The sequence below is a fragment of the Methylobacterium currus genome (genome assembly GCF_003058325.1).
Classification (GTDB): domain Bacteria; phylum Pseudomonadota; class Alphaproteobacteria; order Rhizobiales; family Beijerinckiaceae; genus Methylobacterium; species Methylobacterium currus.
In genome coordinates this window covers 1,105,999-1,162,419 of sequence record NZ_CP028843.1, presented here as the reverse complement: position 1 = coordinate 1,162,419, position 56,421 = coordinate 1,105,999, and the positions used below count along the sequence as shown (strand labels likewise).

At 70.8% G+C, this 56,421-nt stretch carries 49 protein-coding genes and 1 pseudogene (1 of these 50 only partly in view); 22 read left to right on the top strand and 28 right to left on the bottom strand.

Going from position 1 to position 56,421, the window contains the following annotated elements; translation table 11 throughout:
• Positions 1-290 precede the first annotated feature (290 nt).
• Both DA075_RS05285 and DA075_RS05280 read right to left on the bottom strand, forming a co-directional pair.
• On the bottom strand, positions 291-1,028 hold the full coding sequence (locus DA075_RS05285) for a Crp/Fnr family transcriptional regulator (RefSeq protein ID WP_099952328.1): 738 nt from the start codon (positions 1,026-1,028) through the stop codon (positions 291-293).
• 312 nt (positions 1,029-1,340) lie between these two features.
• The gene (locus tag DA075_RS05280) at positions 1,341-2,084 is read right to left on the bottom strand and encodes an IclR family transcriptional regulator (protein ID WP_232386242.1); all 744 of its coding nucleotides are present in this window, start codon (positions 2,082-2,084) and stop codon (positions 1,341-1,343) included.
• A 208-nt stretch (positions 2,085-2,292) separates the two neighbouring features.
• On the opposite strand from DA075_RS05280, the gene DA075_RS05275 reads away from it, so the two are divergent.
• Both DA075_RS05275 and DA075_RS05270 read left to right on the top strand, forming a co-directional pair.
• Complete coding sequence (locus DA075_RS05275) at positions 2,293-3,153, top strand: 2,4-didehydro-3-deoxy-L-rhamnonate hydrolase (protein ID WP_099952326.1); 861 nt, start codon at positions 2,293-2,295, stop codon at positions 3,151-3,153.
• A gap of 4 nt (positions 3,154-3,157) precedes the next feature.
• Positions 3,158-3,907: an SDR family NAD(P)-dependent oxidoreductase gene (locus tag DA075_RS05270; protein WP_099952325.1), complete on the top strand. Its 750-nt coding sequence runs from the start codon at positions 3,158-3,160 to the stop codon at positions 3,905-3,907.
• A gap of 333 nt (positions 3,908-4,240) precedes the next feature.
• Here the strand turns inward: DA075_RS05270 and DA075_RS05260 are convergent, their stop codons facing one another.
• Positions 4,241-4,537: a DUF5397 family protein gene (locus tag DA075_RS05260; RefSeq protein ID WP_244936506.1), complete on the bottom strand. Its 297-nt coding sequence runs from the start codon at positions 4,535-4,537 to the stop codon at positions 4,241-4,243.
• A gap of 94 nt (positions 4,538-4,631) precedes the next feature.
• Here DA075_RS05260 and DA075_RS05255 point away from each other — a divergent pair, with 94 nt between their 5' ends.
• A complete protein-coding gene (locus DA075_RS05255; protein ID WP_232386245.1) occupies positions 4,632-5,966 on the top strand; it encodes an MFS transporter in 1,335 nt (444 codons plus the stop codon).
• 118 nt (positions 5,967-6,084) lie between these two features.
• Here DA075_RS05255 and DA075_RS05250 read toward each other — a convergent pair whose 3' ends face one another.
• The 5 genes from DA075_RS05250 to DA075_RS05230 all read right to left on the bottom strand — a co-directional run bounded on the left by DA075_RS05250 (position 6,085) and on the right by DA075_RS05230 (position 12,486).
• Positions 6,085-6,834: a proteasome-type protease gene (locus DA075_RS05250; protein ID WP_099952324.1), complete on the bottom strand. Its 750-nt coding sequence runs from the start codon at positions 6,832-6,834 to the stop codon at positions 6,085-6,087.
• 205 nt (positions 6,835-7,039) lie between these two features.
• On the bottom strand, positions 7,040-7,909 hold the full coding sequence (locus tag DA075_RS05245) for a transglutaminase family protein (RefSeq protein ID WP_099952323.1): 870 nt from the start codon (positions 7,907-7,909) through the stop codon (positions 7,040-7,042).
• 102 nt (positions 7,910-8,011) lie between these two features.
• The gene (locus DA075_RS05240) at positions 8,012-8,956 is read right to left on the bottom strand and encodes an alpha-E domain-containing protein (RefSeq protein ID WP_099952322.1); all 945 of its coding nucleotides are present in this window, start codon (positions 8,954-8,956) and stop codon (positions 8,012-8,014) included.
• 94 nt (positions 8,957-9,050) lie between these two features.
• Positions 9,051-10,490, bottom strand: coding sequence for a circularly permuted type 2 ATP-grasp protein (locus DA075_RS05235; RefSeq protein ID WP_099952321.1), 1,440 nt, complete (start codon positions 10,488-10,490; stop codon positions 9,051-9,053).
• Positions 10,491-10,680: 190 nt separating this feature from the next.
• The gene (locus DA075_RS05230) at positions 10,681-12,486 is read right to left on the bottom strand and encodes an ABC transporter transmembrane domain-containing protein (RefSeq protein ID WP_099952320.1); all 1,806 of its coding nucleotides are present in this window, start codon (positions 12,484-12,486) and stop codon (positions 10,681-10,683) included.
• Positions 12,487-12,699: 213 nt separating this feature from the next.
• Here DA075_RS05230 and rpmE point away from each other — a divergent pair, with 213 nt between their 5' ends.
• Positions 12,700-12,936, top strand: a complete 237-nt coding sequence (rpmE, locus tag DA075_RS05225; protein ID WP_232388639.1) for a 50S ribosomal protein L31 — start codon at positions 12,700-12,702, stop codon at positions 12,934-12,936.
• A gap of 108 nt (positions 12,937-13,044) precedes the next feature.
• Here the strand turns inward: rpmE and rcdA are convergent, their stop codons facing one another.
• Entirely contained in the window at positions 13,045-13,569 is a 525-nt protein-coding gene (gene rcdA / locus DA075_RS05220; RefSeq protein ID WP_099952318.1) for a protease adaptor protein RcdA, read from the bottom strand.
• A 679-nt stretch (positions 13,570-14,248) separates the two neighbouring features.
• Positions 14,249-14,440: a DUF1192 domain-containing protein gene (locus DA075_RS05215; protein ID WP_099952317.1), complete on the bottom strand. Its 192-nt coding sequence runs from the start codon at positions 14,438-14,440 to the stop codon at positions 14,249-14,251.
• Between the two features lie 206 nt (positions 14,441-14,646).
• Here DA075_RS05215 and rpmH point away from each other — a divergent pair, with 206 nt between their 5' ends.
• From rpmH to DA075_RS05165, 10 genes are all read left to right on the top strand, one after another.
• A complete protein-coding gene (rpmH, locus tag DA075_RS05210; RefSeq protein WP_010300405.1) occupies positions 14,647-14,781 on the top strand; it encodes a 50S ribosomal protein L34 in 135 nt (44 codons plus the stop codon).
• Between the two features lie 46 nt (positions 14,782-14,827).
• Positions 14,828-15,319 carry a ribonuclease P protein component gene (locus DA075_RS05205; RefSeq protein WP_099952316.1) on the top strand — a complete coding sequence of 164 codons (492 nt, stop codon included), beginning with the start codon at positions 14,828-14,830 and terminating at the stop codon, positions 15,317-15,319.
• A gap of 111 nt (positions 15,320-15,430) precedes the next feature.
• Positions 15,431-17,269 (top strand): membrane protein insertase YidC, encoded by a 1,839-nt coding sequence (yidC, locus tag DA075_RS05200; RefSeq protein WP_099952315.1) that lies wholly within the window; start codon positions 15,431-15,433, stop codon positions 17,267-17,269.
• A gap of 13 nt (positions 17,270-17,282) precedes the next feature.
• On the top strand, positions 17,283-17,963 hold the full coding sequence (gene yihA / locus DA075_RS05195; protein ID WP_099952314.1) for a ribosome biogenesis GTP-binding protein YihA/YsxC: 681 nt from the start codon (positions 17,283-17,285) through the stop codon (positions 17,961-17,963).
• On the top strand, positions 17,963-18,334 hold the full coding sequence (locus tag DA075_RS05190) for a DUF423 domain-containing protein (protein WP_099952313.1): 372 nt from the start codon (positions 17,963-17,965) through the stop codon (positions 18,332-18,334). The genes yihA and DA075_RS05190 overlap by 1 nt, the downstream gene beginning before the upstream one ends.
• Before the next feature lie 111 nt (positions 18,335-18,445).
• Positions 18,446-21,277: a bifunctional transaldolase/phosoglucose isomerase gene (locus tag DA075_RS05185; RefSeq protein ID WP_099952312.1), complete on the top strand. Its 2,832-nt coding sequence runs from the start codon at positions 18,446-18,448 to the stop codon at positions 21,275-21,277.
• Between the two features lie 245 nt (positions 21,278-21,522).
• The gene (gene gnd / locus DA075_RS05180) at positions 21,523-22,497 is read left to right on the top strand and encodes a phosphogluconate dehydrogenase (NAD(+)-dependent, decarboxylating) (protein WP_099952311.1); all 975 of its coding nucleotides are present in this window, start codon (positions 21,523-21,525) and stop codon (positions 22,495-22,497) included.
• Complete coding sequence (gene zwf / locus DA075_RS05175) at positions 22,494-24,026, top strand: glucose-6-phosphate dehydrogenase (RefSeq protein WP_099952310.1); 1,533 nt, start codon at positions 22,494-22,496, stop codon at positions 24,024-24,026. The genes gnd and zwf overlap by 4 nt, the downstream gene beginning before the upstream one ends.
• Positions 24,023-24,742: a 6-phosphogluconolactonase gene (gene pgl / locus DA075_RS05170; RefSeq protein WP_099952309.1), complete on the top strand. Its 720-nt coding sequence runs from the start codon at positions 24,023-24,025 to the stop codon at positions 24,740-24,742. Before zwf ends, pgl begins: the two co-directional genes overlap by 4 nt.
• 424 nt (positions 24,743-25,166) lie before the next feature.
• Entirely contained in the window at positions 25,167-26,852 is a 1,686-nt protein-coding gene (locus tag DA075_RS05165) for a methyl-accepting chemotaxis protein (RefSeq protein ID WP_099952308.1), read from the top strand.
• A gap of 256 nt (positions 26,853-27,108) precedes the next feature.
• Here the strand turns inward: DA075_RS05165 and DA075_RS05160 are convergent, their stop codons facing one another.
• From DA075_RS05160 to DA075_RS05150, 3 genes are all read right to left on the bottom strand, one after another.
• Positions 27,109-29,232, bottom strand: a complete 2,124-nt coding sequence (locus DA075_RS05160; protein WP_232386249.1) for a methyl-accepting chemotaxis protein — start codon at positions 29,230-29,232, stop codon at positions 27,109-27,111.
• Positions 29,233-29,741: 509 nt separating this feature from the next.
• Positions 29,742-30,827: a 2'-deoxycytidine 5'-triphosphate deaminase gene (locus tag DA075_RS05155; protein WP_099952306.1), complete on the bottom strand. Its 1,086-nt coding sequence runs from the start codon at positions 30,825-30,827 to the stop codon at positions 29,742-29,744.
• Positions 30,828-30,972: 145 nt separating this feature from the next.
• The gene (locus DA075_RS05150; RefSeq protein WP_123834147.1) at positions 30,973-31,482 is read right to left on the bottom strand and encodes a hypothetical protein; all 510 of its coding nucleotides are present in this window, start codon (positions 31,480-31,482) and stop codon (positions 30,973-30,975) included.
• Positions 31,483-31,614: 132 nt separating this feature from the next.
• Here DA075_RS05150 and apaG point away from each other — a divergent pair, with 132 nt between their 5' ends.
• Both apaG and argE read left to right on the top strand, forming a co-directional pair.
• Positions 31,615-32,007: a Co2+/Mg2+ efflux protein ApaG gene (gene apaG, locus DA075_RS05145; protein ID WP_099952304.1), complete on the top strand. Its 393-nt coding sequence runs from the start codon at positions 31,615-31,617 to the stop codon at positions 32,005-32,007.
• Positions 32,008-32,183: 176 nt separating this feature from the next.
• Complete coding sequence (argE, locus tag DA075_RS05140; RefSeq protein ID WP_099952303.1) at positions 32,184-33,368, top strand: acetylornithine deacetylase; 1,185 nt, start codon at positions 32,184-32,186, stop codon at positions 33,366-33,368.
• A gap of 286 nt (positions 33,369-33,654) precedes the next feature.
• Here argE and DA075_RS05135 read toward each other — a convergent pair whose 3' ends face one another.
• The 5 genes from DA075_RS05135 to DA075_RS05115 all read right to left on the bottom strand — a co-directional run bounded on the left by DA075_RS05135 (position 33,655) and on the right by DA075_RS05115 (position 38,440).
• On the bottom strand, positions 33,655-34,266 hold the full coding sequence (locus tag DA075_RS05135; protein WP_099952302.1) for a LysE family translocator: 612 nt from the start codon (positions 34,264-34,266) through the stop codon (positions 33,655-33,657).
• Positions 34,267-34,352: 86 nt separating this feature from the next.
• Positions 34,353-34,892 carry a PRC-barrel domain-containing protein gene (locus DA075_RS05130; RefSeq protein WP_099952301.1) on the bottom strand — a complete coding sequence of 180 codons (540 nt, stop codon included), beginning with the start codon at positions 34,890-34,892 and terminating at the stop codon, positions 34,353-34,355.
• 118 nt (positions 34,893-35,010) lie between these two features.
• The gene (locus DA075_RS05125) at positions 35,011-36,039 is read right to left on the bottom strand and encodes an Hsp33 family molecular chaperone (RefSeq protein WP_099956416.1); all 1,029 of its coding nucleotides are present in this window, start codon (positions 36,037-36,039) and stop codon (positions 35,011-35,013) included.
• 260 nt (positions 36,040-36,299) lie between these two features.
• Positions 36,300-37,247: an ornithine carbamoyltransferase gene (argF, locus tag DA075_RS05120; RefSeq protein ID WP_099952300.1), complete on the bottom strand. Its 948-nt coding sequence runs from the start codon at positions 37,245-37,247 to the stop codon at positions 36,300-36,302.
• The gene (locus DA075_RS05115; protein WP_099952299.1) at positions 37,247-38,440 is read right to left on the bottom strand and encodes an aspartate aminotransferase family protein; all 1,194 of its coding nucleotides are present in this window, start codon (positions 38,438-38,440) and stop codon (positions 37,247-37,249) included. Before DA075_RS05115 ends, argF begins: the two co-directional genes overlap by 1 nt.
• A 321-nt stretch (positions 38,441-38,761) precedes the next feature.
• On the opposite strand from DA075_RS05115, the gene DA075_RS05110 reads away from it, so the two are divergent.
• The gene (locus tag DA075_RS05110; RefSeq protein WP_099952298.1) at positions 38,762-39,235 is read left to right on the top strand and encodes a RidA family protein; all 474 of its coding nucleotides are present in this window, start codon (positions 38,762-38,764) and stop codon (positions 39,233-39,235) included.
• Positions 39,236-39,339: 104 nt separating this feature from the next.
• Entirely contained in the window at positions 39,340-40,095 is a 756-nt protein-coding gene (locus DA075_RS05105; RefSeq protein ID WP_099952297.1) for a glycerophosphodiester phosphodiesterase family protein, read from the top strand.
• Positions 40,096-40,176: 81 nt separating this feature from the next.
• On the opposite strand, the gene DA075_RS05100 is transcribed toward DA075_RS05105, so the two are convergent.
• The 3 genes and pseudogenes from DA075_RS05100 to DA075_RS05090 form a co-directional block, all read right to left on the bottom strand.
• Positions 40,177-40,455 (bottom strand): hypothetical protein, encoded by a 279-nt coding sequence (locus tag DA075_RS05100; protein ID WP_232386255.1) that lies wholly within the window; start codon positions 40,453-40,455, stop codon positions 40,177-40,179.
• Positions 40,456-40,599: 144 nt separating this feature from the next.
• Entirely contained in the window at positions 40,600-40,830 is a 231-nt protein-coding gene (locus DA075_RS05095; RefSeq protein ID WP_099952296.1) for a hypothetical protein, read from the bottom strand.
• A 152-nt stretch (positions 40,831-40,982) separates the two neighbouring features.
• Positions 40,983-41,874, bottom strand: a pseudogene (locus tag DA075_RS05090) (MBL fold metallo-hydrolase).
• A gap of 273 nt (positions 41,875-42,147) precedes the next feature.
• Between DA075_RS05090 and DA075_RS05085 the strand changes: the two are divergent.
• Positions 42,148-45,288: an autotransporter serine protease gene (locus tag DA075_RS05085; RefSeq protein WP_164712211.1), complete on the top strand. Its 3,141-nt coding sequence runs from the start codon at positions 42,148-42,150 to the stop codon at positions 45,286-45,288.
• A gap of 178 nt (positions 45,289-45,466) precedes the next feature.
• On the opposite strand, the gene DA075_RS05080 is transcribed toward DA075_RS05085, so the two are convergent.
• Positions 45,467-47,485, bottom strand: coding sequence for a protein meaA (locus DA075_RS05080; protein WP_099952294.1), 2,019 nt, complete (start codon positions 47,483-47,485; stop codon positions 45,467-45,469).
• A 201-nt stretch (positions 47,486-47,686) separates the two neighbouring features.
• On the opposite strand from DA075_RS05080, the gene ccrA reads away from it, so the two are divergent.
• From ccrA to DA075_RS05065, 3 genes are all read left to right on the top strand, one after another.
• Positions 47,687-48,997, top strand: a complete 1,311-nt coding sequence (gene ccrA, locus DA075_RS05075) for a crotonyl-CoA carboxylase/reductase (protein ID WP_099952293.1) — start codon at positions 47,687-47,689, stop codon at positions 48,995-48,997.
• A 141-nt stretch (positions 48,998-49,138) separates the two neighbouring features.
• Positions 49,139-49,741, top strand: a complete 603-nt coding sequence (leuD, locus tag DA075_RS05070) for a 3-isopropylmalate dehydratase small subunit (RefSeq protein WP_099952292.1) — start codon at positions 49,139-49,141, stop codon at positions 49,739-49,741.
• A gap of 150 nt (positions 49,742-49,891) precedes the next feature.
• Positions 49,892-51,091 carry a lytic murein transglycosylase gene (locus tag DA075_RS05065; protein WP_099952291.1) on the top strand — a complete coding sequence of 400 codons (1,200 nt, stop codon included), beginning with the start codon at positions 49,892-49,894 and terminating at the stop codon, positions 51,089-51,091.
• A 45-nt stretch (positions 51,092-51,136) separates the two neighbouring features.
• On the opposite strand, the gene DA075_RS05060 is transcribed toward DA075_RS05065, so the two are convergent.
• From DA075_RS05060 to DA075_RS05035, 6 genes are all read right to left on the bottom strand, one after another.
• Positions 51,137-52,393 (bottom strand): MFS transporter, encoded by a 1,257-nt coding sequence (locus DA075_RS05060; protein ID WP_244936505.1) that lies wholly within the window; start codon positions 52,391-52,393, stop codon positions 51,137-51,139.
• A 123-nt stretch (positions 52,394-52,516) separates the two neighbouring features.
• Complete coding sequence (locus DA075_RS05055) at positions 52,517-52,945, bottom strand: helix-turn-helix domain-containing protein (protein WP_099952290.1); 429 nt, start codon at positions 52,943-52,945, stop codon at positions 52,517-52,519.
• Positions 52,942-54,642 (bottom strand): apolipoprotein N-acyltransferase, encoded by a 1,701-nt coding sequence (gene lnt / locus DA075_RS05050; protein ID WP_099952289.1) that lies wholly within the window; start codon positions 54,640-54,642, stop codon positions 52,942-52,944. Before lnt ends, DA075_RS05055 begins: the two co-directional genes overlap by 4 nt.
• Positions 54,643-54,688: 46 nt before the next feature.
• Complete coding sequence (locus tag DA075_RS05045; protein WP_099952288.1) at positions 54,689-55,729, bottom strand: hemolysin family protein; 1,041 nt, start codon at positions 55,727-55,729, stop codon at positions 54,689-54,691.
• Positions 55,730-55,762: 33 nt separating this feature from the next.
• Entirely contained in the window at positions 55,763-56,248 is a 486-nt protein-coding gene (gene ybeY, locus DA075_RS05040) for an rRNA maturation RNase YbeY (RefSeq protein WP_099952287.1), read from the bottom strand.
• A protein-coding gene (locus DA075_RS05035) for a PhoH family protein (RefSeq protein ID WP_420813115.1) crosses the window boundary here: on the bottom strand, positions 56,245-56,421 show its final stretch. 978 nt of this gene lie beyond the right edge of the window; only the last 177 of its 1,155 coding nucleotides appear in the window; its start codon lies off the right edge, out of view — the gene reads right to left on this strand; the stop codon is at positions 56,245-56,247. Before DA075_RS05035 ends, ybeY begins: the two co-directional genes overlap by 4 nt.

The following is a 56,421-nucleotide window of genomic DNA, read 5'->3' as shown; positions in this document are numbered from 1 at the left end:
TATCGACGATGAGAAATAGGTATTAAAACTTTATACAAGCTGGAAAAGTAGAGCAGATCGCAGGCATGCGTTGCGATACCCTCTATGCGAAGTCTGTGCGGGTCGACGGGAGGGATGGGGGCACGGTCGCCGGGTTCAGGCAGGGCTGCGAGCCGGCATCGAGCGGCCATCCCGGTGGCGGAGCTCTCCGATCCGGCCATGGCGCGGATCCGCCGTCGTACCTCGGCGCCGAACGGCCACGGCCTTCCTGGCCGGCCTCGCCCGGAGGCAGGCCGGATCCGGTGTCGCCGTCAGCACCCCGCCTCGAACCGCTCGCCTTCGTAATCCAGGTGCAGGTAATCCGGATCGAACCGGGCGATCGCCGTCAGGGCGTCGAGGTCGGGAATCGCGAGCAGCTTGTCGCGCCAGTCGATCAGGCCGGCGAGGCGCAGCTCGCGCAAGGTGCGGTTGACGTGCACGGCCGAGAGGCCCAGCGCGTCGGCGAGCTCGACCTGGGTGATGGGCAGCTCGCATCGGCCGTCCCGCACCCGCTCGACGGCCTGCTGGCGCACGAACAGCTCGCAGAGCAGGTGGGCGACGCGCTCCAGCGCGGTGCGCCGCCCGATATTGACCAGCCATTCGCGGTGGATGGCAGCCGTCACCAGAACCTCCCACCACAGGGCCCGGGTCAGCCGCGGATCGGCGTTGAGCATCTCCTGGAGCAGGTCGCGCGAGATCTTGGCCACCACGACCGGGGTGAGCGTGCCGAGGGCGTGGTCCATGCGGCGCAGGAGGAAGATGTTGAGGTCGCACAGGTCGCCCGGGATCAGGAACGACATGATCTGGCGACCGCCATCGGCGAGCTGCTTGTAGCGGCAGACCCAGCCGGCGAGGATGAGGTTGACGTCGCAGGGTTCCTCGCCCTCGGCGATGATGTCCTGATGCGCGTCGTAGTTGATGATCCGGGCGGTCGCGGCCTGGTGCAGGAGGCGCTTGTCCGCCTCGCTCAGGCGGGTGAACCGTTCGAGCTTCCGGATCAGCGGATTCATCCTGCACCCCTCCGGCCCGCAGCTCGGCAGCGCGAGTTTCCCGTCGTTCCGGACGGGAAGTTAGCGTCTGCTGCGATCCAGTAAAGCGCCCGGCGGAGCGCTCACATGAGGTGGGTGCAACGTTGGGTTCCGGGTGCCTGAACTGGCAACCGCCTCCGTCTCCGATGCGGAAGGACCCCGCGCGAGGAGGTGGTGCGAGCAATGTCTCTCGGATGGCCCGGAGTTTGTTTCGGGGCCATCAGGGCAGTCGCGGTCGCGCAGACCTGCGCCCCCGCCCGCCCCTCCGCGCCCTGCCCGCATCCGGTGCGCCGGCTAACCCGCCCACCCCAGATCCCGGCTGATCGCGGCGGCGACCGCCTGGACCGTCCCGGCCAGGGACTCCATCCGGGCCTCGTCCATGTACTGCACGGTGCTCGTCACGCTGAACGCCGCGACGATCGCGCCGCTCGCGTCGCGGATCGGGCCGGCGACGCAGCGCACCTCGGGCTCGTTCTCCTCGCGGTCGTAGGCGATGCCCCGCGCCGCGTAGGCCCGCATCCGGTCGAGCCACGTCTCCAGGTCCGGGCTGTGGCCGCCCCGCGCCGCGCCGAGGCGGTGGAAGCCCCGCCAGCGCGCCTCGTCGAGATCGAGGATCAGGGCCTTGCCGAGGCCCGTCGACCAGACCGGCTGGCGCTCGCCGACCCGTGAGCTGATCTCGATGCGCCGGCGCCCCGGCAGCTTGTCGAGATAGAGCGCCCAGTCGCCTTCCAGCACGCCGAGATGGATGGTGTCGCCGCATTCCGCCGACAGGCGCTCGAGATGCGGCCGCGCCACCCGGGTCACCGGCGCCGCCTGCTGGGCGCGAAACCCCAGTTCGACGAGCTTGGGGCCCAGCGCGTACCCCTCCCGCGGCGCGAAGGTGAGGTAGCGCTGCTCGACGAGGGCCGCGGCGAGGCGGTGGGTGGTGCTGCGCGTGGTCCCGAGCGACGCCGACAAAGCCGCGAGGTCCCGGGCGCCGCCCGCCACCGCCTCCAGGATGGCGAGGCCGCGCAGGAGCGTCTGGCTCCCCGGCGCCACGCCCGCCTCCGCAGTTGACGGCTTCGATCGCATCGGCGTATCGTCCCACATACAAGAACAAGATCCCACTATATGGGATCGAATGGTGCGGCGCCAGGGCCGTGCCGGAGGAAACCGAAGCGATCGACCCCTCCGTCCCGCCCTGCCCCGCGCCCCTACACCCGCGCGCCGTGCGGCGCGTGCCCGGATTTCACGGAGGTTCGACCCGATGAAGCTGTTGCGCTACGGCCCCGCGGGCCAGGAGAAGCCCGGCCTGCTCGACGCGGAGGGCCGCATCCGCGACCTGTCCGGCCACCTCGCCGACCTCGGGCCCGACGCGCTCGGCCCGGAGGCGCTGGCCCGCCTCGCGGCGATCGATCCCGGCAGCCTGCCGGTGGTCGAGGGCGCGCCGCGCCTCGGCACGCCGGTGGCCGACGTGGGCAAGTTCATCGCCATCGGGCTCAACTTCGCCGATCACGCCGCCGAGTCGAACCTGCCGGTGCCGAAGGAGCCGATCGTCTTCATGAAGGCGATCAGCTCGCTGTCGGGCCCGAACGACGCGGTGATGCTGCCGAAGGATTCGGTGAAGAGCGACTGGGAGGTCGAGCTCGGCATCGTGATCGGCCGCCGCGCATCTTACGTCGAGGAGGCGCAGGCGCTCGACCACGTGGCCGGCTACTGCCTCGTCAACGACGTCTCGGAGCGCGAGTACCAGATCGAGCGCGGCGGCACCTGGGACAAGGGCAAGGGCTGCGACACCTTCGGGCCGGTCGGTCCCTGGCTCGTCACCTCCGACGAGGTGGGCGATCCGCAGGCCCTCGACATGTGGCTCGACCTCAACGGCCGCCGCATGCAGACCGGCAACACCCGGACGATGATCTTCACCTGCGCGCAGATCGTCGCTTACGTCAGCCGCTTCATGACCCTGATGCCCGGCGACATCATCACCACCGGCACGCCCCCCGGCGTCGGCATGGGGATGAAGCCCGAGCCGGTCTTCCTCAAGGCCGGGGACGTGATGACGCTCGGCATCGAGAAGCTGGGCGAGCAGCGCCAGGACGTCACCGCCTGGCAGCGCCGGGAGGCGTGAGAGCATGACCTTCCCGAACCGCTTCGAGGGCCGCACGGCCCTCGTCACCGGCGGTGCCTCCGGCATCGGCCTGGCCGTCGCCGCCCGCCTCAGGGCCGAGGGTGCCACGGTCGCCCTCTGGGACCTGAACGCGGAGGCGCTGGAGAAGGCCAGGGCCGAGAGCGGCGCTGCCGACACGCGGGCCCTCGACATCGCGGACGCGTCCGCGGTCGACTCGGCCATGCGCGAGACCCTGGCGGCGCTGGGCGGCCGCCTCGACGTGCTGGTGTGCAGCGCCGGCATCACCGGGCCGAACACCACGCTGCGCGACTACCCCGTCGACGCCTGGCAGCGGGTGATCGACGTCAACCTGAACGGCTTGTTCTACTGCAACCGCGCCGCGGTGCCGGCGATGGAGGCGGGCGGCTACGGCCGCATCGTCAACGTCGCGTCGATCGCCGGCAAGGAGGGCAACCCCAACGCCTCGGCCTACTCGGCCTCCAAGGCCGGGGTGATCGGGCTGACGAAGTCGCTCGGCAAGGAGCTGGCGAAGTCGGAGATCCGGGTGAACTGCATCACCCCGGCGGCGGTGCGCACCGCGATCTTCGACCAGATGACGCAGCAGCACATCGACTTCATGCTGTCGAAGATTCCGATCGGCCGCTTCGGCGCCATCGACGAGGTGACGTCGCTGATCTGCTTCCTGGCGAGCGAGGAGGCCTCATTCTCCACCGGTGCCGTCTTCGACGTGTCGGGGGGACGGGCGACGTACTGAGCGAGACGCCCCCGCCCGGGCGGGGGCGATCCCGCTCTTCTCTGCCGGAGGTCTCTAAGCTTTCACGGTCGAGGTGAAATCGGACCATTGCTCGACCTGGAACGCCCGGATGTCTCCTACGCAAAGCGGGAATCACGCCAAGGCTTTGAGCGCCGTGATCGCCGCAAACAGCTTGGCCAGATCCTCAGTTTTGCTGACGTCGAGGCTGCCCTGGATCCAGTCGAAACCATGTCCGGCAAGACGGGATCGGATGTCCGCATAGGCTTGGGCGACGCCTCGCGGGTGATGCTTTTTGCGCCTCGGCCACCACGGGATCGAACGCGATAGCGAACATCATTGCTCCCGAGGATCGTCGAGAATGTCCGTGAAGCGGTCATCCACTTCCTCGCCCGTCTCGACGAGCCGCACGCGCATGAGGCCGTCATCGTCGTCCAAGGTCTGCCCGACCCGGACGATCTCGTAGACCGGGCCTGTCACGCCGAAGCGCCGCCAGATCCCGATCAGGCAAGTCCCGATCGGGCAGGTCCCGATCAGGCAAGTCCCGATCAGGTTCCGTGGCTGCGGCAGGGGTCTCGATACGGTGCGCCGTATCACGCCGCGATCGTCCCCGGTCGAGGCGCAGGGTGCCACGCCCCGGGGTCCGGACGTCGACCGGCCACGCTTTCCACATCGCCCGCCGGCCCGCCCCCTCGCGCGCCGTCCGGCTTTTCATCGAGAGGACCCCATGACCACCGCCCCCATGGCCGCCGTCGCGCATGTATCCGCGGCGGCGAGCCGAGATCCTGACCTGCGCCGACGCGTGCTCGCCAAGCTCCGGCCGCGCATCGTGCTCTATTGCTTCGTCCTGTTCATCATCAACTACCTCGACCGGGTGAACGTCGGCTTCGCGGCGCTTCACATGAACAAGGATCTCGGGCTGTCGGCCACCGCCTACGGGTTCGGCGCCGGCATCTTCTTCCTCGGCTACATCCTCTTCGAGGTGCCGAGCAACATGATCATGCACCGGGTCGGTCCCCGGCGCTGGATCGCCCGGATCATGGTGAGCTGGGGCCTCGTCTCCGGCGGCATGGCCTTCGTGCAGGGCGAGTGGAGCTTCTACGCCATGCGCTTCCTGCTCGGGCTGGCCGAGGCCGGCTTCGTGCCCGGGATCCTGCTCTACCTCACCTACTGGTACCCGGCCCGCGACCGCGCCAAGGCGACGGCCGGCTTCATGACCGCGACGGTGCTCTCGAGCGTGATCGGCGCGCCGCTCTCCGGCTGGATCCTCGCCAGCAACCCGACCTGGCTCGGCCTCGCCGCCTGGCAGTGGCTGTTCATCATTGAGGCCGCCCCCGCGGTGATCCTCGGCGTCGTGACCTTCTTCTACCTCGTCGACCGGCCCGAGGACGGGCGCTGGCTCGATGCCGAGGAGCGCGCCTGGCTGATCCGCACGCTCGCCGAGGAGAACCGCCAGGTCGAGAGCGTCGGCTCGCACGAGTTCCGCACCATCTTCCGCGATTACCGGGTCTGGCTGCTCACCCTCGTCTACATGTTCAACGCCGTGGCGGTGTACGGCGTGGTCCTGTGGCTGCCACAGATCGTGCGCAGCATCGGCGGCCTCACCGACCTGCAGACGGGCTTCGTCACCGCGATCCCTTTCGTCTTCGCGGCGATCGGCCTCGTGGTGGTGGCGCGCTCTTCCGACCGGACCGGCGAGCGCAAGTTCCACACCGCCCTCTCGGCGCTGATCGGCGGCCTGTTCCTGGCGGCCAGCGCCGTGGCGCCGACGCCGCTCCTCAGCCTGCTCCTCCTCTGCGCCGCGGCTTTCGGGGTCTGGGCGTTGCTCGGCGTGTTCTGGGCCCTGCCGACCCAGTTCCTCACCGGCGCGGCGGCGGCCGGGGGCCTGGCGATGATCAACGGGCTCGCCCAGATCGCCGGCTTCGGCGGCCCCTATCTGGTGGGGTGGATCCGCGATGCGACGCAGAGCTTCACGCCCGCGCTCCTCACCCTGGCGGCCGGGCCGATCATCGCCGCCTTCCTGTGCCTCGCCGTGCGGGTGCGGCGCGAGCCGGCGGCCTGACGCGACGCCGCGCGGGCCTGAGGCCCGCGCGGCGTTCCGCCCGGCGCGACACCAGCGCCGAGGCCCGTCCCACAACCACGACCTCGGGACGAGGTCGCGGGTGAACGTGGAGGCCGCCCTACTTCGTCCCCGGCCCGTAAGGCGGCCGCGGGATCGCCCGGTGGGCCGCCCGCAGGGCCGCCGACCAGCGCTCGCGCAGGTCATGGAAGTAGGGCTCGCCGGCCTCGATCCGGTGCAGCACCTCGGTGTCGCAGGTGTTGCGGCGGATCACCGTGAGGTCGATCGGCAGGCCGACGCCGAGATTCGACCGCATGGTCGAATCCATCGAGACCAGGCCGACCTTCAGGGCGTCGTAGATGTCGGTCCGGTAGGTCACCGCACGGTCGAGGATCGGCTTGCCGTATTTGTGCTCGCCGATCTGCAGGAACGGCGCGTCCTGGCTGCAGGCGATGAAGTTGCCGGCGGAGTAGATCATGTAGAGCCGCATCGGCCCGTCGCCGATCTGGCCGCCGAACAGGAACGACACCTCGAAGCGCAGCTGCGCCGCCTCGAAGCCGGCGCGCTCGATCGTCCGCACCTTGCGGATCGCGCGGCCGATGAGCTGCGCGGCGCGGAACATCGTCGGCGCCTCGTAGATCGTCTCCGGCTTGCCGGTATCGGGATCCTCGACGCCCTCGGTCAGGAGCGAGAGCACCGACTGGGTCACCGAAAGGTTGCCGGCCGAGGCGAGCGCCAGCACCCGCTCGCCAGGCGTGGTGAACATGTGGAGCTTGCGATAGGTCGAGATGTCGTCGAGCCCCGCATTCGTGCGGGTGTCGGCGATCATGACGAGACCCTCTTCGACCAGGATCCCGACGCAATAGGTCATCGCTCACCGCCCCCCAGCGATCTCAGGCGTCGATCTCTGGCGCCGATCTCAGGCGCGAACGGTCCGGCACCGCGCGCGGCGCCACCCTGGCGCAGCCCGGTTCCCGAATCCAGCCGATTCCGCTGCCGCCGGGTGAGGTCGCCCGCGCCTATCGCGGCGGGGCCACAGGGAGGTGTCGCCCGCGAGCCTGCTACCCTTGGGCCTGCTACCCTTGGGCCTGCACCTGGCCCTGCACCTGCGACAGCTGGGTTTGCTGGGCCTGCGCCTGCGCCCGGGCATCGTCGACCCGCACCCGCACCGTCATGGTCTCGGTGCCGCCGCCGGTGCGGCTGCCGCGGACCGGGGCGGCGTCGAGGTAGTCGAGGCCGATCGCCACCCGCAGATGCGCCTCGGTCACCGCGATGCCGTGGGCCGGATCGAACCCGACCCAGCCGAGATCCGGCACCCGCGCCTCGACCCAGGCATGGCCGGCCTCCTGCTCCGCCGTGTCGGGCCGCCAGCAATAGCCCGAGACGTAGCGGACCGGGATCTCGAGGTGACGCGCCGCCGCGATGAAGACGTGGGCGAGGTCCTGCCCCACCCCCTTGCGCAGGGCGAAGGCCTCGGCCGCGGTGGTGGCGGTGCCGGTCGGGCCGGGGGCGTAATCGACCGCCTGATGGACGGCGGCGAGCAGGCGGTGCAGCCGATCGAGCCGGTCGGTGCTCTCCCCCGCCGCCTCGTCCGCGAAGGTCCGGATCGCCTCGTCGGCGACGGCGAAGCGCGATTCGCGCAGGTAGAACGCGTCCGGCAGCCATTCGGGCGTGCCGCGCATTACCCCGTGGGTCTCGCTGGTCTCGACCTCGCCGGTGACCCGGATGGTCAGTGTCTCCTCCGGGCAGTCGGCGCTGAAGACGTGGACGACGTTGCCGAAGCCGTCCTCGCGCCGGCTCAGGCGGCCGTCCACGGTCGGCTCGATACGCCAGGCGCGCACGTGCTGGCCGTCATGGTCCCGCGGCGTCAGCCGCAGCATCTGGATCAGGCCCCGGGCCGGGCTGTCGTATTGGTAAACCGTCTCGTGGACGACGCGGATGCGCATGGTGTCGCGATGCTCGCTGTCACGTCGAAGCTGGGCTGTGCGGGGCGGTCATACACCGTCCCGCGGATGGGCGAAACCTTGGGAGATCGTCCGAATCCCCCCTCAGCCCAGATATTGCTCGATCACCGCCGCCCCGAGGCGGTTGTTCTCGGCGATGAAGTCCTGGATGAACTCGTGCAGGCCGGAGGCGAAGATCTCCTCCACCGTGACGTCGTCGAGCCGGGCCAGCATGCCGCGGGCGAGGCGCTGGCTCGGGCCGCGGCGGCCATAGGCGTCGGCGATGCGGTCGAGGTTGTTGACCAGCATCTCGTAGCAATTGGCGAGGGAGCGCGGCATCTCGCGGTTGAGGATCAGCAGGTCGGCCACCAGCCAGGGCTTGATGCTCTCGCGGTAGACCCAGTGATAGGCGGTGAGCGCCGACACCTCGCGCAGGATCGTGGTCCACTGGAAGTAGTCGAGGCTGCCGCCGACCCGCTCGGTCTCAGGCAAGAGCACGTGGTACTTCACGTCGAGGATGCGGGCGGTGTTGTCGGCGCGCTCGATGGCGATGCCGAGCCTTGTGAACCAGTAGGCGTCGTTGCGCAGCATCGTGCGGTAGGCCGAGCCGTCGAAGGCGAGCGACACGCTCTTCACCCAGTCGAGGAAGCGGGCGAATTCCTCCCGGGTCATGTCCCGGCCCTCGAAGCTGCGCAGGTGCAGGAAGGCCTCGTTGATCGCCTCCCACATCTCGCTCGTCAGCGCGGTGCGCACGGCACGGGCGTTCTCCCGGGCGGTCTGCAGGCAGGAGCGGATCGAGGACGGGTTGTTGGGGCTGAAGGCCAGGAAGTCGCGGACGGTGTGCTCGTTGACGCTGTCGTAGAGCGGGCGAAAGAGCTCGATGTTGCCGGCCGAGGCCAGCGCCGATTCCCACTCGTTGGCGTCGCCGCCGCCGTAATTGGCCGGCAGGGCGGAGAGGCGCAGGGCCGCGTCGAGGATGCGGGCGACGAAATCGGCGCGCTCGGCGTAGCGCGAGAGCCAGTACAGGTTGTCGGCGGTGCGGGAGAGCATGGCGGGGCTCGAGGCTCACGCTGTGGCGGTGCGGGCGGACCGGGCCGGGAGGCCCGGCGGACTCTCGAAAGACGCGAAAAATCCGCGGCGGCTCTCAGCCGTCGAGCACCCAGGTATCCTTGGTGCCGCCGCCCTGGCTCGAATTGACCACGAGCGAGCCCTCCTTCAGCGCCACCCGGGTCAGGCCCCCCGGCACGATCCGGATCTCGTCGGCGCCCGCGAGCACGAAGGGCCTGAGATCCACGTGGCGCGGCGCGACGCCGGAGGCGACGAAGGTCGGGCAGGTCGAGAGGGCGAGCGTCGGCTGGGCGATGAAGCCGTCCGGCGCGTGGCGCAGCTTGCGGCCGAACTCCTCGATCTCGCGCTTGGTGGCGTGGGGGCCGACCAGCATGCCGTAGCCGCCCGAGCCGTTGACTTCCTTGACCACGAGGTCGCCGAGATTCGCCAGGACGTAGTTGAGTGCGTCCTTCTCGCGGCAGCGCCAGGTCGGCACGTTGTGCAGGATCGGCTCCTCGCCGGTGAAGAACCGCACGATCTCCGGCATGTAGCTGTAGACCGCCTTGTCGTCGGCGATGCCGGTGCCGACCGCGTTGGCGAGCGTCACGCTGCCGCTCTGGTAGGCGCTCATCAGCCCCGGCACGCCGAGCACCGAATCGGGCCGGAACACCAGGGGATCGAGGAAGTCGTCGTCGATGCGCCGGTAGATCACGTCGACGCGACGCGGCCCCTCCGTGGTCCGCATGTAGACCACGTCGTCCTTGGTGAAGAGGTCGGAGGCCTCGACGAGGTCGACTCCGAGCTTGTCGGCCAGGAACGAGTGCTCGTAGAAGGCCGAGTTGAAGCGGCCGGGCGTGAGCAGCACCACGCTCGGGTCGCGCGCGGCGCTCATCGGCGCGAGGCTGCGCAGGGTCGCCAGCAACGCGTCCGGATAGGCCTCGACCGGGGAGACCCGGTGCTTGGAAAAGAGCTCGGGGAAGAGCCGCAGCATCACCTCGCGGTTCTCCAGCATGTAGGAGACCCCGGACGGCGTGCGGGCATTGTCCTCCAGCACGAAGAACTGGTCCTCGCCGGTGCGCACGATGTCGATGCCGGCGATGTGGACGTACTTGCCGTGCGGGACCTGGAAGTCCCGCATCTCGAGCCGGTAATGCGGGTTGCGGTAGACGAGGTCGCCCGGGATGATCCCGGCCTTGATGCAGTCCTGCGGGCCGTAGATGTCGGCCAGGAACATGTTGAGCGCGGTGACGCGCTGCTTGAGGCCGCGCTCCAGGAAGCCCCATTCGGGCTTGGTCAGCACCCGGGGGATGATGTCGAACGGGATCAGCCGCTCGGTCGATTCGTTGTCGCCGTAGACCGCGAAGGTGATCCCGATCCGGCGGAAGAACAACTCGGCCTGGCTGCGCCGCGTGTCGAAATGCTCGGGCGGCGTCGTGTCGAGCCAGGTCTTGAGCGCCGCGTACGCCTCGCGCACCGCGGCCGGGCTCAGTCCGCTCTCCTGAGTTCCCGTCATCTCGTCGAACGCGCTGAGCGGCATGGGCGTCCCTCTGTTTGCCCCGAAGCTAGACGCAAGACGGGGGCCAAGGCAAAGGAAATGCGTCCTGAATGGCCGCCAACCCCCAGACCTCGCGCAGGGTCAGGGGAGCTGGTGCGGGTCGCGCCCAGCGCGGCGCAAATCTGCTCACTTTTTAGGCAGAAGTCGCGCTGAGGTGACGGGTCGGGGCGCCCTACACCTCCGCCACTTGCCGCTCCCCAGCGAGGTCTATGCCGGCGCCGAACTGCAACGCCGCCAGCTGGGCGTAGAGGCCGTTCTGGGCGAGCAGCGCGTCGTGGCTGCCCTGCTCGGCGATGCGGCCATCCTCCAGCACCAGGATCCGGTCGGCGGCCCGGATGGTGGCGAGGCGGTGGGCGATCACCAGGGTGGTGCGATCCTTCATCAGCACGTCGAGGGCCGCCTGCACCGCCCGCTCGCTCTCGGCGTCGAGGGCCGAGGTGGCCTCGTCGAGAAGCAGGATCGGCGCGTCCTTGAGGATCGCCCGCGCGATGGCGATGCGCTGGCGCTGGCCGCCCGACAGGGTGACGCCGCGCTCGCCGACGAGCGTCGCGTAGCCCTGCGGCAGGGCGCGGATGAAGCCGTCGGCATGGGCCTGGGCCGCCGCGCGCTCCACCTCGGCCTCGCTGGCCCCCGGCCGGCCGTAGCGGATGTTGTCGAGGATGCTGCCGCTGAACACGGTCGGATCCTGCGACACCAGGGCCATGCGGGCGCGAAGCGCCTCGGGCTCGACCGCGTCCACCGGCACGCCGTCGATCCGGACCTCGCCGGATTCCGGATCGTAGAAGCGCAGGAGCAGTTGCAGCACCGTGCTCTTGCCGGCGCCGGAGGGTCCGACGAGGGCGACGCGCTCGCCCGGCGCCACCGTGAAGCTGAGGTCGTGGAGCGCCGCGTGCTCGGGCCGCGTCGGGTAGTGGAAGCGCACCCGCTCGAAGGCGATCTCGCCCCGGGGCGGCACCGGCAGGGCGCGGGGCCGGTCCGGCGCGCCGATCGCCGGCACGGTGTCGAGGATCTCTCCCAGGCGCTCGGCGGCGCCGGCGGCGAGCGTCAATTCGCCGTAGACCTCCGAGAGCTGGCCGAGCGCGCTGGCGCCGAACACCGCATAGAGCACGAATTGCGACAATTGCCCGGCCGAGATCGTGCCGGCCGCCACCCCTTGCGCGCCGTACCACAGGACGCCGACGACGCTGGCCGAGATCAGGAAGATGGCGACGCCGGTGAGCAGCGCCCGGGCCCGGGCCGAGCTGCGCGAGGCCAGGAACGCCTCCTCGGAGGCGGCGGCGAAGCGGGCGGCGGTGGCCGCGGCCATGCCGAAGGCCTGCATGGTGCGCACCGCCCCCACCGCCTCGGTGGCGAAGGCCGAGGCGTCGGCGAGCCGGTCCTGCGCCGCCCGGGAGCGCCGCCGCACCCCGCGCCCCGACAGGATCAGCGGGAAGACGATGAGCGGGATCGCGGCGAGCACCAGCACCGAGAGCCAGGGGCTGGTCCAGACCATCATGCCGACCGCGCCGGCGAACAGAAAGAGGTTGCGCAACAGGATCGAGAGCGAGACCCCGAAGACCGACTTCACCTGCGCGGCGTCGGCGGTCAGGCGCGAGACCAGCTCGCCGCTGCGCGACCGGTCGAAGAAGGCGGGATCGAGGGTCGTGAGGCGGGCGAAGACCGCGGCGCGCAGATCCGCCACCACCCGCTCGCCCAGCGTCACGACGCAGTAGTAGCGGGCGGCGCTGGCGACGGCGAGCACGCCCACCACCCCGATCAGGGCGCCGAAATAGGCGTCGATCATCCCGACCTCGCCGTGCGCGAAGCCGAGATCGACCACCCGGCGCACTGCCACCGGCACCGTCAGGGTCGCGCCCGAGGCGGCGATCAGCGCCACGATCGCGGCGGCGATCCGCCCCTTGTAGCGCGCCGCGAACGGGAAGAGGGGCTTCAAAGCTCCCAGGGAAGCGCGGGGACGGGCGGTGTCGGAACGTGCCATCTGAACTGTCGTGCTGTCCGGGGTGCGGCGCTTGTTTGGCGCACGGAGGTGAGGTATAGGCCGCCGCTCATCCGATTACGCGCGATCAATGGCCGCGGCCCGAGGCGGAGCGTTCGGCGCGGGTCGCACTCTTAGGAATTCGTCATGGCAAAGCAAGCAGCCCCCGCCGCCAAGCAGGCGGTCCCCGCCGGCAAGTCGGTCGCGACCCCCAAGGTGGCCCGCACCGCGACCGAGCACCCGGACTACCACTTCATCAAGGTGGTGCTGACCGACGGCAGCTCGTTCACGACCCGGTCGACCTACGGCAAGGAGGGCGACACCCTCAACCTCGACATCGACCCGAACACGCACCCGGCCTGGACGGGCGGCGAGCAGAAGCTGATGGACCGCGGCGGCCGCCTGTCCCGCTTCAACTCGCGCTTCGCCGGCATCTCGTTCGGCAAGAAGTAAGCGTCGCGGCCTTCACCGCTTCGCGCGAAAAAAGCCCCGGCCTCGCGGCCGGGGCTTTTTTCGTGCCCGGGATGGCGCATCGGGGAGGGCGAGCCCTCCCCTGCCGCCTCAGCCGAAGGCCACCCGCAGCATGTCGTGCTGGGCGAAGACCGGGCTCACCCGGGGCTCGGGGGTCGGGCGGTCGTCGGAGATCAGGCGGTCGAGGTGGAGGATGCGGGCGTGCAGCCGCTTCGACTGGGCGATCAGGGCCTGGAGCGACAGCGGCAGCTCGGCGATCAGGACCGGGGCGCTCTCGTTCGGCTCGGAGGTCGTGAGCCGCACCCGGGTCTTCTCCTCGGCGGCCTCGCTCAGGCTCAGCTCGCCCTCGGACACGGCGCGCTGCACGAGGAGCCAGGAGGCGATCTGCATCAGCCGGGTGGTGAGCCGCATGCTCTCGCTGGCATAGGTCAGGGCGGCGTGGCGGGCGAGCAGGCGCGATTCGTCGCGGCCGGGACCGTCGAGATAGGCCGCGGTCTCCTCCACGAGGGTCATGCCCTCGCGAAACAGCATCTTGAAGCTCTCGGAAGCCACGAAGGTCTCGCCGAACCGCACGGTGGGCTGCTCGTCCCGAAACATCACGTCCATCACGCCCATGATCCCTCCTGTGCCACCGCGACGCCGGTCCCGCCTCGATACGGGACATTCACGGTGCGCTCGGGCTGCCTGGCGCAACGATAGCGCCACTGCGCGGGCCGCGCGCCGTCAACGAATGATTAACCTTAACGTCAACGCCGGCGGGGGACGGACGATCCCAGGGAAATCGGGAAAAACGCGGGCAGCGGCGGCGGGACAGCGGAAAAAAGAAAGCCGCCCCATGGGGGCGGCTGAAAGAGTCGTACAGGGAGGCATCAAACAGAGTGGACAGAGACCACTCGACATCCAGAAAGCTGGACTGCGTTGGTTATCGCCCGGAAGGCTTAAAAAATGGTTAACGCCAAGAGGGAGGGGTGGGAAAAGCGTCGGTAGCGCAGGCGGGTGGCGCGACACGGCATGATCCCTGAGACAAGCGGCCGAGGTCGCAGGCCGCTCCTTCCGCTCCAGATGGGGGCTGTCCGGGAACTCGGCCTGGGCCGGATCGCCCGGCTGCCGGCGACAGCGGCGTCGGGCGTGATCCGATGGCAGGGCCGGCACCGGTCAAATCCGCCGCAGCGATCCGGAACGGGACGCCTCCCCTCGCCCCGTCCCGAGGCAGAAACCGTCCCAAGTCAGAACCCGTCCCAAGTCAGAACCCGTCCCGAGTCAGAACCCGTCCCGAGTCAGAACCCGTCCCGATTCAGAACTTGAACGCCGCCCGGGCCGCTTCCTGCGACGCCTGCTTGCGCCGCTTGTCCTCCTCCAGCCGGGCGATCTCGCCGCGCAAGGCGTCGATCCGCTCGTCGAGGTCGGAGACGGACAGGGCGGAGAGATCCTGGCCGATCTGATGCGCGGCCTGCGGCGGCTTCCGGCTCTCGGCGTCGTCGAACATCGGCGTCTCCCTCGCGCGCGGGTGCCTTGAGTGGGCCCCGGTGCGATCCTTAACGCGATTGACTCGCCGGGACCATTCCGCCATACACCGGCGCGACGTGACCGCGCCCCTTTCGGGCGCGGTTCGCATTCGCCAAGACATTCTGGACCACGAGGGCCTCGGCAGCGCTATGCGCGGGGCCGGCCCCGGCCTTCGGAGAACGAGCCGTGAAGAGAACCTATCAACCGTCGAAGCTCGTGCGCAAGCGCCGCCACGGCTTCCGTGCCCGCATGGCCACCGTCGGCGGCCGCAAGGTGATCGCCGCCCGCCGCGCCCGCGGCCGCAAGCGCCTGTCGGCGTAAGGCTCCGCGCGGTGCCCACAAGCGCCGCGTTGATCGGAGCGCCGCGATGACCGGTGCTTCGCCGCCGATCGGCCGGATCACCCGGCGCCCGGACTATCTGGCGGCGGCCAAGGGCCGCCGTTTCCATACCGAGCGCCTGACGGCACAGGGCCGCCTGCGGGACGAGGGACCGCCGGGCGGTCTGCGTGTGGGCTTCACCGTGACGAAGCGCGAGGGCCACGCCACCGAGCGCAACCGCATCCGCCGCCGCCTCAAGGTCGCGGCGCAGATCGCGGCGGGGCAGGCCGGGCCGGCGCAGCGGGACAAGGCGGCCGACGTGGTGCTGATCGGCCGGCGCGACGCTCTGGCGGCGCCCTTCGCGCAGCTGGTCGAGGATGTGCGCCAGGCCCTCGGGGCGGTGACGAAGCCGCGGGCGCCGAAGCCGCCTTCTGCGGAGGGCGGGCAGCCCGCCCGCAAGGCGGGACGCGGCAAGCGGGGCTCGGGCGGAGCCGGGAAGGCCCCGGGATCGGGGCCGAGACTCCCGGAGCGGAATTCGTGAGGCGATCCCGGGCAGCCGGAATCGCCTCGTCGTGTTGGTCGTGAGGGCCGGGACGCGGGCCGCCAGGCCCGCCCTCGGTCCCGCTCTTTAGGCGGCAGGCGTCGCGGGTCCATGGGTAACGACAAGACGAACATGATCATCGCCGTGGTGCTGTCGCTGGCAGTGCTGCTCGGCTGGAACTACTTCGTCAGCGCGCCGCAGGTGGAGCGCCAGCGCCAGGAACAGGCCGCCAAGCAGGCGCAGGCCGCGAAGGACGGCCCGGCGGCGAGCCCCCGCGAGGGCGGCCCCGCGGCGCCGGTGCCCGGCACCCTGCCGGGCGCGCCGGCCGGCAGCCCGGCGCTCGCGGCGAGCCGCGCCGAGGCGCTCGCCCGCTCGCCGCGGGTGCGCATCGACACCCCGGCGCTTGCCGGCTCGGTGGCGCTCAAGGGCGGCCGCATCGACGACGTCCTGCTGAAGAACTATCACGAGACCGTCGACAACAGCTCGCCGCGCATCGAGCTGCTCTCGCCGACCGGCTCGGCCAACCCGTACTATGCCGAGTTCGGCTGGGTGGGTCAGGGTGCCGGTCCGCTGCCGGCCGGCGACACGCTCTGGACCGCCGAGGGCGACGTGCTGACGCCGCAGAAGCCCCTGGTGCTGACCTGGGACAACGGCGCCGGCCTGACCTTCCGCCGCACCATCTCGGTCGACGACAAGTTCATGTTCACGGTCGCCGATGCGGTCGAGAACAAGGGCGGCAATGCCGTCACCCTCTACCCGTACGGCCTCGTCTCGCGCTGGGGCAAGCCGCACACGCAAGGGTACTACGTCCTGCACGAGGGCATGATCGGCGTGCTCGGCGACCAGGGCCTGCAGGAATTCACCTACGACAAGCTCGCCAAGGAGAACCCGCTGGGCGCGCCCGGCACCCGCGGCCATTCCTGGACCGGCGTGACCGGCGGCTTCCTCGGCATCACCGACAAGTACTGGGCGGCGGCCGCGATCCCCGATCAGAGCACCCCCTATACCGGCTCCTTCACCGAGCGCGACGAGGGCGCGACCAAGGTCTACCAGGCCAGCAGCCTCGGCGAGGCCAAGCAACTGGCGCCCGGCGCCACGGTGGAGGCCAGCCAGCGCCTGTTCGCCGGCGCCAAGGAGGTCGGCACCATCGACGGCTACGAGAAGTCGGCCGGCATCAAGCGCTTCGATCTGCTGATCGACTGGGGCTGGTTCTACTTCATCACCAAGCCGATGTTCAAGGCGCTGGACTTCTTCTACCGGCTGATCGGCAACTTCGGCGTCTCGATCCTGGTCGTCACCTTCATCCTGAAGCTGTTCTTCCTGCCGATCGCCAACCGCTCCTACGTCTCGATGGCCAAGATGAAGGCCGTCCAGCCGGAGATGACCGCCATCCGCGAGCGCTACGCCGACGACAAGGTGAAGCAGCAGCAGGCGATGATGGAGCTGTACAAGAAGGAGAAGATCAACCCGGTCGCCGGCTGCTGGCCGGTGCTGGTGCAGATCCCGGTCTTCTTCGCGCTCTACAAGGTGCTGTTCGTCACCATCGAGATGCGGCACGCGCCGTTCTTCGGCTGGATCCGCGACCTCGCGGCGCCGGACCCGACCTCGCTGTTCAACCTGTTCGGCCTCCTGCCCTACACGCCGCCGGACTTCCTCCACCTCGGCATCTGGCCGCTCATCATGGGCGTGACGATGTTCGTGCAGATGAAGATGAACCCTGCGCCGCCGGACCCGGTCCAGGCCCAGGTCTTCACCTTCATGCCCATCATCTTCACCTTCATGCTCGGCTCGTTCCCGGCCGGCCTGGTGATCTACTGGGCCTGGAACAACACCCTGTCGGTGATCCAGCAATACGTGATCATGCGGCGCAACGGGGTGAAGGTGGAGCTGTGGGACAACCTGCGCTCGACGTTCTCGCGCACGCCGAAGGCCGCCAAGGCCAAGAGCTGAAAGCCGAGAGCCGATGCAGGACCCGGTGAACACCGACAACCAGACCGAGGCCGAGAAGGCGGCCGCCCTGCGCGAAGCGGGGCGGCTGCTCTTCGCGGGTTCGGCCGACTTCTTCTACGCCGCCGACAAGCTCGCGATCCTGCCGCCGATGCGGGGTCACGAGATCGCCTTCGCGGGCCGCTCCAATGTCGGCAAGTCGAGCCTGATCAATGCGCTCACCGGCCGCAACGGCCTGGCGCGCACCTCGCACACGCCGGGGCGCACCCAGCAGCTCAACTTCTTCGACATAGGGGGCGGCAAGCTCGTCCTGGTCGACATGCCGGGCTACGGCTACGCCGCGGTCGAGAAGGCGAAGGTCGCGGCCTGGACCGAGCTGATCCACGCCTATCTGCGCGGGCGGGCCAACCTCGCCCGGGTCTACGTGCTGATCGACTCGCGCCACGGCATCAAGCCGAACGACACCGAGGTGCTGGACGGCCTCGACAAGGCGGCGGTCTCCTATCAGATCGTGCTCACCAAGGCGGACGCGCTCAAGAAGGGCGAGGTCGAGGCCCGGCTCGACGCCACCGCGGCGGCGATCGCCCGGCGGCCGGCGGCCTATCCGGAGATCGTCCTGACCTCGAGCCGCACCGACGACGGCGTCGCGGACCTCCGCGCCAGCATCGCCCGGCTGCTCGCCGAGCGCGGCGCGTGATGCATCCCGTCGACAGAACCCTCGTCGTGCTCGCCGGCTTGTCCGGCGCGCTCGGCGTCGGGCTGTCGGCGGCGGCGGCCCACATCGCCGGCGCGACGAGCCTCGCCACCGCGGCCCAGTTCCTGCTCTTCCACGCCCCTGCTCTCCTCGCCCTCGCGCTCCTCGCCGGCAGCGGGCGGCTTCAGCCCGGCGCGGTCCGGAGCGCGGGCGTCCTCCTGGCGCTCGGCCTCGCGCTGTTCTCCGGCGACCTTTCGGCCCGCGTGCTCATGCAGGTGCCGCTCTTCCCCATGGCGGCGCCGAGCGGCGGCATGATCCTGATTCTCGGCTGGGTGCTGGTCGCCCTCGCGGCGTTCTGGCCGGTCAAGCGCTAACAGTCGTCCCGACCGACCTTTTCGCCCTTGCGGCCAAGCTTCTCCCCGCCCTCCCCCTGGACATCATCCGCCTGCGGTCCACATCTGCGGCAAACACGCGGAGATCCAGGCATGAACCCGCTCAAGACGCTGCACGCCGAACAGGACCAGGCCGTCTGGCTCGATTTCGTGGCCCGGGGCTTCGTTCAGGAGGGCGGGCTCAAGCGCCTGGTCGACGAGGACGGCCTGCGCGGCGTCACCTCGAACCCGGCGATCTTCGAGAAGGCGATCGGCCATTCTGACGAGTACGACGACGCCCTGAAAGCGGCCGGCGACGAGCGGGTGATCGACCTCTACGAGGGGCTCGCCATCGCCGACATCCAGGCGGCGGCGGACGTGCTGCGCCCGGTCTACGAGGCGAGCGGCGGGCAGGACGGCTTCGTCAGCCTGGAAGTGTCGCCCTACCTGGCGCTCGACACCGCCGAGACCCTGGACGAGGCCCGCCGGCTGCACAAGGCGGTGGCCCGCGACAACCTGATGGTGAAGGTGCCGGCCACGCCCCAGGGCATCCCGGCGATCCGCGACCTCACGGCGGACGGCATCAACATCAACGTCACGCTGCTCTTCGCGCAAGGGGCCTACGAGCAGGTGGCGAACGCCTATATCGAGGGCCTGGAAAAATTCGCCGCGCGCGGCGGCGATGTCGGCCGGGTCGCCAGCGTCGCGAGCTTCTTCGTCAGCCGCATCGACGCGGCGGTCGACAAGCTGCTGGATGAGACAATCGCCGCGGCCAACGATCCGGACGAGAAGGCGGCCCTGGAAGGCCTCAAGGGCAAGGTCGCGATCGCGAACGCCAAGCTCGCCTACCAGCGCTACAAGCGCCTGTTCGCCGGCGAGCGCTGGCAGACGCTTTCGGCCAAGGGCGCCCATCCGCAGCGCCTGCTCTGGGCCTCGACGGGGACCAAGAACAAGGCCTATTCCGACGTGCTCTACGTCGAGGAGCTGATCGGCCCCAACACCGTCAACACCATCCCGCCGGCGACGATGGACGCCTTTCGCGATCACGGAAAGGTGCGGGCGAGCCTGGAGGAGGGCGTCGACGAGGCCGAGCGGGTGCTCGCCCACCTCGCCAAGGCCGGGATCGACCTCGACGCGGTGGCGCGCCAGCTCGTCGAGGAGGGCGTGCAGCTCTTCGTCGACGCCGCCGACAAGGTGCTGGGCGCCGTCGCCGGCAAGCGCCAGACGTTTCTCGCCGCCGGCCTCGACCGGCAGGCCCTGGCCCTCGGCAGCCTCGACGCGCCGGTGAAGACGGCGATCGAGACCTGGCGCAAGGACGGGCTGGTGCGCCGCCTGTGGCAGCGCGACGCCCAGGTGTGGAGCGGCGCCGACGAGGCGCAATGGCTCGGCTGGCTCACCATCGTCGAGGATGAGGCGAAGAAGGCCGCCGAATACGCGGCGTTCTCGGCGGAGGTGAAGCAGGAGGGCTTCACCGACGCGGTGGTGCTCGGCATGGGCGGCTCCAGCCTCGGGCCGGAGGTGCTGGCCGAGACCTATGGTCATCAGCCCGGCTTCCCGCGCCTGCGCATCCTCGATTCGACCGATCCGGACGAGGTCCGGGCGGTCGAGGCCGCGGTGAACCTCGAGCGCACCCTGTTCATCGTCGCCTCGAAGTCGGGCTCCACCCTCGAGCCCAACGTCTTCCGCGATTACTTCCTCGGCCGGATGCGCGACGTGGTCGGGCCCGACAAGGCCGGCCGCCACTTCGTCGCCGTGACCGATCCGGGCTCGGCGATGGAGAAGGCCGCGAAGGACGACGGCTTCCGGCGCATCTTCTATGGCGTGAAGCAGATCGGCGGGCGCTACTCGGTGCTCTCGGCCTTCGGGCTGGTGCCGGCCGCCGCCATGGGCCTCGACGTCGCGGCCTTCCTGGCGAGCGCCCGCACCATGGTGCGCTCCTGCGGCTCCGACGTGCCGCCGGACCTGAACCCGGGCGTGCAGCTCGGCCTCGCGATGGGCACGGCCGCGACAGAAGAGGGCCGCGACAAGGTCACGCTCATCGCCTCGCCCGGCATCGACACCTTCGGCGCCTGGGCCGAGCAGCTGATCGCCGAGTCGACGGGCAAGGAGGGCAAGGGCCTCATCCCGATCGACAACGAGCCGCTGGCCGCCCCCGCCGCCTACGGCAAGGATCGGTTCTTCGTCTATCTGCGCCTCGACGAGGGCGCCGATCCGGCGCAGGACGCCGCCGTCAAGGCGCTGGAGGAGGCCGGCCACCCCGTGGTGCGGATCGCGCTCGCTTCGAAGAGCAGCCTGCCGCAGGAATTCTTCCGCTTCGAGATCGCCACGGCGGTGGCGGGCGCGGTGCTCGGCATCAACCCCTTCGACCAGCCCGACGTCGAGGCGAGCAAGATCAAGACCCGCGAGCTGTTCTCGGCCGCCGAGAAGGACGGCGCGCTGCCGGCCGAGACACCGGTGGCGGAGGATGACGGGTTCGCGCTCTACACCGACGCCGCCAATGCCGACGCCTTGCGCAAGGCCGGCGCCGGCTCGGACCCGGAGAGCTGGATCAAGGCTCAAGTGGGGCGCGTGGGGGCCGGCGACTACGTCGCGCTGCTCGCCTACGTCACCCGCAACCCGGAGCATCTGAAGCCGCTCCAGGAGGCCCGGGTGGCCCTGCGCGAGACGCAGCACGTCGCGACCTGCGCCGAGTTCGGGCCGCGCTTCCTGCACTCGACAGGCCAGGCCTACAAGGGCGGGCCCGACAGCGGCGTCTTCCTCCAGATCACCTCGGAGGCCCCCGACCTCGCCATCCCCGGCCGCAGCCTCGGCTTCGCCACCGTGATCGCCGCGCAGGCCCGGGGCGATTTCGGCGTGCTCTCCGAGCGCGGCCGCCGGGCCCTGCGCGTCCACATCAAGGGCGACGTCGCCAAGGGGCTCGACCGGCTGAAGTCGGCGCTTAGTTAGACGCTGAAGCGCGATCTCCCCTCTCCCGGTTGGGAGAGGGGTCGGGGTGAGGGTGGCTCGGCTTCAGGATGGGCCGCCGAGCGTCGAGCCGCGCAGCTCGACGGTTCAGGATTATCGCGGAACCCGAGCCACCCTCGCCCCTCACCCCTCGCCCACTCGGGAGAGGGGGATCGCGCCAGAGACATGTGACGGGCTCCCATGCCCACGGGCCGCCGGCCCCGGCTTCGCCGGCGAGGAGTGACGCGATGCAACTCGGCATGGTCGGTCTCGGTCGGATGGGCGGCAACATCGTCCGGCGGCTCCTGCGCAACGGACACACGGCCGTGGTGTTCGACCAGGATCCCAAGGCCGTGGCGGCCCTGGTGCAGGAGGGCGCGGTCGGCGCCGACAGCCTCGAGGACTTCGTGTCGAAGCTCGAGCTGCCCCGCACCGCCTGGGTGATGCTGCCGGCGGGCGACCCGACCGAGGTCACCGTCATGAAGATCGCCGGGCTGATGCAGCCGGGCGACGTGATCATCGACGGCGGCAACTCGTTCTACAAGGACGACATCCGGCGCGCGGCGGTGCTCGACGAGAAGGGTCTGCACTACGTCGACGTTGGCACCTCCGGCGGAGTCTGGGGGCTGGAGCGCGGCTATTGCATGATGATCGGCGGCCACAAGGAAGCGGTCGACCGGCTCGATCCGATCTTCTCGACGCTCGCTCCCGGTCTCGGCGAGGTGCCGCGCACCCCGGGACGCGACGGGCGCGACCCGCGCGCCGAGCACGGCTACATCCATGCCGGCCCGAGCGGCGCCGGCCACTTCGTCAAGATGATCCATAACGGCATCGAGTACGGCCTGATGCAGGCCTATGCCGAGGGCTTCGACATCCTCAAGCACGCCAACTCGACGGAGCTGCCGGAGGCGCAGCGCTTCGACCTCAACATCGGCGACATCGCCGAGGTCTGGCGCCGGGGCAGCGTGGTCTCGTCCTGGCTCCTCGACCTCACCGCGACCGCGCTCGCCGGCGACGAGAACCTCGACGCCTTCTCGGGCCACGTCGCCGATTCGGGCGAGGGCCGCTGGACGCTGAACGCCGCGATCGAGGAGGCTGTCCCGGCCCACGTCTTGTCGGCCGCGCTCTACGCCCGCTTCCGCTCGCGCCAGAGCGCCACCTACGCCGACAAGCTGCTCTCGGCGATGCGCAAGGGCTTCGGCGGCCACCAGGAGCCGAAATGACCTCCTCCATGGCCGAGGGGGCAGCCCCCCCGCCCGCCTGCACCCTGGTGATCTTCGGGGCGACCGGCGACCTCACCCACCGGCTCCTGATGCCGGCGCTCTACAATCTCGGCCGCTGGGGCCTCTTGCCGAAGGATTTTTCCGTCATCGGCGTCAGCCGCACCGAGATGTCGTCGGCGGAGTTCCGCTCCGAGCTGAGCGAGACCGTGCGCGGCTTCATCACCGCCAAGGGCGGCGAGGCCGGCGGCGGGTCGTTCGACGACGGTGTGTGGGACGACCTCGTCGGGCGGGTGCATTACCGCTCGGGCGATCTCTCGGACTCGGCGTTCTTCGAGGAGCTGAAGGGCGCCATCGCCGAGGTGTCGGGCAGCCAGGACGGCGGCAACGTCCTGTTCTACCTCGCGGTCGCCGCCGGCCTGTTCGGGCCGACGATCCAGAAGCTCGGCGAGGCCGGCCTCGTCGCGGAGGGCGAGGATCGCTGGCGCCGGGTCATCATCGAGAAGCCGTTCGGCCACGACCTGCCCTCGGCGGAAAAACTCGACGCCGACATCCTGAAGGTCCTGTCCGAGGACCAGATCTTCCGCATCGACCACTTCCTCGGCAAGGAGACGGTGCAGAACATCATGGCGTTCCGGTTCGGCAACGGCCTGTTCGAGCCGTTGTGGAACCGAGACCACATCGACCACGTCCAGATCACGGTGGCGGAAACCGTCGGCGTCGAGGGGCGGGGGAAGTTCTACGAGGCCACCGGCGCCCTGCGCGACATGGTGCCGAACCACCTGTTCCAGCTCTACACCCTGGTGGCGATGGAGCCGCCGATCTCGTTCGAGGCCGAGGCCGTGCGCGACAAGAAGGAGGAGGTGCTGCTCGCCACCCCCTCCGCCCGCCCGGCGGACGCGGTGCGGGGCCGGTACACGGCAGGCGAGGTCCAGGGCAAAAGCGTGAAGGACTACCGCGAGGAGCCCGATGTCGCGGGTGACAGCGACACCGAGACCTTCGTGGCGCTCAAGCTCGGGATCGACAACTGGCGCTGGGCCGGGGTGCCGTTCTACCTGCGCACCGGCAAGGCGATGACCCGGCGCGACACCGAGATCGCGATCCGCTTCAAGCAGGCACCGCTCTCGCTGTTCAAGGGTACCAACGTCCGCGAGGATGTGCCGAACTGGCTGGTGCTGCAATTGCAGCCCGACGAGGGCATCTCGCTGCAATTCGGCGCCAAGGTGCCGGGTCCGGCGGTGCGCCTCGGCAGCGTCGACATGCGGTTCTGCTACAAGGACTACTTCAAGACCGAGCCCAGTACCGGTTACGAGACCCTGATCTACGACGCGATGATCGGCGACCCGACGCTGTTCCAGCGCGCCGACATGATCGAGGCCGGCTGGCGCATCGTCCAGCCGATCATCGACGCCGCCGAGACGGGCGAGCTCGACACCCTCCCCTATCGGGCGGGCAGCGCCGGGCCGAAGGAGGCGCACGACCTCCTTGCCCGCGACGGGCGGGAGTGGCGTTCGCTGGAGCGCGGTTCGTGAGCGCCCTCCCCTCAGGGGCTCACGTCCTGCCCGACGCCGATGCGGTCGCCCGGGCGGCGGCCGAGCGGCTGGTCGCCGTGGCGCGGGCGAAGCAGGGTCGGGTCGGGATCTGCCTCTCGGGCGGCTCGACGCCGAAACTCCTCTACCGGCTGCTCGCCGGGCCGGAGTTTCGCGATGGCCTGCCCTGGGCGCGCCTGCACTGGTTCTTCGGCGACGAGCGCGTCGGCGATCGCCCGGAGGCCGGCAGCAACCGGCGCCTGGCCGAGGCGGCGTTCGGGGGCCTCGTGCCGGAAGGCCACCTGCACCCGATCCCGACCGACCGCGCGCCGCAGGCCTGCGCCGAAGCCTACGCCGAGACGCTGCGGGCCTGGTACGGCGCGGACCGGCTCGATCCGGACCGGCCGCTCTTCGACCTCGTGCTCCTCGGCCTCGGCGAGGACGGTCACACCGCCTCGCTGTTCCCGGGCAAGCCCGGGGCGCAGGAGCGCGTCGCCTGGGTGGTGGCGGTGCCGGAGGCCGGCCTCGCCCCCTTCGTGCCGCGGGTGAGCCTGACCCTGCCGGCGCTCGAAGCGACGCCGCTCGCCCTGTTCCTGGCGACGGGGTCGGGCAAGCGGGCGCCGCTCGCCCGCCTCGCCGCCGGGGAGGACCTGCCGGCGGGCCGGGTGCGGGCCCGGGGCGAGACGGCGTGGCTGCTCGACACGGCGGCGGCGGGCTGAAACAGGCAGGCGAGTGGCCCTGGTGATGCAAGCTGTGCGTGTGGGCTGCCTCGGCCCGGCGCAGGGCCGGCCGTGTCCCGGGACGCGCCAGGGCACACGACCTTTCTCCGTCTCGCACCCACCCTCTCCCATCCACCCTCTCGCCCGTCGCGGCCGGGCGCCTCATCCGCCGTGAGGGGATGATATCGTCGGCAAGGGGTTCTGAGCATCATGGTGCCTGACCCTGTCGTCAAATATTGCGGTACTCCAAGACAGCATATCTGATGCAATCTGCGAGTGTCGAAATCTTTACTTTAACGGTTAGCCGGATGAAATATCGCTATTGATGAATCGGCCTTAACGCCTCGTCTCGATGATGGGGGCACGCGGATCGGCGTCACCGATCCACCGACGGCTCCCTAGAGCTGCCCTTTCGAGCAGGCCGATGCGTGCGCTCAACCATCTCAAGATCGTTCCCAAGCTCACCATCGCCTTCGGCAGCCTTGTGGCCGTCACCCTGACGGTCAACGGCCTGAACTACTGGAGCTTCCAGTCGATCAAGGAGCGGAACCACTGGACCGGGCATACGGAAGCCGTGCTCCACGCCGTCGACGATGCGCTGGCCGGGATGCTCGATCAGGAGACGGGCCTGCGCGGCTACCTGCTGGCGGCGGATCCGCAGTTTCTGGCGCCCTATCGCCAGGGGCAGAAGGCCTACCGGACCGCCTTCGCCGAGGCCCGGCGCCTGACCGCCGACAACCCGGCGCAGCAGACCCGCCTCGACGCGCTCGACCAGCAGGCCAAACGCTGGATGCAGGACGTTGCCGAGAAGGAGATCGCCCTGATGGGCGATGCGGCGACCCGCGATCAGGCCCGGGCCATCGAGATCAAGGGGACCGGCAAGGCGACGATGGACGCCCTGCGCGAGACGGCGGCCGAGATCCGGAAGGTCGAGGTCGACCTGATGGCGGTGCGCGAGCGCGCGCAGGCGCGGACGTTCCAGCTCGCCGACCTGATGAATCTGGCCGGGATCGCCGCGAGCCTGCTGATCGCCGCCGTGATGGCCCTCATGGTCTCGCGCACCCTGGCCACGCCGCTTCGGGCCATGGCCGCGCTGATGCAGCGGCTGGCGCAGGGCGACAAGACGATCGTGGTCGCCGGTCTCGACCGCGGCGACGAGGTCGGCGCCATGGCGCAGGCTGTCGAGGTCTTTCGCCTGAACGCCATCGAGGCGGAGCGGCTGGCGGCCGCCCAGGCCGCCGAGGACGAGGCCCGGATGCGCCGCGCCCGCGTCGTCGACGATCTGGCACGGGAATTCGAGCGGACCGTGTCGGGCCTCACGGCCAGCCTCGCCGGCGCCGCCACCGAGATGGAGGCGACGGCGCGCGCCATGACGGGGGTGGCCGAGGAGACGACCCGCCAGACCGTCGCGGTGGCGGGCGCCGCGTCGCAGACCTCCTCCAACGTCCAGACGGTCGCCGCGGCGAGCGAGGAGATGACCGCCTCGATCCAGGAGATCGTCCAGCAGGTCCATCAATCGTCCCGCATCGCCGCGCGTGCCGTGGAGGATGCCGCCCGCACCAACGCGACGGTGCAGCGCCTCGCCGGGACGGCGGAGCGGATCAGCGACTTCGTCGCCACCGTGTCGAGCATCGCGAGCCAGACCAACCTTCTGGCGCTCAACGCCACGATCGAGGCCGCCCGGGCGGGTGCGGCGGGCCGCGGCTTCGCGGTCGTCGCCGCGGAGGTGAAGGAACTGGCCGGCCAGACCGGAAAGGCGACCGACGAGATCGGCGCCCGGATCGGCGAGATCCAGGGAGCGACCCGCGAGACCGTGGCCGATATCCGCCAGATCGCCAAGGTGATCGAGGATATGTCGGCCTCCGCGGCCAGCATCGCCGCGGCGATGGAGCAGCAGGGCATCGCCGTGCAGGAAATCACCCGCAACGTGCAGCAGGCGGCCTCCGGCACCGAGCAGGTCACCGGCACCATCGCCGGCGTCCGCGACGGCGCCGGCCAGACCAGCACCGCCGCGTCCCAGGTTCTGGACGCCGCGCAGGCCCTGTCGCGGCAATCCGAGATGCTGCGGCACGAGGTGACGGGCTTCCTCGGGCGGGTGAAGGCGGCCTGAGGCTGATTCCGGAAGGTCCCGTCCGGGATCAGCCTGACAAGCCCGCGGGTGGAGCCGGCGGCTCGACCCGCCTCACGGTCCACGACCGTGGCGGTGGAGGCCGCAGGATCGTTCTCCCCCACCCGCACCTCAGGATGAGGTTGCGAACGGGAGGGGAGCCGGCGCCGAAGTGGAGGCCGCCCTGCCGTGGACCGTGCACCCGCCTGAGCGAACGCCGACGCAGACGGGGACGGCCCGAAGACGCCCAGACAGGCTCTCAGGCCTCCCGCACCGAGACGAGGAAGCGGGAGACCTCCGCGCTCAGGTGGTCGGACTGGCGCGACAGCTCCGAGGCGGAGGAGAGGACCTGCTGCGCCGCGGCGCCCGCGCCCTCGGCGGCGCTCGCCACACCGGCGATGGTGCCGGTGACCTCGCCGGTGCGGCTCGCCGCCTGGGCGACGTTGCGCACGATCTCCTGCGTCGCCGCCGATTGCTCCTCGACCGCTGCCGCGATGGTGGTCGCCATCGCGTCGATCTCGCGGATCCGGGCGGTGATCGAGCCGATGGCGCCGGCGGCCTGTCCGGTCACGCCCTGAACCTGCGCGATCTGCTTGGCGATCTCGTCGGTCGCCCGGGAGGTCTGGTTGGCGAGCTCCTTCACCTCCGCCGCCACCACCGCGAAGCCGCGCCCGGCCTCGCCGGCCCGGGCGGCCTCGATCGTGGCGTTGAGCGCGAGCAGGTTGGTCTGCCCGGCGATGGTCGAGATCAGGCCGACCACGTCGCCGATGCGGGTGGCGGCCTGGGTGAGAGCCCGGACCAGCTCGGCGGTCTCGTCCGCCTCCCGCACGGCGGATTGCGCCAGCTCGGCCGAGCCCTGCACCTGCCGGCCGATCTCCTGCACGGAGGTGCCCAGCTCCTCGGCCGCCGCCGCCACGGTGCTGACATTCGTGGCGGCCTCCCGGGCCGCCTGCGACACCGAGGCCGAGCGGGTCGCCGTCTCGCCCGCGCTCGCGGTCATGCCGTGGGCGGTGGTCTGCAGCTCCGAGGCCGAGGCGGAGACCAGGCCCGCGACGCTGCCGACCGCCCGCTCGAAGCTGTCGGCGAGGGCCGCCATGGCGTGGTGGCGGTCGGCCGCCGCAGCGGCGTCCGCCGCCTGCCGGATCTCCGCCTGCTCGGCCGCCCGCCGGGTGACCAGGGCCCGGATGCCTTCGACGGCCCGGCCGACGGTGCCGATCTCGTCCGTCCGGGTCGAGCCCGGGATCGCCGCGATGTCCTGGCCCTGCGCCATGACCTGCAGGGCCTGGGCCAGCCGCGACAGGGGCCCGGCCAGGGTGCTCGCCAGGCCGTACATCGCCCCGAGCGCCCCCAGGGCGACGAGGAGGCCGACGACGATCTGCCAGGAGAGGTCGCTCCAGGCCCGGCTCGTCAGGGCCGCGCCCATCGTCGCCGCATCCGCCATGACGGCGGCGCGCGGCAGGGCGATCAGGATCGACCAGGCGGCGCCGGTCCGCCCGAGGGCGACGGGCGCGACGACCCGGAACTCGTCCAGGCCCTCGTCGTAGCCGATGAAGCTCTGCGCCGCCCGGATCGTCCGGTCGTAGGCCGTCCAGCTCGCATCGGCCTCAGCCAGGGGGCGGCCGATCCGGCCCGGGTCGCGGCTCGCCGCGATCACCAGCCCGGCCTGCGACACGATGGTGACGCCGCCCTTGCCGTGGTACATCGAGGCGCTCACCGCCTCGGCGGCCTTCTGCACGAAGGCGAGGTCGAAATCGGTGCCGGAGACGCCGAGGAAGCGACCGCCGACCGTGATCGGCACCGAGATGGTGGCGAGAGAGACCGACTTGCCCTGCACGATGTAGGGCAGCGGTGCCAGCAGGCTCTCGTGTCCGGTCTCCTTGGGCCCGAGATACCAGCCGCCCTTCATCACGCCGTTCGGGTGCAGGTCCCGGCTGTCATACTCGACGAGGGGCTGGACGGCGATCTTGCCGTCGGCGGTGCGGGTCCAGTAGGGCAGCGCGCGCCCGGTCGCGTCCGAGCCGAGGTCGCGGCGGTCGGCGAAGCTCTGGTCGGCCCCGTCGAGGGCGTTCGGCTCCCAGGCGCTGTAGGTCCCGTTGAAATCGGGGTTGCGCTTCAGCACCCCGAGGAGGAAGTCGTTGAGCACCGGACGGATCTGCGCCGGCTTCGCCCCCGCCTTGCCCGCCGCCAGCACCTCGAGGATGCCGGACGTGTTGCGCGCCGCCGCGAAGGCGAAATCGAGCTTGTGCTGGATCGCCGTCGCCTGGTTCGCCGCGATCGCCTCGAGATAGAGGCGGCTCTTCTCGTCGAGCACGGTCTCGAAGGTCGTCGTGACGAACCGGCTGTTGCTGAGCGTCGAATAGGCCCCGAATCCGACGATCAGCATCGACGCGACCAGTCCGCAGGTCCCTGACGCGGCCATGATCTTGAACTTGACCGAATGAAAGAACGGAACCTTGTCCCGATCCGCGTGCCCGGACAGCATGCTGGTCGCCCCTGTATCGATACGATCGCTTCGATCGACAGGTTTTTGCAGCATTGTCCTGCGATCGTGCCTGATTTGATTGTCGTATTTCAATATAACAAAAGGTTAATTCTGCAAAGCGCGATGGTCTAAGTTATCTTGCCCGTTAGACGGCGGGCCGGATTGATCGAGATCAATGCGGGGTCGAAAGATCAGGCGCGGTCACGCGCCGGTCGAGACGCCGCAGCCCCTGTTCCCGCATGACGCGACGATCGGGATGGTGTGCCCGAGCCCCGAACGCGAGCGGCCGAGGATGCGGGGGCATCCTCGGCCGTCGGTCTCGGCGAACGGGGCGCGGTCCGGCGACCGGCGTGCCACGGGGTGCCTCCTGCGCGCGACGCGGACCGCGTCCCGCCCGGACCGCGCTCCGGTCAGACGAAGTGCTTCGAGAGCTTCAATCCTTGCGCCTGGTAGTTCGAGCCGGCGGCGCTGCCGTAGAGGGCGGCCGGGCGCTGGGCCATGCGCTCGTAGACGAGGCGGCCGACGATCTGGCCGTCCTCCAGCATGAACGGCACGTCGCGGGAGCGCACCTCCAGCACCGCGCGGGCGCCGGTGCCGCCGGCCTCGGCATGGCCGAAGCCGGGATCGAAGAAGCCGGCGTAATGGACCCGGAACTCGCCCACCAGGGGGTCGAACGGCACCATCTCGGCGGCGAAGTCCGGTGGCACCTGCACCGCCTCCTTCGAGGCCAGGATGTAGAACTGGCCCGGATCGAGGATCAGGGTGCCGGAGCCGTCGGCCCGCAGGGGCTCCCAGAACTCCGAGGCCGGGTAGGAGCGCGGCCGGTCGACGTCGACGAGGCCGGTATGGCGCTTGGCGCGGTAGCCGATCAGCCCGTCGAAGCCCGAGAGGTCGACGGAGACGGCGACGCCGCCCTGGAACGAGGGATCGGCGCAGTCGACCAGCGGCGTCGCCGCGTGCAGGCGGGCGAGCGCCGCATCGTCGAGCCGCACCGCGCCGCGGCGGAAGCGCAGCTGCGACAGGCGCGAGCCGGTGCGCACCAGCACCGGGAAGGTGCGCGGCGAGATCTCGGCGAAGAGCGGTCCGGCATAGCCGGCCTCGACCATGTCGAATTCCCGCGCCTGATCGGTGATGACCCGGGTGAACACGTCGATGCGCCCGGTCGAGCTCTTGGGATTCGCGCTCGCCGCGAGGTCCGGCGGGAGGGCGAGGCCCTCCTGGAGCTCGGCGATGTAGACGCAGCCGGTCTCCAGCACCGCGCCCTGGCGCAGGTCGATCTCGTGCAGCTTGAGCTTGTCGAGGCAGGCGGCGACGTCGCGGGTGCGTCCCGGCAGGAAGCTCGCCCGCACCCGCCAGGCCCTGGCGCCGAGGCGCAGGTCGAGGCTCGCCGGCTGGACCTGGTCGTCCGCGAAGGGCGCGGCGGGCCGGATCACCCCGGCGGCGGCGAGCGCCACGATGGCCTCCGCCGATTGAATCCCGTCCTCGAGCTTCACCATGGCCTGTCCATTCTCGATGGCCCGAGCGGGCGACGCGTCGCCCGCTCGGATTCTTGTCGTGTCGCCGTTCTCGTCGTGAAACGGCGACCCCGTCTGCGAAACCTGCGGAGTGTCCTAGGCCAGGGTTTCGATGAGGTGAAGAGGATCACGCCCCGTCGCGGAGCCCTCTGACGACCGCGACGGCGAGGCTCGCCCGCGCGATCGCCCCCATGGCGGTGAGGCCGGCCAGCGCGCTCGCGATCAGCGGCAGCCGGTCCGGCCACAGGATCAGGGCGGCGAAGGCCAGGGCCGCGGCGAGATCGGCCCCGCGCCCGCCGGCGAGGATCAGCGAGTCCAGCTCGGGGCCGGGGAGCGCCGTCCCGGTCCGGGCGGCGGCGAGCGCGGTCAGCCGCGCGACCGCGATCTCGAGGAGGAGCGCCGCGACGAGCGCCGCCGCCGGTCCGCCGGGTGCCCGCCAGGCGAGGGCGAGGGCAAGGGCGGCGCGGATCCAGGATCCCTCCATCGCTCTCTCCCCTGCTCCCTCTCGCCGCGCCGCGAGCCGTCCCAGGCCGCACCAGAGGGCGAGCAGGACGAGGGCGGCCCCGTCGGCAGGGAGCGCCAGCGCCGCGGCGGCGGCGAGCCCCGCGAGCGCTGTGGATGGGCGAAGAAAGCTCATGGCGGGAATGGGCGCGCCTCGTGCAGGATTACCGACCGTGATCGCCGGTGATTGACGATCCGGAAGGCCGGACGTACCACGACCCCCATCGGCCGTCGCGCTTGCCCGCGGGCCGCCAGCGGAGGTTCCCTGATGTACAAGGCCGAGACCCGCGGCATCAGCGTGTCCGTGCAGCCGCGCTTCGTCGAGGAGGAATCCTCGCCCGACAGCGGACGCTACTTCTTCGCCTATACGGTGGAGATCACGAATAACGGCAGCGAGCAGGTGCAGCTGCGCTCCCGCCATTGGCGCATCATCGACGGTCGCGGCGAGATGCAGGAGGTGCGCGGCGCCGGCGTGGTCGGCAAGCAGCCGGTGCTCGGCCCCGGCGAGTCGTTCAGCTACACCAGCGGCTGTCCCCTCACGACGCCGGACGGCACGATGGAGGGCACCTACACCATGGCAACCCCGGACGGCCGCAGCTTCGAGGCGGCGATCCCCGCCTTCTCGCTCGACTCGCCGCATGTGCGCCGGGTGATGCACTGAGTGTCTCTCACGAAGCTCCCGATCGTCGCAGGAGTTTCGTGAGGCGCACTTCGCGAGGGCGACCGGCCCTACCCGTGCTCAGGCGTCTGGGGGCGCCTGCGCCGGCGCGGCTGTCGGGGGCGGCGGGCTTGGGCTAAGACCTGGGGTGTCCCTCTTCCGTGAGACCGCCCGCCCCGATGATCAAGACCGGCCCCCGCCTGACCCCGCTCGAACTCCTCGCCCGGCTGGTCTCCTTCGACACCGAGAGCCAGAAGTCGAACCTGCCGCTGATCGAGTGGGTGGCCGGGTACCTCGACGCCTGGGGCGTGCCTTACGTGCTGGTCCCCAACGAGACCGGCGACAAGGCGGCGCTCTTCGCCACGATCGGGCCGATGCAGGACGGCGGCGTGGTGCTGTCGGGCCATACCGACGTGGTGCCGGTGGCCGGCCAGGCCTGGACCAGCGATCCCTACACGCTGCGCATCGCCGACGGGCGGGCCTATGGCCGCGGCGCCGTCGACATGAAGGGTTTTGACGCGCTCTGCCTCGCCCTGGTGCCGGAGATGCTGGCGGCCGACCTCAAGACGCCGATCCACATCCTGCTCTCCTACGACGAGGAACTGACCTGCCTGGGCGTCGCCGACGTGATCGCCCGCTTCGGGCAGGACCTGCCGCGGCCGGGCGCGGTGATCGTCGGCGAGCCGACCGACCTCGACGTGGCCGATGCCCACAAGAGCATCTACACCTACCGCACCACCGTCCACGGCCACGAGGCGCATTCCTCCAAGCCGGCGCTCGGCGCCAACGCCGTGATGGCGGCGGCCGAGCTGGTGGCGGGACTCAACCGCATCGCCGACCAGATGGCGGCGCGGGGCGATGCCAGCGGCCGGTTCGATCCGGGCTACACCACGGTCCATGTCGGGGTGATCGGCGGCGGCACCGCCCGCAACATCCTGCCGAAGTCCTGCGAGTTCCAGTGGGAGTTCCGCGGCTTGCCGGACCTTCCCCGCGACGAGATCCCGGACCTGTTCGCGAAGGACGTCGAGCGGGTGACCCGCGAGCGGCTCAACCGCTTCGGCGCCTACGGCCATATCGTGACCGAGGAGGACGCGGCGGTGCCGGGTCTGGCGCCGGAGCCCGGCTCACCGGCCGAGCGCCTGGCCCTGCGGCTCGCCGGCCGCAACCATACCATCACGGTTCCCTATGCCACCGAGGCCGGCCGCTTCCAGCTCGCCGGCCTGCCGACCGTGGTCTGCGGCCCGGGCTCGATCGATCAGGCGCACCAGCCGGACGAGTACATCACGCTGGCGGCTCTGGAGGCGGGAGAGGTGTTTCTGCGCCAGCTGGTCCGGGATTGCGCGGCGGGGTGGAGCCCGGTGTGATGGGGTGCGTCCAGTCTTCGAAAGAAGACATGTTGCAAGGATTGATCGCGGGATCCCCTCCCCCGTATGGGAGAGGGGGTAGGGGCGATCGAAGATCGCGCAGGGTGGAGACGGCTCGGAATAGAGCTCGATTGTCGAGCTGAGCGGCTCGACGCTCAGCGCTCGGCACGCCACCCTCACCCCCAAACCCCTCTCCCACACCTTGCAGCGATCCCAGGCAAGCCTGGGATCGCCTGGAGAGGGGAACGCGCTTTACTTTCTAGTCAGAGAATTTGTCAAACCAGCCTCACGGCTTCCTGGCCAGCGCCAGCCCCACCCCCGCCCCGAGCAGCAGCCCGCCGGTCAGCCGGTTGCGCCATCGCCCTTTCGCCAGCACGACCCGCGCCCGTCCCGCCAGCACCGCCCAGACCGCGTCGCCGGCGATCGCCAGCACCAGGAAGGTCGCGGCGAGCAGGATCAGCTGCCCGAAGGGCGCCGCGTCGCGGCTGACGAACTGCGGCAGGAAGGCCCCGAAGAACAGGAGGGTCTTCGGGTTGGTGAGCGCCACGAGGAAGCCCCGCAAGGCGATGGCCCGGGCGGCCCTGGCGTCCGGCGCGGTCCGGGCGAGGTCGGTCGCGGGGGCGCGCCAGGCGCGGAATGCGAGCCAGGCCAGGTAGGCGACGCCGAGCCAGCGCAGCACCTCGAACCAGGTCGCCATCACGGCCAGCATTGCCGAGAGGCCGGCGACCGTGAGGGCGAGCTGGGCGGTCAGGGCCACGCTGGTGCCCGCCACGGTGACGAGGCCGTAGTGGCTGCCATGGGCCACGCTGTTGGCGACGATGAGGGCGACGTTCGGACCCGGGATCAGGATCAGGACGAGCGTCGCGGCGACGAAGCCGAGATAGAGGTCGAGGGGCATGGCGGGGTTTGTCCGGTGGTGAACCGGACGGCACCGTGCCACGCACGCCGCCGACCCGCCAGGTTCTCGGCTTCGAGCCTTCCGGCTTACTGCTGCGCCGGCTGGGTCGTGGTGGTGCCGGTGGCGGCCGGGACGTCCGTCTTCGGGGCGTCGGTCTTTTGCGCGTCAGCCTTGGCCTTGTCCGCCTGCTGGCCGAGATAGACGTATTCCGGCGCGGCGCGGAGCTGGTCCTTGTCGGTGTTGATCACCGCCTTCAGGGTCTTGTCGTCGACGCGGGTGACCTGCAGCGCCTCCTTCGCGACCGAGACGTACTTGGTGCCGAGGCCGAGGAAGCCGCCGACGCCGACGACGTACGACTTCACCGCCAGATCCGGCCCGAGCACGATGTCGGCGACCGAGCCGATCGTCTCGTTGGCGCCGTTCTGGATGCTCTGGCCGATCAGCTTCGAGGCGACGAGGTCGCTCGGCTCCTGGGCGACGAAGGTCGGCCGCAGGTCGTTGGCGAGGGTGGCGGGCGCGCCGGGCACCGGGGTCAGACCATTCTTGGGGCCGCCGGCATCCTGCGCCAGGCCGGCGCTGGTGCCGGCGACGAGGAGGAACGCGGCGGCGAGGAGGGGGCGGGACATCGACGGCTCCGACTTCGTGCGCCCGACACGCTCGGGCGCATGATGAGTCGGTTGCGGTGCGAAAGGTTCCCTCGCAGACCCGCTTTCCCTGCGTCAGGCCCGGATCCGGGCCTGACTCTCAGCGGTCCTGGCTGCCGGCGATCTCGGCCTCCACCTCGGCCGGGTCGAGGTCGTAGTGGCGCGAGCAGAACTCGCAGGTAATGCCGATGCGGCCGTTCTCGCCGACGATCTCGCGGCGCTCCTCGGCGGAGAAATTGCGGACCATCCCCATCACCCGCTCGCGCGAGCAGCGGCAGGCCTCGTGCACCCCCTGCGCCTCGAACACCCGCACGCCGCGCTCGTGGAAGAGGCGGTAGAGCAGGCGCTCGCTCGACACGGTCGGATCGACGAGTTCGTGGTCCTCGATCGTCGCGATCAGCGACTTGGCCTCGACCCAGGCATCGTCCTCCTGCGGCCGGCTGTCGTCGAGCAGCGCGTGCCCCTCCGGCAGGTCGCCGGGCGGCAGGTCGCCGGGCGGCAGGTCGGCGAGGCGGGCGCGATCGGGCGAGTGCGGCAGGAACTGCACCAGCAGGCCGCCGGAGCGCCAGGAACTCCCGGACGCCTCTCCCCCGCCCTCGACCTGCTCGGCGACGGCGAGGCGCACCCGGGTCGGGATCTGCTCCGACTGGCGGAAATACTGGTGCGCCGCCTCCTCGAAGCCCTGGCCCTCGAGCGCCACCACGCCCTGGTAGCGGCTCTGGGCCGAGCCCTGGTCGATGGTCATGGCGAGGTGGCCGTGGCCGAGGAGCTGGGCGGTGTCGGCGCGCGGGCCCGCCTCGGCGACGCGCCCGGCATCGAAGCGGGCGGTGGCACGCACCCGGTCGGGCGCCTCGAAATCCACCACCACCATCTCGACCGGGCCGTCGGACTTGGTCTGGAGCTGGAACCGGCCCTCGAACTTGAGCGAGGAGCCGAGCAGCACGGTCAGGGCCGCGGCCTCGCCGAGCAGCCGCGCGACGGTGTCGGGATAGCCGTGCCGGCGCAGGATGGTGTCGACGGAGGGGCCGAGGCGCACGACGCGGCCGCGCACGTCGAGGGGCTCGACCGCGAAGGGCAGGATCGCGTCGTCGCGGCCCTCGGGGTTCTGGGAAGTGGTCGTTTCGGACATGCTCTCACCGCCGCCGGCCGCCCCGATGCGGGAAGCCGGCACTCGTGCAGGAAGAAGAAGGTCTCCCGGCGGGGCGCCTTCCGCACGAGCCGCAGCGCATGCCGTCAAAAGAAGCGGGCAGACAGAGCGGGAGGGCGGGAGACGCCGCGGCGAGAGACCGGCGTATCCCGGTATATGGTGGTCCGGTCAGCGATGTCGAAGGGCTGCTGACCGGACAGGAAGGGCGATCGGGTCGAGGGGGTTATCGCCCGAAAGGCGCGTCAGGAGACGGCGCCGAGGCACCAGGCCAGGATGCCCTTCTGGGCGTGGAGCCGGTTCTCGGCCTCGTCGAACACCACCGATTGCGGCCCGTCGATCACCTCGGCGGTGACCTCCTCGCCACGATGGGCCGGCAGGCAATGCATGAACACGGCGTCCTTGGCGGCCGCCGCCATCAGCCGGCCGTTGACCTGGTAGGGCATCAGCAGGTTGTGGCGGTGCGCCTCGTCCTCGTCGCCCATCGAGACCCAGCAATCGGTCACGACCGCGTCGGCCCCCGCCACCGCCTCGAACGGATCGGCGGTGATGTTGAGCTCCGCGCCCTCCGCCTTGGCGCGGGCGATCAGGCTCTCCGGCACCGGCAGCTCCGGCGGGCAGGCGACGTTCAGGCGGAAGTCGAACCGCGCCGCGGCATGGGCCCAGGAGGCCAGCACGTTGTTGGCATCCCCCGACCAGGCGACGGTGCGGCCCTTGATCGGGCCGCGATGCTCCTCGAAGGTCAGCACGTCGGCCATGATCTGGCACGGATGCGAATCCTTCGTCAGGCCGTTGATGACCGGGATCGTGGCGTACTCGGCCAGCTCTAGCATCATGCCGTGATCGAGGATGCGGATCATGATCGCATCGATGTAGCGCGACAGGACCCGGGCGGTGTCGGCGACGGTCTCGCCGCGGCCGAGCTGCATCTCCCGGCCGGTGAGCATCAGGGTCTCGCCGCCCAGCTCCCGCATCGCCACGTCGAACGAGACGCGGGTGCGGGTCGAGGGCTTGTCGAACACCATCCCTAAGAACTTGCCGGCGAGCGGCCGCTCGGCCGGCGGCTCGCCCTTGCGGCGGCGCCGCTTCAGGTCGGCGCAGGCGTCGAGGACCGTGCGCAGCTCGGTGCTGGAGAAATCGGTCAGGTCGAGGAAGTGCCGGGGGGCCGGCGCGATCTTCACGGGCGCATTCATCACTCGGCGGCCCTCCGGCCCCTCGTCTCCATGGCGGCGCAGGCCGCCTCCAGCTTGTCCAGGGCCGCGCTCACCTCGGCTTCGCCGATGATCAGCGGCGGCAGGAGACGCACGACGTTGTCGCCGGCCGGGATGACCAGCAGGTGCTCGTCCCGGGCGGCGGCGGCGAAATCGGTGTTCGGCACGACGAGGCGCAGGCCCATCATCAGGCCCTCGCCGCGCAACTCGTCGACGATGTCGGGGTGGCGGTCCTTGAGGGCGGCGAGGCGCTGCTTCAGGAGCAGGCCGGTCTGGCGCACGTGCTCCAGGAAGCCCGGGGCCAGGACGATGTCGAGCACGGCGTTGCCCACCGCCATGGCGAGCGGGTTGCCGCCGAAGGTGGTGCCGTGGCTGCCCACCACCATGCCGCGGGCGGCCTCGCGGGTCGCGAGGCACGCCCCCATCGGGAAGCCGCCGCCGATGCCCTTGGCGGAGGACAGGATGTCGGGCGTCACCCCCGACCATTCGTGGGCGAAGAGCTTGCCGGTGCGGCCGATTCCGGTCTGGACCTCGTCCATGATCAGCAGGAGGCCGTGCTCGTCGCACAAGGAGCGCAGGGTGCGCAGCCACTCGTGCGAGACCACCCGCAGGCCGCCCTCGCCCTGGATCGGCTCGATCATCAGGGCGGCGGTCTCGGGGGTGATGGCCGCCTTCAGGGCTTCCAGGTCGCCGAACGGCACCTGGTCGAACCCGTCGACCTTGGGGCCGAAGCCCTCGATGTATTTCTGCTGCCCGCCGGCCGCGATGGTGGCCAGCGTGCGGCCGTGGAAGGCGCCCTCGAAGGTGACGATCCGGTAGCGCTCCGGGTGGCCGCCGGCGGCGTGGTACTTGCGCGCCATCTTGATGCAGGCCTCGTTGGCCTCGGCACCGGAATTGGCGAAGAACACCACGTCGGCGAAGCTCGCCTCGGTCAGCCGCTGGGCCAGCCGCTCGGCCTCCGGCACCTCGAACAGGTTCGAGACGTGCCAGACCTTCTGGGCCTGCTCGGTCAGCGCCGCGACGAGGTGCGGATGGCCGTGGCCGACCGAGTTGACCGCGATGCCGGCGCCGAAATCGAGGTATCGCGAGCCGTCTCGGGCGATGAGCCAAGCGCCCTCACCGCGCTCGAAGGACACCTTGGCCCGGGCGTAGGTCGGCAGCAGCGAGGAGGTCACGATCTCGTCTCCGTCGCGGTCGAGTGAGTCGGTCGACCGGAAAACAAAGCGCCGCCTCGAAGGGCGGCGCGCGCGGATACTATGGAACGTGAGCGCCCTGTCAACGCCGTCCCGTGAAGATGACGCCGAGATGACGGCGAGAGATCGCCCGCGATCGCCCTTGAGTCCCCTTGCCCGGGGTTGCGGCCGGACTGCCTTCGAGGCACAGACCCTCGGGCGGCCGGTCTCGGCCGCACCGCGGCGGGGGCGCCGCGGGACGACGGACCGGCCTCATGCCCGGCGGATCGGTACCCCGGGCGGGCCTGGTGGGAGACCAGACAGATGAGCGCGACCCTCGACCGCCTGAAGGAGCTCGGCCTCACCCTGCCGCCGGCCGCGGCACCGGTGGCGAACTACGTCGGCTTCCAGCGCAGCGGCAACCTGGTGGTGATCTCGGGCCAGCTGCCCTTCGGCGCCAACGGCCAGATCGACCCGGCTCACAAGGGCAAGGTCGGCGGTGCGGTCTCGCCGGAGGCCGCGGCGGACGCGGCGCGGCACTGCGCCCTCAACGTCCTCGCGCAGCTGCGCGCGGCGGCCGGCAACCTCGACGACGCGGTGGTGGCTTGCGTGCGGCTCGGCGGCTTCATCAACACGGCGCCGGGCTTCTCGGCGGTGGCGGGCGTGATGAACGGCGCCTCCGACCTGATGGTGCAGGTGCTGGGCGAGCGCGGCCGCCACGCCCGCTCGACGATCGGCGTCGCCGAATTGCCCCTCGACGCGGTCGTCGAGGTCGAAGGGATGTTCGAGGTTCGCTGACGAGATCAGGGCCCGGTCGCGCTGCGACCGGGCCCTGATCTCGATCTTTGGTTCGTCGCATTTTCTGCGACGAACCGGTGCCCACTTCGTCGGAAGATGCTTTGATGACCGACCGCCTCGCCCCCGACTGGCTGACCGCCCGCCCGATCGCCCATCGGGGCCTGCACGACCGCAATGCGGGCATCCCCGAGAACACGTTCGCGGCGGCCGAGGCCGCGATCGCCGGCGGCTACGCGATCGAGTGCGACGTCCAGCTCAGCCGGGACGGCGAGGCGATGGTCTTCCACGATGCCGGCCTCGGCCGGCTCACCGGGGCCGACGGCCTCGTGCGCGAGCGCGACGCCGCCGACCTCGGGCGACTGACGGTGCTCGGCAGCGCCGAGCACGTCCCCACCCTGGCGGAGTTCCTCAAAAGGATCGCCGGCCGCACGCCGCTCGTCGTCGAGGTGAAGACCCGGTTCGACGGCGATCTCGCGCTGGCCCGCCGCACCGCCGAGGTCGTCGCCGCCTATGACGGCCCGCTGGCGCTGAAATCCTTCGACCCGGCGATCGTCGGGGCGCTCGCCGAGCTCGCGCCTGGGATTCCGCGCGGCATCGTGGCGGAGAGCCACCACGACGACCCGTCCTACGCCTCCCTCACCGAGGCGCAACGGCACGGCCTCGCGAACCTGCTGCACGTTTCCGAGAGCCGGCCGGACTTCCTGTCCTGGCGCGTCGACGACCTGCCCAACGCCGCGACGCATCTCTGCCGCCTGCTCGGCCGCATGCCGGTGATGACCTGGACCGTGCGGAATGAGGCGCAGGTGCGGCTCGCGCGGGCGCATGCCGACCAGATGGTGTTCGAGGGCTTCCGGGCCTGACCGCTCAGGGGCTCGCCGGGGCTTGATCAGGGCTTGATCAGGGCCTGGCGGTGCCTTGGTCAGGGCCTGGCAGGGGCCTGCTCAAGGCCTGGCAGGGGCCTGGAACCACGCGAAGCGGGGCATGATCCCGGCGAGCGAGGCGGATGGGGGTTCGGTGCTCAGCGCATCCGCCACCGCGTCGGCCTCGTCCATGTCGAGGCCGACCTGCAGCACCTCGTCGATCACCGCGATGGCGCCGGAGCGCACGTCGTAGACCGTCCAGCCGGCGCGGTCGCGGCGGATGTCGTAGCGGATCAGCTCGGCGCGAGCGGACAGGAGGGGCTGGGTCATGAGGGGCTGGGTCATGGCGGTGTCGGACATGGCGTGCGTCCTGTTGCCTGATCTCTGATTAGTCCTGCGGGGGCGCGTTCACTGTGCCGGCGCGCACGCGGCGCGCAGGGTGGCGGTCGAGCGGGACAGGGTCGCGCCACCTTTCCCCGTCGAACAGGGAGCGTCCGGGCGGCATCAGGGCCAGTCACCCCGCCCGATCGGTCCCGCCCGCACATAGCCGCGCGAGATCAGCCGGTCCCGCTGGCGGGTGCGCCGCTCGGCCTCGCCGAGATCGGCCAGTGCATCGGCGATCGCCCGGCGCAACGCCAGGCCGGCATCGCCCCCGGCGGCGGTGAGGTAGGCGACGGCGATCGTCTCGACGCCGGGTGCTCTCCCGTCCCGTCGTTCCGCCGGCTCGTGACTCATGGTTCCTGGCTCACCGCTGCACGTCGCCGGCCGCCGCCGACTCACGTTAGAACATAACGTGAACAAGCCACGGCGAGGCCGTCCCGGTCAAGCTGCGTTCGCGCATCGAGAGCCGGCCGGCGGCACGATGTGGATAGCGGGGAGAGATCCGCTCAAGCTGTGCGGGTCGCCTCCGGGTCGCCGGTGCGGACCGGCGCCTCGACGTAATGCCCGGTCTCCGGCACCGCCACCGTCCCGAAGTCGCGGGCGAGGTCGTGCAGGGCCTGGCGCAGGCCCGGGCCGTGCAGGGGCCGGCCGTGGCCGGTCAGAGCCAGCTCGGGTTCGAGCTGCGCCAGCACCTCGACCGAGCGCCCGGCGGCCTCCCAGTCGGTAGTGAGGTAGCGCGGCGGCCCGTGCATCTCGGGCGCCTGGGTCGCGACGGCGTAGACCGATTCCTGCGCCGTGGTGACGAAGGCGTCGCCCGCGATGAGCGTCCGGTCGGCGGCGCGCCAGAGCGAGACGTGGCCGGGGGAATGACCCGGCGTGTGGATCCAGCGCCAGCCCGGCAGCGGCGGCACGCTGCCATCCTCCGGCAGCAGGTGCAGGCGGGTGCCGACATCGACCGGCCGCGTCGGGAAGAGCGGCGAGAGCCGCGCGACGAGGCCGCCGCCGACGCCCGGATCCGGGGCCGGATAGGCGGCGCTGCCGTCGAGATAGGGGCGCTCCAGCGGATGGGCCCAGACCGGGACGTCCCAGGCCTCGGCCAAGTTCTCGAGCACCCCGACATGGTCGAAATGGCCGTGGGTGAGCACGATCGCGGCCGGCCGGCCGGGCGCCCGCGCCGAACCGGGCCGCGGCGGCCGATCGAATCGCGCCGCGCGAGCCGATGGTCCCGGCATCGACCAGCACCCAGCCGCGGTCGCCGGCCCCGGGCGCGCCCAGATAGGCGACGTTGACGATGGCGTGGCGCTGATAGGCGAGATCCGGCCTCAGGCCATGGGTGCCGTCCGGGCCGGCGGGCTCGTCGAAGACCGATTCGGGGCCGATCGGGATCTGCTGGGTCATGCCGGCACCTCGCGACGGGAATGCCCGGCTCAATGCTCCCAAGGGGTATCCGTTCCCGCCCTGGATGCCCGGGCGCATCGGTTTCGTGATGTTTCTGCCACGGCATGCCGGAAATACCCGATCGGGGCCCGTTCACGGCCCCAATCGGGCTTTTTCGCGGCTAGCATCGCCGTCAGCGCTCAGGCGTGCCTTGACCGAAGAAGAAGTCGGAAAAGGCCACGCCACATCGAGGCAATTTGACGAAAAATGCAGACACGATCGCAACGTAAGGCGATGGCCGCCCGCGGCCTGATCTCGCTTCTCTGCTCGACGATCTCCTACGCGGCGCTGGCGCAGTCGGCCGGCACCCAGGATCCGGGACGCCCCGGCGATGCGGCGAGCTGGCGGACGCCGGAATATCTCGGCGACTGGGGCCTGACCTCGATGCGGGCCGACCAAGCCTATGCACGCGGCATCACCGGCCGCGGCGTCGTGGTCGGCTCGGTCGATTCCGGCTTCCTCGCCACCCATCCGGACTTCGCCGGTCAGGTGACGCCGCTGACCGTCCAGGGCACCTACCTGGCGAACGGCTACCGCTACGAGACCGCCGCGGGCGTCCGCAGCGACCTGTTCTCGGCCGGCAGCCCGTTCTCGGTGCCGGGCACCTGGATCCGGGGCACCAACGACGACCACGGCACCCATGTCGACGGCACCATCGTGGCGCGGCGCGACGGCGCCGGCATGCATGGCGTCGCCTTCGGCGCCACCCTGCTCGCCACCAACACCAACGCCACCGATTCGTCGATCTACGGCGCCAACCAGGACTACACCTACTTCAAGGCCGCCTACGGCAGCCTGGCGGCCGCCGGCGCGCGGGCGATCAACTCGTCCTGGGGCAGCCCGCCGCCATCCGAGAACTACAACACCCTCGCCGGGGTCGCTGCCGGCTACGCCAAGTTCCAGGGCCGGCCCGACTGGCTCGACGCCGTCGCCGAGACCGCCCGGCAATCCGGCACGATCATGGTCTTCGCCGCCGGCAATGCCGGGGTGAACAACCCGACGGTGCGGACCGCCCTGCCCTATTTCGAGCCCGACCTCGAATCGCGCTGGATCGCGGCGTCCGGCCTGACCATCGACGATGGCACGGCGTTCAACCGCTGCGGGCTCGCCAAGTACTGGTGCGTCGCCGCGCCCGGCCGCGGCATTCTGAGCACCGTCACCTCGACCACCGGGGTGGCTGGCTACGGCACCAAGAGCGGCACCTCGATGTCGGCGCCCCACGTCACCGGCGCGCTGGCGCTGGTGATGGAGCGCTACCCCTACATGACCAACGAGCAGGCGCGCGACGTGCTGCTCACCACCGCGACCCATCTCGGCAGCGGCCCGGCCGACCGGCCGAACGAGACCTTCGGCTGGGGCAAGATCGACCTCGGCCGGGCGATGAACGGTCCGGGCCAGTTCCTGGGCCGCTTCGCCGCCACCCTGCCGGGGGGCACGGTCGACACCTGGTCGAACGACATCTCGGACGCGGCGCTCCGTCAGCGCCAGGTGGAGGGCAGCGCCGAACACGCGACCTGGCTGCAGGACAAGGCCGCCCGCGGCTGGAGCGACGGCCTGCCGCCGGGCGCGACCGCCGACAGCCAAGTGGAGTACACCTACCGCGAGGCGCGCGACCGGGCCTTCCTCGCCCGCACCTACCAGGGCGGGCTGACCAAGGCCGGGGACGGCGCGCTGATCCTCACCGGGGCCAGCACCTTTACGGGCGCGACCGAGGTGAATGGCGGATTGCTCGCCGTCAACGGGTCGATCACCTCGATCGCCACCGTGAATGCGGGCGGCACACTCGGAGGCACCGGCACGCTCGGCGGGCTTAGCCTCCGCTCGGGCGGTACGGTGGCGCCGGGCAACAGCATCGGCACGCTCACCGTCGCCGGCAATGTGAGCTTCGCCCAAGGCTCGCTCTACGCCGTCGAGGTGGCACCCGGGCGCAGCGACCGCATCAGCGCCACCGGCACGGCGCGGATCGACGGCGGCACCGTGACGGTCGCGGCCGAGGGGACCGGCACTCCCCTGAGCCCCGGAGCGTTGCGTGGGCTTTTGGGCCAGCGCACGACCATCCTGTCGGCGGCGCAAGGGATCACCGGCCGGTTCGACGCCGCCACGCCCGGCTATACCTTCATCGGCGCGAGCCTCGACTACGACCCGACCCGCGTCGGCCTGACCCTCGGGCGCAACGCCACGACCTTCGCGTCGATCGGCGCCTCCCGCAACCAGGCGGTGACGGGTGGGGCGATCGAGCGCTTGGGCTTCGGCAACCCGCTCTACGAGACCGTGCTGGTCAACACCGATGCGGGAGCGGCCCGCAGCGCCTTCGCCTCCCTGTCGGGCGAGGTCCATGCCAGCGCCGTGACGGCGCAGTTCGAGACCGCGTTCTTCGTGCGCGAGGCGATCCTCGACCGGCTGCGCCGGGACGGTCTCACCGACGCGCCGGTCTTCCCGGGCGTCTCCGCCTCGAATCTCCCGGCGGCCTATTCCGCCGACCTGCCGGGCCGGGTCGCACCGCCGGCCCAGGTGCCGGCGCAACTCGTCGAGCCGCGCGCCTATGCCGTGTGGGGCCAGGGCTTCGGCGCCTTCGGCCGCACGCGGGGCGACGGCAACGCCGCCTCGCTGTCGCGGCAGATCAGCGGCTTCGTTCTCGGTGCCGATACGCGGCTCGATCTCGGCGGGCTGCCGGGCGGCTGGCGCCTCGGCGTCGCCGGCGGCTACACCAATACCAGCCTCGACGGAACCGGCCGCGCCTCCTCGGGCGTGATCGAGAGCGGCTTCGGCGGCCTCTATGCCGGCACGGTGCTGGGTCCCGTCGCCCTGCGCTTCGGCGGCGTCGCCGGCGGCAACAGCCTGTCGCTCCGGCGCAGCATCCTGGCCCCCGGCTTCGCTCAGGGGCTGAATGCCCGCTACGGCGGCCTCACCGCGCAGGTCTTCGGCGAGGTCGGCTACCGGGTGGCCTTCGGGGCGGCGTCGATCGAGCCCTTCGTCGGCGCCGCTGCGATCCGCATCGGCCAGGACGCGTTCGCCGAGCGCGGCGGCCCGGCAGCCCTGTCGGGTCTCTGCCGCGACAACGATCTGGCCGCCACCACGGTCGGCGTGCGTGGCTCGACCCGGCTCTCGGCCGACCTGCCCGTGACCCTCACCGGCCTCGTCGGCTGGCGCCGGGCCTATGGCGACGTGGTGCCGAAGGCCCTCCTCGCCTTCGGGGCCGGCCAGACCGGCTTCCTGGTCGCCGGCGTGCCGATCAACCGCGACGCGATGGTGGCGCAAGCCGGGATCGACTGGGCTTTCTCCCCGGCGGCAACCCTCGGCCTGTCCTATACCGGCCAGGCCGGCGAGCGGGCGCAGGACCATGCGGTGAAGGGCAACTTCACGTATCGGTTCTGACGCGCTGACAAGGAAAGGCCCGCCGCCTCGGGATCGAGGCGGCGGGCCTTTTCGTCGCATCCGCCCGGATCAGCAGACCGGGCCACGCGGAATGGCGATCACCCGCATCCATCCGAGGGCGGCCGGGTCGTATTCCCCGGGAAAGCCGGATCCGCCCTCCCCCCGGTACATACCCGCGTCAGAACACCTCTTCCCGCCGCGGGGCCGCGCCTTCCGCCTCGCGCCGGGCGATCGACCGTTCGACCACCTTGGCGAGGCCGACCATGATCGTGTCGAGGGCGTAGTCCTTCGGCGTGTAGATCGCGGCCACGCCCATGTTCTTCAGCACCAGCTCGTCCTCGGACGAGATGATGCCGCCGACGACGACCGGGATGTGGTCGAGGCCTTCCTGGCGCAACCGCGCCCGGACCTCGCGCACCAGCGGCACGTGCGAGCCCGACAGGATCGACAGGCCGATGATGTGGGCGTTGCGTTCGCGCGCCTTGGCGACGATCTCGGCCGGGGTCTGGCGGATGCCGTCATAGGTCACGTCGAAGCCGACGTCGCGGGCGCGCAGCGCGATCTGCTCGGCGCCGTTCGAGTGGCCGTCGAGGCCGGGCTTGCCGACGACGAGCTTCGGCGCCTCCCCTAGGCGCTCGCCGAGATCGGCGATGAGCAGGCGTGCCTCCTCGGCCGCCCCCGAGGTGACGGTCTCCGGCGTCACGCCGGTCGGCGCGCGGTACTCGCCGAAGACCTGGCGCAGGCGCTCGCCCCACTCGCCGGTGGTCACGCCGGCCTTGGCGCAGGCGATCGAGGCCGGCATCACGTTGCGGCCCTCGCGGGCCGCGGCTTCGAGCGCGTCAAGGGATGCCGCGACCGCGGCCGCATCGCGCTGGCTGCGCCAGGCCTTGATGCGGGTCTGCGCCTCCATCTCGACCGTCTCCGAGACGGTGAAGATCGCCCCGTCCCCGGCGGTGAGCGGCGAGGGCTCGCCGTTCTGGAACTTGTTGACGCCGACCACGACCTGCTCGCCGCGCTCGATCGCGGCGATGCGCCTGGCGTTCGACTCGACCAGCGCCCGCTTCATCAGGCCGGTCTCGATCGCCGCCACCGCGCCGCCGAGCGCCCCGATCCGGGCCAGCTCCGCCCGGGTCTCGGCCTTCAAGGCCTCGACCTTGGCGTCGATCACGACCGAGCCGTCGAAGATGTCGTCGTATTCGAGCAGGTCGGTCTCGAAGGCGAGGATCTGCTGCATCCGCATCGACCATTGCTGGTCCCAGGGGCGCGGCAGGCCGAGCGCCTCGTTCCAGGCCGGCAGCTGCACCGCGCGGGCGCGGGCGCGCTTCGAGAGCGTGACGGCCAGCATCTCGATCAGGATGCGGTGGACGTTGTTCTCGGGCTGCTGCTCGGTGAGGCCCAAAGAGTTCACCTGGACGCCGTAGCGGAAGATGCGCTTCCGCGGGTCGTCGATGCCGTAGCGGTCGCGGGTGATCTCGTCCCAGAGATCGCAGAAGGCCCGCATCTTGCAGATCTCGGTGACGAAGCGCAGGCCCGCATTGACGAAGAACGAGATGCGCCCGACCACGTCGGCGAAGCTCGCCTCGTCGAAAGCGGGATCGTCCCGCACCGTGTCGAGGACCGCGATGGCGACCGCCAGCGCGTAGGACAGCTCCTGGACCGGCGTCGCCCCCGCCTCCTGCAGGTGATAGGAGCAGACGTTCATCGGGTTCCACTTCGGAACCTGGCTCGTCGTGAACAGGATCACGTCCTTGGTGAGCCGCAAGGACGGCCCCGGCGGGAAGACGTAGGTGCCCCGCGACAAGTATTCCTTGATGATGTCGTTCTGGGTCGTTCCCTGGAGGGCCGAGAACGGCGCCCCCTGCTCCTCGGCCACCGCGAGGTACAAGGCCAGCAGCCAGGGGGCCGTGGCGTTGATGGTCATCGAGGTGTTCATCTGGGCGAGCGGGATGTCCTGGAACAGGGTCCGCATGTCGCCGAGATGCGCGATCGAGACGCCGACCTTGCCGACCTCGCCGCGGGCGAGCTCGTGGTCGGGGTCGTAACCGGTCTGCGTCGGCAGGTCGAAGGCGACCGAGAGGCCGGTCTGTCCCTTGGCGAGGTTGCCGCGGTAGAGCGCGTTCGATTCCGCTGCCGTGGAATGGCCCGCATAGGTGCGGATGATCCACGGCTTGTCCCGCTTGACGTCCGGTTCGCCCATTTGCACCCTCGCCCTTCGTTGTCCGGCCGCCCGCGGGCCCGGATGACCGCCACGGTGCCAGGATGGTAACCGCACCCGACTTGACCGTCATCCATGACGTAAGGCCCACAAGTAGGCCACGCCGCCAAATGGGCTATTGAGGCCCCCTGGAACGACGCTAGAATTCACGGTGCAGTGCATCATTTCAAGGGAGGGTCCGCAATGGCAGCGAGCGCCGCGGTGGAACCGGTGGCAAAGGGTGGGCCCCAGGTGAAGAACCCGCAAGTGAAGGATCTCTACGAGATCGGCGAGATTCCGCCGCTCGGCCACGTCCCGGCCAAGATGTACGCCTGGGCCATCCGGCGCGAGCGGCACGGGCCGCCGGAACAGTCGATGCAGATCGAGGTTCTGCCGACCTGGACGATCGGCGACGACGAGGTGCTCGTCCTCGTGATGGCCGCCGGCGTCAACTACAACGGCGTCTGGGCGGGTCTCGGCGAGCCGATCTCCCCGTTCGACGTCCACAAGGCGGATTTCCACGTCGCCGGATCGGATGCCTCGGGCATCGTCTGGGCGGTCGGCGCCAAGGTGAAGCGCTGGAAGGTCGGCGACGAGGTCATCGTCCACTGCAACCAGGACGACGGCGACGACGAGGAGTGCAATGGTGGCGACCCGATGTTCTCGCCGTCCCAGCGCATCTGGGGCTACGAGACGCCGGACGGCTCGTTCGGCCAGTTCTGCCGGGTGCAGTCGCGCCAGCTGATGCGACGGCCCCAGCACCTGACCTGGGAGGAGAGCGCCTGCTACACGCTCACCCTCGCCACCGCCTACCGGATGCTGTTCGGCCACGCGCCGCACACGATCAAGCCGGGCCAGAACGTGCTGATCTGGGGCGCCTCGGGCGGCCTCGGCGTGTTCGGCGTGCAGCTCTGCGCGGCGGCCGGCGCCAACGCCATCGCGGTCATCTCCGACGAGTCGAAGCGCGACTACGTCATGAGCCTCGGCGCCAAGGGCGTCATCAACCGCAAGGACTTCAACTGCTGGGGCCAGCTGCCGAAGGTCAACTCGCCCGAGTTCAATGAGTGGACCAAGGAAGCCCGCAAGTTCGGCAAGGCGATCTGGGACATCACCGGCAAGGGCAACGACGTCGACATCGTGTTCGAGCATCCGGGCGAGGCGACCTTCCCGGTCTCGGCGCTGGTGGTGAAGCGCGGCGGCATGGTGGTGTTCTGCGCCGGGACGACCGGCTTCAACATCACCTTCGACGCCCGCTACGTCTGGATGCGCCAGAAGCGCATCCAGGGCTCGCACTTCGCCCACCTGAAGCAGGCGGCGGCAGCCAACCAGTTCGTCATCGACCGCCGGGTCGATCCCTGCATGAGCGAACTCTTCCCCTGGGACAAGATCCCGGAGGCCCACACCAAGATGTGGAAGAACCAGCACGCGCCGGGCAACATGGCGGTGCTGGTGAACTCGCCGCGGGCCGGCCTGCGGACCTTCGACGACGTGCTGGAGCTGTCGGGGTCCCGCTGACGCGACCCATTCGCGAGAGCGACCCGCTCGCGCCGGTGCGGCTTGCGCTTCCCGCCGCATCGGCGACTTGCTAGAACCCGTCTGAACTGACGCCGCGCGGACATCCGATCCGCGCGGCGCGCTGCCCGGACGAAGAGTCAGATGGAAAAGTTCACCGTGCTGGAGGGCGTCGCGGCGCCGCTGCCGATCGTCAACGTCGACACCGACCGCATTATCCCCAAGCAATACCTCAAGACGATCAAGCGCACCGGCCTTGGCAAGGGCCTCTTCTCCGAGATGCGCTACCGCGACGACGGCTCGGAGAATCCCGACTTCGTCCTCAACCAGCCGGCCTACCGCAACGCCAAGATCCTGGTGGCGGGCGACAATTTCGGCTGCGGGTCCTCGCGCGAGCACGCGCCGTGGGCGCTGGCCGATTTCGGCATCCGCTGCATCATCTCGACCAGCTTCGCCGACATCTTCTTCAACAACAGCGCCAAGAACGGCATCCTGCTGATCACGGTGAGCCCTGAGGACCTGGAGAAGCTCCTCGACGACGCCAATCGCGGCGCCAACGCGACGCTGACGATCGACCTCGAGAACCAGGTCATCAAGGGGCCGGACGGCGGCACGCTGCACTTCGACATCGATCCAGGCCGCAAGCACAACCTGCTGAACGGGCTCGACGATATCGGCCTGACCCTCGAGAAGGCGCCGGCGATCGACGCCTACGAGCAGAAGCTCGCCGAGCGGCCCTGGGCCTAACGGTTAGCCCCGGACGATAATCCCGCGAGGCCGGAGGGCGGTTCGCCGCGGCAGATCGCCCTCCACTCGCCGATCCCATCAGGTTTTCCTTAACCCTGATGACGCCCTATTCCGGTGATTGGATCGGCGAAACGGGAGAGACTTCTGCTCATGACGCGGCGCGCGACCCTCAAGGCCGCCACCCTGCTCTGCCTCGCCGGATTCGGCCTGCCGCAGGCGGCGCTGGCGGATTTCCGCTCCTGCCTCGCCGGGATCGGCCAGGATGCGGCGGCGGCCGGCGTGTCGCCGGCGGCGTTCCAGGCGGCGACGGCCGGCATCACCTTCGACGACAAGGTGATCGAGCTGTCCCAGGCCCAGCCCGAGTTCAAGACCCCGATCTGGGACTACATGGCCGCCCTCGTCGACGACGAGCGGGTCGATGACGGCCGCGCCGCCATGCGCCAGCATGCCAGCGCGCTGGCCCAGGCCGAGGCGCGCTACGGCGTCGACCGCTACACGATCGCGGCGGTGTGGGGCGTCGAGTCGAATTTCGGCAAGAACCTCGGCAAGATGCCGCTGGTCCAGTCGCTGGCGACGCTCGCCTGCGGCGGCACCCGCCGGCGCGAGTTCTTCCGGGCCGAGCTGATCGCCACGCTCAAGATCATCGCCAAGGGCGACATCGCGCCCGAGCGCCTGACCGGTTCCTGGGCCGGCGCCTTCGGCCAGACCCAGTTCATGCCGACGACCTATCACCGCCTCGCCGTCGACCTCGACGGCGACGGCCGGCGCGACGTGGTCGATTCGGTGCCGGACGCGGTCGGCTCCACCGCCAACTTCCTGCGCGTCGCCAAGTGGCATAACGGCCAGCCCTGGGGCTACGAGGTGCGGCTTCCCCCCGGCTTCAACGTCGCGGCGGCGGGCCGCAAGAACAAGAAGCCGGTGGCGCATTGGGCGTCGCTCGGCGTCACCCGGATCGACGGCCGGCCGCTCTCGGCCGAGGGACCGGTGGGCATCCTGGCCCCGGCCGGCGCCAACGGGCCGGCCTTCCTGGTGACCAAGAACTTCGACGCGATCTACTCCTACAACGCCGCCGAGTCCTACGGGCTCGCCATCGCGGTCCTGTCCGACCGCCTGCGCGGCAAGGCCGGCGTCCAGGCCGCCTGGCCGACCGACGACCCGCCCCTGTCCCGGGCCGAGCGCCGCAGCCTGCAGAGCGCGCTCGCCGCCCGCGGCTACGATGTCGGCGAGCCCGACGGCCGGGTCGGGGCCAAGACCCGCGAGGCGATCAAGGACATCGAGCGCCGGCTCGGCATGCCGCAGACCGGTCGGCCCGGGGCGAAGGTGCTCGAGGCGCTGGTGCGCAGCAACTGAGCGGGTCTCGCGCCCCCGGCCGATCGGCGCGGGGGCGCGAGACGGTCAGATGCGCACCGTCCGGTCCCGCGCGGCGAGCAGACCGAAGCTTCCCGCCGCGAGACACAGGGCGGCGTAGAGCAAGGCCGGCAGGCCCCAGCCGTCGCTCAGGTCGTGCACGATCCCGACCAGGAACGGCCCGAGGGCCGCGCCGCAATAGCCGACCCCCTGCGCCATGGCGGAGAGCTCGGCGGCGGCGCGGGGATCGCCGGCCCGCAGCACGATCAGCGTGAGGGCGAGGCCGAAGCAGCCGCCGAGGCCGAGGCCGAGCAGCAGCGCGAAGCCCCAGGCCAGTGCCAGCGGCCCGGCCAGGAGCCCGGTGAATCCGACGAGCGGCAGGCTGATCACCAGCACCACCCAGGGGCGCTGGTCCGGCCGGCGCGCGGCGAGCGTCGGCACCACAAGGGCGAGCACGCCCTGCGCCAGCGCCGAGACCGAGGCGACGAGGCCGGCCGTCACGATGTCGAAGCCCCGGTCGACCAGGGCGGCGGGCAGCCAGCCGAACACGATGTAGGCGAGCGACGATTGCAGGCCCATGAAGGCGGTGACCTGCCAGGCCAGCGGGTCGCGCCAGAGCCGGCCGCTCGGCCGCGCGGCCGAGGCGGAGGACAGCGGCCGGGCGTGCGCGAAGGGCAGCCAGGCGGCGGCCGCCACCAGGGCCGGCGCCGCCCACAGCATCAGGGCGCCCTCCCAGCCGAGGTCGAGGGCCCGGCGCACCGGCACGGTGAAGCCGGCCCCGGCGGCGGCGCCGAGGCAGAGAAGCGCGGTGTAGAGGCCGGTCATCAGCCCGGCCCGGTCGGGGAAGTCGCGCTTGACGATGCCGGGCAGGATCACTCCGACGATCCCGATCGCCGCGGCGGCGACCACCGAGCCGAAGAAGAGCAGCGGCACCCCGCCGAGGCCGCGTAAGGTAAGGCCGAGCGCCAGCACCACCAGGGCTGCCAGCACCCCCGCATCCGGCCCGATGCGCCGCACGAGCAGCGGCGCCAGGCGGCCGAACACCCCGAGGCACAGGACCGGCAGGGTGATGAGGGCGCCGGCGAGCGCGCCGTTGAGGCCGGTCTCGGCCCGGATGCCCGGCAGGAGCGGGCCGACGCTCGACAGGGCGGGCCGGAGATTGAAGGCGACCAGCATCAGCCCGAGGCCGATCAGGACCGGATGGAAACCGGCCTCGGCCCGTCCCGGCCGCGCGGTCCCGGCACCGGCCTCCTGCCCGGCACCGGGCTCCGGCCCGGCACCGGGCTCCCGTTCGATGCTCCGCAAGGCCGTCCCTCCCTGTCGCGCTTGCCCACGCGATTGTCGCGCCTCGGCGCGTTCGGGAGGGTCATACAGCCGTGGCGTCGGGGGGAGCAGCGAAACCTTTGCAACCCCGGTCCCCCGGACGCGTCACGCGGTGCCGTCGGGGGGCGTGGTCGCTGGGCCGGTGCCGATCGCTTCGACCAGGCTGATGATGCGCCGGCGCAACTGGGCGTCGGCGATGCGCTGGAAGGCGCGCACCAATTGCAGGTCCTGGCTGGTCCAGAACACGTCGTGGGCGGCCAGGTCGGAGGTGGGCTCCGCCCCCTCCTCGCTGCGCCCGCCATCCTGGCGCGGCGCGCCTTCGTAGAAGAAGCTGACCGGCACGCCCAGCATGTCGGCGATCTGGCGCAGCCGGCTGGCGCTGATCCGGTTGGTTCCCTTCTCGTATTTCTGGATCTGCTGAAACGTCACGCCGAGGGCGTCGCCCAGCTTCTCCTGGCTCACGCCGACGAGAAGCCGCCTGACGCGCACGCGATGCCCGACATGACGATCAACCGGATCGGGTGCCTTCTTCACATTGACGCTCCGCGGGGCGGGACAGGCGCGCGACGGGTGCGCGCCGCAAGGGCGATGAACCCGCACCCTAAGAGCATGATGATGAAAAAAACATCGCCGAATCGTCCATAAGCCGTACTTTCCCTAAGGTTCTTAGGGAGGTTTCGATCAAGAACCCCTTCGGCGCCGACCGACAACATCCCGGTCACCCGGCCGTAAGGATCGACCACGGCGCTGATACCGGTATTCGCGGCCCGCACGAGAGGAATCCCTTCCTCAACTGCGCGAAGACGCGCCTGCGCGAAGTGTTGGCGCGGTCCGGGCGTGTCGCCGAACCAGCCGTCATTGGTGACGTTGAGGAGCAGGCCGGGACGCTCCCGGTGCGACGCGACGGCGCCGGGAAAGATCGCCTCGTAGCAGATCGAGGGCGCCACCGGCGGCAGGCCCGGCACCGCCAGCGGCGGACGCTCATGCGCCTCGCCCGCGGTGAAGCCGCCCGGCACCGCCACGAACTGCTTGAGACCGAGAGCGCGCAGCAGGCTGTCGACCGGCCCCGGCAGGTACTCGCCGAACGGCACGAGGTGGAGCTTGTCGTAGCGTCCGCCGACGAGGCCGTCCTGCCCGATCATCAGGATCGAGTTGTAGAAGTGCAGCCGCTCGCCGGGCAGCGGCTCGTCGGCCCGGGCCGCGCCGGTGACCAGCAGCGTGCCGGGCGGCAGCGCGCTCCCGATCCGCCGCAGCGCCTGGGGATCGCGCTGGATCAGGAACGGGAACGAGGATTCCGGCCAGATCAGGTGGGTGACGTCCCGCAGGCCCTGCCGGTCCGGCGCGGTCGCGCTGTCGCTGAGGCCCAGGTAGCGCTCGAGGATGCCCTCGCGGTTGCGCGGGTTGAAGCGGGCATCCTGCGGGATGTTGGCCTGGACGAGGCGCAGGCGCACGCCGGGCACCTCCGGCATCGGGCCGGCCGGCACCCGCAGCGCCCCGCCCACAGCGAGGCCGGCGAGGACGAGGAGCGCACCGGCGAGCGGCCCGAGCCGCCGCGCCGACCCGCCCCCATCGGCGAGGGTGGCGGGCGCGGCGCCGCACAGCACCGCCAGCACGGTCAGCCCGTAGAGGCCGATCACGGAGGCCGCCTGCATCAGCCAGAGGTTCTGGCCGAGCGCCATGCCGAGGGTGTTCCAGGGAAACCCGGTGAACAGGTGGCCGCGCAGCCACTCGGCGCCGCCCAGGCCGAAGGCCAGGGCGGCGATCCGGCCCGGGCCGGGCGACCAGAGCAGCCGTGCGGCCGCGAAGCCCGCACCGTAGAACAGGCCGAGGACCGCCGGCAGGCCGAGCACGCCGAGCGGCATCAGGTAGGCGAATTGGTCGGCCTCGACCAGGAAGGCCGCGCCGAGCCACCACAGGCCGGCGGTGAGATAGCCGAAGCCCCAGGCCCAGCCGATCAGGCCGGCGGCGACAGCCGTGCCGGCGCGCCGTCCCAGGCGCGACGAGGCGGTGGCCGCCCCGTCGAGCAGCCAGACCGCCGGCACCAGGGCGATGCAGAGGGCGGGCAGGAACCCGAAGGGCGGCATCGCCAAGGCCCCGCAGGCGCCGGCGAGCCAGGCCAGGGCGAGACGGGACCAGCCGGCGGTGAGGGCGATGCGGTGGGCGAGCGGCACGAGGCCGAAGGGCACCGCCGGGGCAGCGAGCGCCGCCCCGTTCGAGTCGATGTCGTGCATGGGCGGGCTCGCGGGGCGGCGCCGCGACGGGGCGCCGCGGGAAGGATCAGGCGGCGGAATCGGTCCGCAGGCCGGCCGCGTCGCCGGGCGGCGGCAGGGCCAGCGGCGTGTCCGGCGCTTCGAGCCGGGCGAAGCCGCGATGCATGCGCAGGCGCTTGATCCGCCGCGGATCGGCGTCCAGCACCTCGACCTCGAAATCGCCCGGCACGGCGATGACCTCGCCCCTTGCCGGGACCCGGCCGGCGATGGTGACGATCAGGCCGCCGAGGGTGTCGACCTCCTCGGCCGCCTCCCCCACCGCCGCCGCGAGATCGACCCCGGTCGCCTCGGCGACGTCGTCGAGGCTGGCGCGGGCGTCGGCGACGAAGATCTCGCTCTCGCCGTCGACCTTGAGGACGCGGTGGGTCTCGGCGACGTCGTGCTCGTCCTCGATGTCGCCGACCACGACCTCGATCAGGTCCTCGATCGAGATCAGGCCGTCGGTGCCGCCATACTCGTCGATGACGAGGGCCATGTGGGTGCGGCTCGCCTGCATCCGGGCGAGCAGGTCGATCGCCGGCATCGAGGGCGGCACGAAGAGCACCGGGCGCAGGATGCGGGTGGTGGCCAGCGTCGCGGTGAGGTCGACCCCGGCGAGGTCGGGCAGGCGGTCGCCGCCGGCCTCGGCCCGGCTCGCCATGTAGTCGACGAAGTCGCGGATGTGGACCATGCCGCGCGGGTCGTCCATGCTCTCGCCGTAGACGGGAAGGCGGGAATGGCCGGCGGAGCGGAAGACCTTGAGCAGGTCGCCGAGCGCGGTGTCGATCGAGACCGCCACCACGTCGGCCCGGGGGATCATGACGTCGTCGACCCGCACCCGGTGGAGGCTCAGCACGTTCTTGAGCATCGCCTGCTCGACCGCGGAGACGGCGTGGTCGCCGTTCTGCACCTCGGCGAGGGCATCCGAGAGGCCGTCGCGCTGGGCGTCGCGCGTCTTCAGGTGGAAGATGCTGAGGAGGCGATCATACCAGGGTTCGCGCCCCGGACTGTCGTCCTCCGGGATCGCCTGCGCGGTCGCGGCGGCGCTGCGACTTCGATCGTTGCTCATGTCTCTCGCGTCTGGGGTGTGGGCGTCCGCGGATCAACCGGCCACGTCGCCATACGGGTCCGGCACGCCGAGGCGCCGCAGGGCCACGACCTCCAACGCCTCCATGGCGTCGGCCTCGGCGTCGCCGAGCTCGTGGTCGTGACCGAGGAGGTGCAGCGTGCCATGAACCACGAGGTGGGCGAGGTGGTGGTCGAGGGGCTTGGACTGCTCCCCACTCTCGCGCAGCATTGTGTCATACGCAAGAACCACGTCGCCGAGGAGGCGCGGCCCGCCGCCATGCGGCTGCTCGTTGGGGAAGGACAGCACGTTGGTCGGCTTGTCCTTGCCCCGCCAGGTCCGGTTCAGCTCCTGCACCGCGGCATCGTCGGTCAGCACGATGCTGATCTCGATCGGTCCGCCCGGCGGCACGGTGGCGAGCGCCGCCTCGACGGCCCGCGCCACGAATCCATCGAGATCGGGCGCGACGCCCTCCCAGCGGGGATCCTCCACCGCGACGTCGATCTCGTTCTCGTCACTCATGGCAGCGGCCCCCGGCGCGGCGGTGTCGCCCTCTGAGCCGGCAAGGTCCGGTCTTCTGGGCGGTTCTCCTGCGCGTCGGCCTCGTAGGCCGTGACGATCCGGCGCACCAGGTCGTGGCGCACCACGTCGACATCCCGGAAGGTGACCCGGCCGATGCCTTCGACGCCGTCGAG

What these genes read in the sequence shown, in the direction of transcription:
- DA075_RS05285 (WP_099952328.1), bottom strand. Translation starts at nt 1,028, where the DNA reads ATGAATCCGCTGATCCGGAAGCTCGAACGGTTCACCCGCCTGAGCGAG.
- DA075_RS05275 (WP_099952326.1), top strand. Translation starts at nt 2,293, where the DNA reads ATGAAGCTGTTGCGCTACGGCCCCGCGGGCCAGGAGAAGCCCGGCCTG.
- DA075_RS05270 (WP_099952325.1), top strand. Translation starts at nt 3,158, where the DNA reads ATGACCTTCCCGAACCGCTTCGAGGGCCGCACGGCCCTCGTCACCGGC.
- DA075_RS05255 (WP_232386245.1), top strand. Translation starts at nt 4,632, where the DNA reads ATGACCACCGCCCCCATGGCCGCCGTCGCGCATGTATCCGCGGCGGCG.
- DA075_RS05250 (WP_099952324.1), bottom strand. Translation starts at nt 6,834, where the DNA reads ATGACCTATTGCGTCGGGATCCTGGTCGAAGAGGGTCTCGTCATGATC.
- DA075_RS05245 (WP_099952323.1), bottom strand. Translation starts at nt 7,909, where the DNA reads ATGCGCATCCGCGTCGTCCACGAGACGGTTTACCAATACGACAGCCCG.
- DA075_RS05240 (WP_099952322.1), bottom strand. Translation starts at nt 8,956, where the DNA reads ATGCTCTCCCGCACCGCCGACAACCTGTACTGGCTCTCGCGCTACGCC.
- DA075_RS05235 (WP_099952321.1), bottom strand. Translation starts at nt 10,490, where the DNA reads ATGCCGCTCAGCGCGTTCGACGAGATGACGGGAACTCAGGAGAGCGGA.
- DA075_RS05230 (WP_099952320.1), bottom strand. Translation starts at nt 12,486, where the DNA reads ATGGCACGTTCCGACACCGCCCGTCCCCGCGCTTCCCTGGGAGCTTTG.
- rcdA (WP_099952318.1), bottom strand. Translation starts at nt 13,569, where the DNA reads ATGGGCGTGATGGACGTGATGTTTCGGGACGAGCAGCCCACCGTGCGG.
- DA075_RS05215 (WP_099952317.1), bottom strand. Translation starts at nt 14,440, where the DNA reads ATGTTCGACGACGCCGAGAGCCGGAAGCCGCCGCAGGCCGCGCATCAG.
- DA075_RS05205 (WP_099952316.1), top strand. Translation starts at nt 14,828, where the DNA reads ATGACCGGTGCTTCGCCGCCGATCGGCCGGATCACCCGGCGCCCGGAC.
- yidC (WP_099952315.1), top strand. Translation starts at nt 15,431, where the DNA reads ATGGGTAACGACAAGACGAACATGATCATCGCCGTGGTGCTGTCGCTG.
- yihA (WP_099952314.1), top strand. Translation starts at nt 17,283, where the DNA reads ATGCAGGACCCGGTGAACACCGACAACCAGACCGAGGCCGAGAAGGCG.
- DA075_RS05190 (WP_099952313.1), top strand. Translation starts at nt 17,963, where the DNA reads ATGCATCCCGTCGACAGAACCCTCGTCGTGCTCGCCGGCTTGTCCGGC.
- DA075_RS05185 (WP_099952312.1), top strand. Translation starts at nt 18,446, where the DNA reads ATGAACCCGCTCAAGACGCTGCACGCCGAACAGGACCAGGCCGTCTGG.
- gnd (WP_099952311.1), top strand. Translation starts at nt 21,523, where the DNA reads ATGCAACTCGGCATGGTCGGTCTCGGTCGGATGGGCGGCAACATCGTC.
- zwf (WP_099952310.1), top strand. Translation starts at nt 22,494, where the DNA reads ATGACCTCCTCCATGGCCGAGGGGGCAGCCCCCCCGCCCGCCTGCACC.
- DA075_RS05165 (WP_099952308.1), top strand. Translation starts at nt 25,167, where the DNA reads ATGCGTGCGCTCAACCATCTCAAGATCGTTCCCAAGCTCACCATCGCC.
- DA075_RS05160 (WP_232386249.1), bottom strand. Translation starts at nt 29,232, where the DNA reads ATGCTGATCGTCGGATTCGGGGCCTATTCGACGCTCAGCAACAGCCGG.
- DA075_RS05155 (WP_099952306.1), bottom strand. Translation starts at nt 30,827, where the DNA reads ATGGTGAAGCTCGAGGACGGGATTCAATCGGCGGAGGCCATCGTGGCG.
- DA075_RS05150 (WP_123834147.1), bottom strand. Translation starts at nt 31,482, where the DNA reads ATGAGCTTTCTTCGCCCATCCACAGCGCTCGCGGGGCTCGCCGCCGCC.
- apaG (WP_099952304.1), top strand. Translation starts at nt 31,615, where the DNA reads ATGTACAAGGCCGAGACCCGCGGCATCAGCGTGTCCGTGCAGCCGCGC.
- argE (WP_099952303.1), top strand. Translation starts at nt 32,184, where the DNA reads ATGATCAAGACCGGCCCCCGCCTGACCCCGCTCGAACTCCTCGCCCGG.
- DA075_RS05135 (WP_099952302.1), bottom strand. Translation starts at nt 34,266, where the DNA reads ATGCCCCTCGACCTCTATCTCGGCTTCGTCGCCGCGACGCTCGTCCTG.
- DA075_RS05130 (WP_099952301.1), bottom strand. Translation starts at nt 34,892, where the DNA reads ATGTCCCGCCCCCTCCTCGCCGCCGCGTTCCTCCTCGTCGCCGGCACC.
- DA075_RS05125 (WP_099956416.1), bottom strand. Translation starts at nt 36,039, where the DNA reads ATGTCCGAAACGACCACTTCCCAGAACCCCGAGGGCCGCGACGACGCG.
- argF (WP_099952300.1), bottom strand. Translation starts at nt 37,247, where the DNA reads ATGAATGCGCCCGTGAAGATCGCGCCGGCCCCCCGGCACTTCCTCGAC.
- DA075_RS05110 (WP_099952298.1), top strand. Translation starts at nt 38,762, where the DNA reads ATGAGCGCGACCCTCGACCGCCTGAAGGAGCTCGGCCTCACCCTGCCG.
- DA075_RS05105 (WP_099952297.1), top strand. Translation starts at nt 39,340, where the DNA reads ATGACCGACCGCCTCGCCCCCGACTGGCTGACCGCCCGCCCGATCGCC.
- DA075_RS05100 (WP_232386255.1), bottom strand. Translation starts at nt 40,455, where the DNA reads ATGTCCGACACCGCCATGACCCAGCCCCTCATGACCCAGCCCCTCCTG.
- DA075_RS05095 (WP_099952296.1), bottom strand. Translation starts at nt 40,830, where the DNA reads ATGAGTCACGAGCCGGCGGAACGACGGGACGGGAGAGCACCCGGCGTC.
- DA075_RS05085 (WP_164712211.1), top strand. Translation starts at nt 42,148, where the DNA reads ATGGCCGCCCGCGGCCTGATCTCGCTTCTCTGCTCGACGATCTCCTAC.
- DA075_RS05080 (WP_099952294.1), bottom strand. Translation starts at nt 47,485, where the DNA reads ATGGGCGAACCGGACGTCAAGCGGGACAAGCCGTGGATCATCCGCACC.
- ccrA (WP_099952293.1), top strand. Translation starts at nt 47,687, where the DNA reads ATGGCAGCGAGCGCCGCGGTGGAACCGGTGGCAAAGGGTGGGCCCCAG.
- leuD (WP_099952292.1), top strand. Translation starts at nt 49,139, where the DNA reads ATGGAAAAGTTCACCGTGCTGGAGGGCGTCGCGGCGCCGCTGCCGATC.
- DA075_RS05065 (WP_099952291.1), top strand. Translation starts at nt 49,892, where the DNA reads ATGACGCGGCGCGCGACCCTCAAGGCCGCCACCCTGCTCTGCCTCGCC.
- lnt (WP_099952289.1), bottom strand. Translation starts at nt 54,642, where the DNA reads ATGCACGACATCGACTCGAACGGGGCGGCGCTCGCTGCCCCGGCGGTG.
- DA075_RS05045 (WP_099952288.1), bottom strand. Translation starts at nt 55,729, where the DNA reads ATGAGCAACGATCGAAGTCGCAGCGCCGCCGCGACCGCGCAGGCGATC.
- ybeY (WP_099952287.1), bottom strand. Translation starts at nt 56,248, where the DNA reads ATGAGTGACGAGAACGAGATCGACGTCGCGGTGGAGGATCCCCGCTGG.